Origin of the sequence: Paractinoplanes ovalisporus (assembly GCF_016834655.1) — a bacterium.
Taxonomy (GTDB): domain Bacteria; phylum Actinomycetota; class Actinomycetes; order Mycobacteriales; family Micromonosporaceae; genus Actinoplanes; species Actinoplanes ovalisporus.
Window position 1 is genome coordinate 111035 of record NZ_JAENHP010000018.1, and the last position, 55458, is coordinate 166492.

General features: G+C 70.1%; 58 protein-coding genes and 1 tRNA gene (2 of these 59 only partly in view). 29 read left to right on the forward strand and 30 right to left on the reverse strand.

What is annotated here, in order from left to right; translation table 11 throughout:
- The 7 genes from JIG36_RS37425 to JIG36_RS37455 form a co-directional block, all read right to left on the reverse strand.
- Positions 1 to 1859 carry the 5' portion of an AAA family ATPase gene (locus tag JIG36_RS37425; protein WP_203381177.1) on the reverse strand. The gene continues 220 nt to the left of window position 1, outside the view, so 1859 of the gene's 2079 nt are visible here — the first part of the coding sequence; the start codon lies at positions 1857 to 1859; its stop codon lies off the left edge, out of view.
- Positions 1860 to 1885: 26 nt separating this feature from the next.
- Positions 1886 to 2236, reverse strand: a complete 351-nt coding sequence (locus JIG36_RS37430) for a hypothetical protein (protein ID WP_203381178.1) — start codon at positions 2234 to 2236, stop codon at positions 1886 to 1888.
- A 117-nt stretch (positions 2237 to 2353) separates the two neighbouring features.
- Complete coding sequence (locus JIG36_RS37435) at positions 2354 to 2968, reverse strand: hypothetical protein (protein WP_203381179.1); 615 nt, start codon at positions 2966 to 2968, stop codon at positions 2354 to 2356.
- A gap of 8 nt (positions 2969 to 2976) precedes the next feature.
- Entirely contained in the window at positions 2977 to 3192 is a 216-nt protein-coding gene (locus JIG36_RS37440) for a hypothetical protein (protein ID WP_203381180.1), read from the reverse strand.
- The gene (locus JIG36_RS37445) at positions 3189 to 3434 is read right to left on the reverse strand and encodes a hypothetical protein (protein WP_236048998.1); all 246 of its coding nucleotides are present in this window, start codon (positions 3432 to 3434) and stop codon (positions 3189 to 3191) included. Before JIG36_RS37445 ends, JIG36_RS37440 begins: the two co-directional genes overlap by 4 nt.
- Positions 3435 to 3614: 180 nt before the next feature.
- Entirely contained in the window at positions 3615 to 3857 is a 243-nt protein-coding gene (locus JIG36_RS37450; RefSeq protein ID WP_203381182.1) for a hypothetical protein, read from the reverse strand.
- Positions 3854 to 4045, reverse strand: a complete 192-nt coding sequence (locus JIG36_RS37455; RefSeq protein ID WP_203381183.1) for a helix-turn-helix domain-containing protein — start codon at positions 4043 to 4045, stop codon at positions 3854 to 3856. Before JIG36_RS37455 ends, JIG36_RS37450 begins: the two co-directional genes overlap by 4 nt.
- 358 nt (positions 4046 to 4403) lie before the next feature.
- On the opposite strand from JIG36_RS37455, the gene JIG36_RS37460 reads away from it, so the two are divergent.
- On the forward strand, positions 4404 to 5216 hold the full coding sequence (locus tag JIG36_RS37460; protein ID WP_203381184.1) for an Fpg/Nei family DNA glycosylase: 813 nt from the start codon (positions 4404 to 4406) through the stop codon (positions 5214 to 5216).
- Here JIG36_RS37460 and JIG36_RS37465 read toward each other — a convergent pair.
- From JIG36_RS37465 to JIG36_RS37475, 3 genes are all read right to left on the reverse strand, one after another.
- The gene (locus JIG36_RS37465; protein ID WP_236049000.1) at positions 5194 to 6498 is read right to left on the reverse strand and encodes a polysaccharide deacetylase family protein; all 1305 of its coding nucleotides are present in this window, start codon (positions 6496 to 6498) and stop codon (positions 5194 to 5196) included. The genes JIG36_RS37460 and JIG36_RS37465 overlap by 23 nt on opposite strands.
- 113 nt (positions 6499 to 6611) lie before the next feature.
- Positions 6612 to 7982, reverse strand: a complete 1371-nt coding sequence (locus JIG36_RS37470; protein WP_203381185.1) for an FAD-dependent oxidoreductase — start codon at positions 7980 to 7982, stop codon at positions 6612 to 6614.
- Positions 7983 to 7991: 9 nt separating this feature from the next.
- Complete coding sequence (locus JIG36_RS37475) at positions 7992 to 9161, reverse strand: carboxylate-amine ligase (protein WP_203381186.1); 1170 nt, start codon at positions 9159 to 9161, stop codon at positions 7992 to 7994.
- Between the two features lie 155 nt (positions 9162 to 9316).
- Here JIG36_RS37475 and JIG36_RS37480 point away from each other — a divergent pair, with 155 nt between their 5' ends.
- The 3 genes from JIG36_RS37480 (at position 9317) to JIG36_RS37490 (ending at position 13317) form a co-directional block, all read left to right on the forward strand.
- Positions 9317 to 10690, forward strand: a complete 1374-nt coding sequence (locus JIG36_RS37480; protein WP_203381187.1) for a carbohydrate-binding protein — start codon at positions 9317 to 9319, stop codon at positions 10688 to 10690.
- Positions 10691 to 10810: 120 nt separating this feature from the next.
- On the forward strand, positions 10811 to 12067 hold the full coding sequence (locus JIG36_RS37485) for a chitinase (RefSeq protein WP_203381188.1): 1257 nt from the start codon (positions 10811 to 10813) through the stop codon (positions 12065 to 12067).
- Positions 12068 to 12114: 47 nt separating this feature from the next.
- A complete protein-coding gene (locus tag JIG36_RS37490; RefSeq protein ID WP_203381189.1) occupies positions 12115 to 13317 on the forward strand; it encodes a carbohydrate-binding protein in 1203 nt (400 codons plus the stop codon).
- 9 nt (positions 13318 to 13326) lie between these two features.
- Here the strand turns inward: JIG36_RS37490 and JIG36_RS37495 are convergent, their stop codons facing one another.
- Positions 13327 to 13941 carry a DedA family protein gene (locus JIG36_RS37495; RefSeq protein WP_307873063.1) on the reverse strand — a complete coding sequence of 205 codons (615 nt, stop codon included), beginning with the start codon at positions 13939 to 13941 and terminating at the stop codon, positions 13327 to 13329.
- Between the two features lie 133 nt (positions 13942 to 14074).
- Here JIG36_RS37495 and JIG36_RS37500 point away from each other — a divergent pair, with 133 nt between their 5' ends.
- From JIG36_RS37500 to JIG36_RS37525, 6 genes are all read left to right on the forward strand, one after another.
- A complete protein-coding gene (locus JIG36_RS37500; protein WP_236049001.1) occupies positions 14075 to 14407 on the forward strand; it encodes a PadR family transcriptional regulator in 333 nt (110 codons plus the stop codon).
- Positions 14404 to 15312: a hypothetical protein gene (locus JIG36_RS37505; RefSeq protein WP_203381192.1), complete on the forward strand. Its 909-nt coding sequence runs from the start codon at positions 14404 to 14406 to the stop codon at positions 15310 to 15312. The genes JIG36_RS37500 and JIG36_RS37505 overlap by 4 nt, the downstream gene beginning before the upstream one ends.
- 111 nt (positions 15313 to 15423) lie before the next feature.
- Positions 15424 to 17070 (forward strand): alpha-amylase family protein, encoded by a 1647-nt coding sequence (locus JIG36_RS37510; RefSeq protein WP_203381193.1) that lies wholly within the window; start codon positions 15424 to 15426, stop codon positions 17068 to 17070.
- Positions 17071 to 17115: 45 nt separating this feature from the next.
- Entirely contained in the window at positions 17116 to 17880 is a 765-nt protein-coding gene (gene fabG, locus JIG36_RS37515; RefSeq protein WP_203381194.1) for a 3-oxoacyl-ACP reductase FabG, read from the forward strand.
- A gap of 48 nt (positions 17881 to 17928) precedes the next feature.
- Complete coding sequence (locus tag JIG36_RS37520; RefSeq protein ID WP_236049002.1) at positions 17929 to 18330, forward strand: hypothetical protein; 402 nt, start codon at positions 17929 to 17931, stop codon at positions 18328 to 18330.
- A gap of 2 nt (positions 18331 to 18332) precedes the next feature.
- Positions 18333 to 19796 (forward strand): glutathionylspermidine synthase family protein, encoded by a 1464-nt coding sequence (locus JIG36_RS37525; protein WP_203381196.1) that lies wholly within the window; start codon positions 18333 to 18335, stop codon positions 19794 to 19796.
- Here the strand turns inward: JIG36_RS37525 and JIG36_RS37530 are convergent.
- Both JIG36_RS37530 and JIG36_RS37535 read right to left on the reverse strand, forming a co-directional pair.
- Positions 19793 to 20224, reverse strand: coding sequence for a hypothetical protein (locus tag JIG36_RS37530; protein WP_203381197.1), 432 nt, complete (start codon positions 20222 to 20224; stop codon positions 19793 to 19795). The genes JIG36_RS37525 and JIG36_RS37530 overlap by 4 nt on opposite strands.
- Positions 20217 to 20582 (reverse strand): hypothetical protein, encoded by a 366-nt coding sequence (locus JIG36_RS37535; RefSeq protein ID WP_203381198.1) that lies wholly within the window; start codon positions 20580 to 20582, stop codon positions 20217 to 20219. The genes JIG36_RS37530 and JIG36_RS37535 overlap by 8 nt, the downstream gene beginning before the upstream one ends.
- Before the next feature lie 71 nt (positions 20583 to 20653).
- Here JIG36_RS37535 and JIG36_RS37540 point away from each other — a divergent pair, with 71 nt between their 5' ends.
- Entirely contained in the window at positions 20654 to 21559 is a 906-nt protein-coding gene (locus JIG36_RS37540; protein WP_203381199.1) for a Gfo/Idh/MocA family protein, read from the forward strand.
- On the opposite strand, the gene JIG36_RS37545 is transcribed toward JIG36_RS37540, so the two are convergent.
- Together JIG36_RS37545 and JIG36_RS37550 are read right to left on the reverse strand one after the other, a co-directional pair.
- Positions 21537 to 22742, reverse strand: a complete 1206-nt coding sequence (locus tag JIG36_RS37545) for a hypothetical protein (protein ID WP_203381200.1) — start codon at positions 22740 to 22742, stop codon at positions 21537 to 21539. The genes JIG36_RS37540 and JIG36_RS37545 overlap by 23 nt on opposite strands.
- On the reverse strand, positions 22739 to 23242 hold the full coding sequence (locus JIG36_RS37550) for a SigE family RNA polymerase sigma factor (protein ID WP_203381201.1): 504 nt from the start codon (positions 23240 to 23242) through the stop codon (positions 22739 to 22741). Before JIG36_RS37550 ends, JIG36_RS37545 begins: the two co-directional genes overlap by 4 nt.
- 140 nt (positions 23243 to 23382) lie before the next feature.
- On the opposite strand from JIG36_RS37550, the gene sigK reads away from it, so the two are divergent.
- Positions 23383 to 24003 (forward strand): ECF RNA polymerase sigma factor SigK, encoded by a 621-nt coding sequence (sigK, locus tag JIG36_RS37555; protein ID WP_203381202.1) that lies wholly within the window; start codon positions 23383 to 23385, stop codon positions 24001 to 24003.
- Positions 24000 to 24746: an anti-sigma factor gene (locus JIG36_RS37560; protein ID WP_203381203.1), complete on the forward strand. Its 747-nt coding sequence runs from the start codon at positions 24000 to 24002 to the stop codon at positions 24744 to 24746. The genes sigK and JIG36_RS37560 overlap by 4 nt, the downstream gene beginning before the upstream one ends.
- Positions 24747 to 24761: 15 nt before the next feature.
- Here the strand turns inward: JIG36_RS37560 and JIG36_RS37565 are convergent, their stop codons facing one another.
- On the reverse strand, positions 24762 to 25052 hold the full coding sequence (locus JIG36_RS37565) for a hypothetical protein (RefSeq protein WP_203381204.1): 291 nt from the start codon (positions 25050 to 25052) through the stop codon (positions 24762 to 24764).
- A gap of 362 nt (positions 25053 to 25414) precedes the next feature.
- Here JIG36_RS37565 and JIG36_RS37570 point away from each other — a divergent pair, with 362 nt between their 5' ends.
- On the forward strand, positions 25415 to 25780 hold the full coding sequence (locus tag JIG36_RS37570) for a hypothetical protein (protein ID WP_307873064.1): 366 nt from the start codon (positions 25415 to 25417) through the stop codon (positions 25778 to 25780).
- A gap of 76 nt (positions 25781 to 25856) precedes the next feature.
- Here JIG36_RS37570 and JIG36_RS37575 read toward each other — a convergent pair whose 3' ends face one another.
- Positions 25857 to 26768, reverse strand: a complete 912-nt coding sequence (locus JIG36_RS37575; RefSeq protein ID WP_307873065.1) for an AraC family transcriptional regulator — start codon at positions 26766 to 26768, stop codon at positions 25857 to 25859.
- A gap of 380 nt (positions 26769 to 27148) precedes the next feature.
- Between JIG36_RS37575 and JIG36_RS37580 the strand changes: the two genes are divergently transcribed.
- Positions 27149 to 27505, forward strand: coding sequence for an STAS domain-containing protein (locus JIG36_RS37580; RefSeq protein WP_127497678.1), 357 nt, complete (start codon positions 27149 to 27151; stop codon positions 27503 to 27505).
- A gap of 83 nt (positions 27506 to 27588) precedes the next feature.
- Here the strand turns inward: JIG36_RS37580 and JIG36_RS37585 are convergent, their stop codons facing one another.
- From JIG36_RS37585 to JIG36_RS37595, 3 genes are all read right to left on the reverse strand, one after another.
- Entirely contained in the window at positions 27589 to 29235 is a 1647-nt protein-coding gene (locus JIG36_RS37585; protein WP_236049003.1) for an MDR family MFS transporter, read from the reverse strand.
- Positions 29232 to 29909: an acyl-CoA-like ligand-binding transcription factor gene (locus JIG36_RS53640; protein ID WP_203381206.1), complete on the reverse strand. Its 678-nt coding sequence runs from the start codon at positions 29907 to 29909 to the stop codon at positions 29232 to 29234. Before JIG36_RS53640 ends, JIG36_RS37585 begins: the two co-directional genes overlap by 4 nt.
- A 62-nt stretch (positions 29910 to 29971) precedes the next feature.
- Positions 29972 to 30772 carry an alpha/beta hydrolase gene (locus tag JIG36_RS37595; protein WP_203381207.1) on the reverse strand — a complete coding sequence of 267 codons (801 nt, stop codon included), beginning with the start codon at positions 30770 to 30772 and terminating at the stop codon, positions 29972 to 29974.
- Positions 30773 to 30834: 62 nt separating this feature from the next.
- Between JIG36_RS37595 and JIG36_RS37600 the strand changes: the two genes are divergently transcribed.
- On the forward strand, positions 30835 to 31191 hold the full coding sequence (locus tag JIG36_RS37600; protein ID WP_307873066.1) for a winged helix-turn-helix transcriptional regulator: 357 nt from the start codon (positions 30835 to 30837) through the stop codon (positions 31189 to 31191).
- On the opposite strand, the gene JIG36_RS37605 is transcribed toward JIG36_RS37600, so the two are convergent.
- On the reverse strand, positions 31169 to 31543 hold the full coding sequence (locus JIG36_RS37605; protein ID WP_203381208.1) for a VOC family protein: 375 nt from the start codon (positions 31541 to 31543) through the stop codon (positions 31169 to 31171). The genes JIG36_RS37600 and JIG36_RS37605 overlap by 23 nt on opposite strands.
- A gap of 43 nt (positions 31544 to 31586) precedes the next feature.
- Entirely contained in the window at positions 31587 to 32060 is a 474-nt protein-coding gene (locus tag JIG36_RS37610; RefSeq protein WP_203381209.1) for a hypothetical protein, read from the reverse strand.
- Positions 32061 to 32127: 67 nt separating this feature from the next.
- Here JIG36_RS37610 and JIG36_RS37615 point away from each other — a divergent pair, with 67 nt between their 5' ends.
- Both JIG36_RS37615 and JIG36_RS37620 read left to right on the forward strand, forming a co-directional pair.
- Positions 32128 to 33285, forward strand: a complete 1158-nt coding sequence (locus JIG36_RS37615) for a serine hydrolase domain-containing protein (protein ID WP_203381210.1) — start codon at positions 32128 to 32130, stop codon at positions 33283 to 33285.
- 53 nt (positions 33286 to 33338) lie between these two features.
- Positions 33339 to 33695 (forward strand): YybH family protein, encoded by a 357-nt coding sequence (locus JIG36_RS37620; RefSeq protein ID WP_203381211.1) that lies wholly within the window; start codon positions 33339 to 33341, stop codon positions 33693 to 33695.
- 41 nt (positions 33696 to 33736) lie between these two features.
- Here the strand turns inward: JIG36_RS37620 and JIG36_RS37625 are convergent, their stop codons facing one another.
- Positions 33737 to 35503, reverse strand: a complete 1767-nt coding sequence (locus JIG36_RS37625) for a CocE/NonD family hydrolase (RefSeq protein ID WP_203381212.1) — start codon at positions 35501 to 35503, stop codon at positions 33737 to 33739.
- Between the two features lie 127 nt (positions 35504 to 35630).
- On the opposite strand from JIG36_RS37625, the gene JIG36_RS37630 reads away from it, so the two are divergent.
- Positions 35631 to 37403: a serine/threonine-protein kinase gene (locus tag JIG36_RS37630; protein ID WP_203381213.1), complete on the forward strand. Its 1773-nt coding sequence runs from the start codon at positions 35631 to 35633 to the stop codon at positions 37401 to 37403.
- 25 nt (positions 37404 to 37428) lie between these two features.
- Here JIG36_RS37630 and JIG36_RS37635 read toward each other — a convergent pair whose 3' ends face one another.
- Complete coding sequence (locus tag JIG36_RS37635; protein WP_203381214.1) at positions 37429 to 37878, reverse strand: helix-turn-helix transcriptional regulator; 450 nt, start codon at positions 37876 to 37878, stop codon at positions 37429 to 37431.
- Positions 37879 to 38056: 178 nt separating this feature from the next.
- Here JIG36_RS37635 and JIG36_RS37640 point away from each other — a divergent pair, with 178 nt between their 5' ends.
- Entirely contained in the window at positions 38057 to 38368 is a 312-nt protein-coding gene (locus JIG36_RS37640; protein ID WP_203381215.1) for a hypothetical protein, read from the forward strand.
- A 60-nt stretch (positions 38369 to 38428) separates the two neighbouring features.
- On the opposite strand, the gene JIG36_RS37645 is transcribed toward JIG36_RS37640, so the two are convergent.
- Positions 38429 to 39265, reverse strand: a complete 837-nt coding sequence (locus tag JIG36_RS37645; protein ID WP_203381216.1) for a helix-turn-helix domain-containing protein — start codon at positions 39263 to 39265, stop codon at positions 38429 to 38431.
- A 101-nt stretch (positions 39266 to 39366) separates the two neighbouring features.
- Here JIG36_RS37645 and JIG36_RS37650 point away from each other — a divergent pair, with 101 nt between their 5' ends.
- Positions 39367 to 40215, forward strand: coding sequence for an oxidoreductase (locus tag JIG36_RS37650; RefSeq protein ID WP_203381217.1), 849 nt, complete (start codon positions 39367 to 39369; stop codon positions 40213 to 40215).
- A 294-nt stretch (positions 40216 to 40509) separates the two neighbouring features.
- Here JIG36_RS37650 and JIG36_RS37655 read toward each other — a convergent pair.
- The 3 genes from JIG36_RS37655 to JIG36_RS37665 form a co-directional block, all read right to left on the reverse strand.
- Positions 40510 to 40581 (reverse strand) — tRNA-Arg (locus tag JIG36_RS37655).
- Positions 40582 to 40902: 321 nt separating this feature from the next.
- Positions 40903 to 41571 carry a DUF305 domain-containing protein gene (locus tag JIG36_RS37660; RefSeq protein ID WP_203381218.1) on the reverse strand — a complete coding sequence of 223 codons (669 nt, stop codon included), beginning with the start codon at positions 41569 to 41571 and terminating at the stop codon, positions 40903 to 40905.
- Positions 41571 to 42377 carry a thioredoxin-like domain-containing protein gene (locus JIG36_RS37665; RefSeq protein WP_236049004.1) on the reverse strand — a complete coding sequence of 269 codons (807 nt, stop codon included), beginning with the start codon at positions 42375 to 42377 and terminating at the stop codon, positions 41571 to 41573. Before JIG36_RS37665 ends, JIG36_RS37660 begins: the two co-directional genes overlap by 1 nt.
- Before the next feature lie 85 nt (positions 42378 to 42462).
- On the opposite strand from JIG36_RS37665, the gene argS reads away from it, so the two are divergent.
- The 4 genes from argS (at position 42463) to thrC (ending at position 47967) form a co-directional block, all read left to right on the forward strand.
- Positions 42463 to 44127: an arginine--tRNA ligase gene (gene argS / locus JIG36_RS37670; protein WP_203381219.1), complete on the forward strand. Its 1665-nt coding sequence runs from the start codon at positions 42463 to 42465 to the stop codon at positions 44125 to 44127.
- 2 nt (positions 44128 to 44129) lie between these two features.
- Positions 44130 to 45515 carry a diaminopimelate decarboxylase gene (lysA, locus tag JIG36_RS37675; RefSeq protein ID WP_203381220.1) on the forward strand — a complete coding sequence of 462 codons (1386 nt, stop codon included), beginning with the start codon at positions 44130 to 44132 and terminating at the stop codon, positions 45513 to 45515.
- The gene (locus JIG36_RS37680; RefSeq protein ID WP_203381221.1) at positions 45512 to 46831 is read left to right on the forward strand and encodes a homoserine dehydrogenase; all 1320 of its coding nucleotides are present in this window, start codon (positions 45512 to 45514) and stop codon (positions 46829 to 46831) included. Before lysA ends, JIG36_RS37680 begins: the two co-directional genes overlap by 4 nt.
- Positions 46832 to 46917: 86 nt before the next feature.
- Positions 46918 to 47967 (forward strand): threonine synthase, encoded by a 1050-nt coding sequence (gene thrC, locus JIG36_RS37685; protein ID WP_203381222.1) that lies wholly within the window; start codon positions 46918 to 46920, stop codon positions 47965 to 47967.
- Positions 47968 to 47989: 22 nt separating this feature from the next.
- Here thrC and JIG36_RS37690 read toward each other — a convergent pair whose 3' ends face one another.
- Positions 47990 to 48451 carry a MarR family winged helix-turn-helix transcriptional regulator gene (locus tag JIG36_RS37690; protein ID WP_203381223.1) on the reverse strand — a complete coding sequence of 154 codons (462 nt, stop codon included), beginning with the start codon at positions 48449 to 48451 and terminating at the stop codon, positions 47990 to 47992.
- A gap of 243 nt (positions 48452 to 48694) precedes the next feature.
- On the opposite strand from JIG36_RS37690, the gene JIG36_RS37695 reads away from it, so the two are divergent.
- Both JIG36_RS37695 and JIG36_RS37700 read left to right on the forward strand, forming a co-directional pair.
- Positions 48695 to 51925, forward strand: coding sequence for an efflux RND transporter permease subunit (locus JIG36_RS37695; RefSeq protein WP_203381224.1), 3231 nt, complete (start codon positions 48695 to 48697; stop codon positions 51923 to 51925).
- A 60-nt stretch (positions 51926 to 51985) separates the two neighbouring features.
- The gene (locus tag JIG36_RS37700; RefSeq protein ID WP_203381225.1) at positions 51986 to 53218 is read left to right on the forward strand and encodes an MFS transporter; all 1233 of its coding nucleotides are present in this window, start codon (positions 51986 to 51988) and stop codon (positions 53216 to 53218) included.
- Here JIG36_RS37700 and JIG36_RS37705 read toward each other — a convergent pair.
- On the reverse strand, positions 53198 to 53557 hold the full coding sequence (locus JIG36_RS37705) for a hypothetical protein (RefSeq protein WP_203381226.1): 360 nt from the start codon (positions 53555 to 53557) through the stop codon (positions 53198 to 53200). The two genes, JIG36_RS37700 and JIG36_RS37705, sit on opposite strands and share 21 nt — an antisense overlap.
- A gap of 54 nt (positions 53558 to 53611) precedes the next feature.
- On the opposite strand from JIG36_RS37705, the gene thrB reads away from it, so the two are divergent.
- Both thrB and rho read left to right on the forward strand, forming a co-directional pair.
- On the forward strand, positions 53612 to 54523 hold the full coding sequence (thrB, locus tag JIG36_RS37710) for a homoserine kinase (RefSeq protein WP_203381227.1): 912 nt from the start codon (positions 53612 to 53614) through the stop codon (positions 54521 to 54523).
- Between the two features lie 326 nt (positions 54524 to 54849).
- Positions 54850 to 55458 carry the start of a transcription termination factor Rho gene (rho, locus tag JIG36_RS37715; RefSeq protein ID WP_203381228.1) on the forward strand. Its footprint extends 1398 nt past the window's final position, so 609 of the gene's 2007 nt are visible here — the first part of the coding sequence; it begins with the start codon at positions 54850 to 54852; its stop codon lies off the right edge, out of view.

A 55458-nucleotide genomic window follows, 5' to 3' on the forward strand; every position in this document is an offset into this window, starting at 1 on the left:
TCCACGTCGCGGCTGATCCGCACCGGTCGCGTTCGACCCGTGGCCCGGTCGTGTTGCAAGAGCAGCCGTGGCACGTTGTCCATCGGCTGCTTGACCTGGTGCATCTCGACGTAGTCGTTGTTGTCGTCGCCGGTCTTGCTCAGCATCACGATGGAGCCGTGCCCGGCGACCAGCCATCGGCTGCCGTACACATCGCTCAGGTCATCGCCGCCGCCCCTCCTCCGGTCCTCGCGACTGCTCTTGCGTTGGTGGTGCAGCCCGACCCAATTGATGCCGCGTTCGACCACGGCCTGAATGCTGCTGTTGAGCCCGCTGCCGACCGCGTCGTCGGTCAAGCGACTGGTGATGTCCTTGAGGCTGTCGACGTGCACCTCGCAGATGTCGCGCCCGAACTCGGCGCGGATCCAGTCGGCCAGCGCCTCCGGGCCGCTCAACGGGTCGACCGGTAGCGGACCACGCCACACCGCCAAGCGTTCGCGGAGGACGTCTCGGTGTTCCTTGTCGCGGAAGCTCGGGAAGAGACGGCCACCGGCTCGCCGCGCCTGTTCGGGCCTGTCCATCGCCAGGTACAGCAGCCGCCCCGGTGCGGGCTCAACGGTGTAGCCCAGCAACGTTCCGTCGCCCAGAAGCCCGAGGCGGCAAGCCATGAGCTGATGGTCAAGCGTGCTCTTACCCGTCCCGTCGTCCCCCACGACCATGAAGGGCTCGCCATCGATCCATAGGCAACGCGACCCGTCACCCCAGAGCACTGGGGCCTGCTTCGGGATGTCCAGGAAGAAGTCGGCGCCATCGGCCACTCGCGGACGAGTGCTGGCCGCGTGCCTTGCCGCTGCCTGCTCGCTCTGGAACAGCAGCTTCGCAGCGTGGGCGGCACGGAGGTCTTCAAGCTTGGAGTGCACCCGGTCGTCGTATTCATCCTGCGCGGCCGTCGTCTCGTCGTAGGGCTGGCCGGCCTTGGCGAGATCCAGCAGTTCCCCGGCGGGAATCCCCAGCTTGACCAGCCAATCTCGGACGTCCCCCTTGTCCGGCAGACCGAGATCCGCGATGCACACCGACCGGGCCGCACCGACCAGGGCAGCCGCGAGTTTCCGCGCTCCCTTGCGGCCTTCGTCGTCGCTGTCGAACACGATGGACACGTCGCAGCCGGTGAGCGCGCTGAGGTCCTTCGGAACGCTGCCCGCTCCGCCTGTCACACCCACGGCGTTCAAGCCGTGCTGACGCGCGGCCAGCACATCCCAGACCCCCTCGCAGACCAGCACCAAGCTGCTCGGGTCGAAACCTTCGGGCGTCGCGTACAGCCGAGCCTTACCGCCCTTGCGGTGCACGAGCTTCCCGCCGATGGCGTACCGCTGAAGGTCCACTAGCTCATGACTCGCCGGGTCGTAGACGGGGATGGTGTACTCCCGCCCGTTCCATCCCACGTCGGCATCGTCGAGCGTCGCCGCCGCCAGGCCGCGATTCTGTGCGAGCGTGGCCAGGCGTGGCCCCTCCGCCTGGTAAACCCACCGGTCGACGCTGTCCTGGCTCGGCGGGGTGGCTTCGACTAACGGTGCCGACGGGGTCGGGCTTAAAACCGACGCTGCCGCCTTAGAACGCCGCGTAGCCAGGCCGGTCGGCCCTACGGCCTCTACGGGTGCACCAGCGGCCATCAGCGCACGCCGCGCCTTGTGCACCCAAGGCAGCCGAGCGCGACCCGTGCGTTTCGAGTCCGGGCAGCCCGTGTGGCACGTCAGGACGGGGTACCCGTTGCCCTCTTTGCCCACGCCGATGCTGAAGGCGCTGCGCTTGTCGCCGCCGTGCACCGGACACGCGGTAGTCACCTGGTCGGCGCTCGTGGGAGGAAGGCCGAGGGCCTTCACGACGGCGTCGAACCTTTCTCGTTCCGTCACGCTGCACCGCCGCAGTGGGAGCACCGGTGCTTGAGCGGGACGACCGTGAGGCCGCTGCGCGGGTCGTTCAGCAGGCGCACCAGAAAGGCGATGGCATCGTGCTTGACCTGACGACGTTCGCGAGCGCTCCAAGCGCCGAACCAGTGCCACTCGACCCGTCGCAGCACATCGTGAACCGACAGCGACTGACCCCAGCCGTGCTCGCGGTTGTCTTCAACCCAGACCCGCACCTCCGCGCCCACGGGCGAGAAGTCGCCGCACTCCTCGTTGACCTGAACGCCGTACTCGTGCTGGCGGATTCGGAGAAGGTCCTCCGTCCAGCGCGGCCTTAGAATGGTGCTACGCATTGCCTTTCCTCCCTTTCAGTTCTGCGGTTGACAGGGCGGGTGCCGGAAGTCCGACCGGCCCCGCCCTTCTGGATTTGCGCGACTCGCTGCTTCTCCTCAGCTCCTCGCACGGCGGTACTAGCGGCGGCGCATCGCTTCTTTGGTGGAGTGTTGGTCGCTGACCTTGCGGAACAGGTCTGGCGTGCCCGGTCGGAAGCCGACGGGCGGCAACTCCTCTCGCCGCTTGGGGTCGTGGAAGATGGACGGGGCGTAGCCGTTCGGCAGCCGCCGGTTCAGCGCGTCGCGGTAGCGGTGCGGGTGCGCACTCTTCAGCTCGCTGACCCGCGTGTTGATGGCGATGCGGTCGCGCTCACCCCGCAGATAAGCCAGCGCTGCTCGTGCGGAGTCGATCTCCACGAGCCCCTCGGCCGCGCTGCCCCGGCCAGCACCGAGCCGGTCAACGAGCCGCAGCAGGCCATCCCGGACCTCGCCGACCTGACCGTGCGCCTTGTCGGTGTCGGCGATGTGGCGCTTCATCTCCATAGAGACGCCCTCGTTCACCTCGCGCTCCACCTTGGCCTTGTAGGCGGCGAGCAACTTCTTGGCGGCCTTCAGCTCAGCCTCCGGCCGAACGACCATCGTGAACTGCTCGTACTCGCGGTCAGCGGCAGACACGTACTCTGCGTCGAGGCCTTCCAGACCCACGCCGAAGGCGTTGAGCAGGTTGTTCTCCAGGATCTCTTCCGGGTCCATGTCGTCTCCTAGTCGGTGAATCGCTTGTAGCGATCGGGGATGCCAGCTGTGGGAGTAGAGCTGCGCAGTCTGGCCAGGTCGGTCTCGCGGCGACGGGCGGCGATGGCGGCGTCCTCGGCCTCGCGGATCACCTCTTCGAGCGTGGTGATGGCGCTGTCCAGCCGGGCGATGTCCGGCCTGTCCGTGGTCGGCCTACCGGCGTGCGGGTGGGAACTGATGGTCATTTACTGTCCTCCTTGACTGCGGCGCGGCGGTTCAGCTCGGCCGCGATGTCGGGGTGTTCACGGGCCACTTCCAGCAGGCCGCCCATCAGCTCCATGACGGCCTGGTGGCTGCGCATGACGCCTTCGTTCACCAGGCCTCGCACAAAGTCGGCGGGCGATTTTCCGAGCGAAGCTGCGGTTTCCTTGAGATGCGCGAATTGCGTGTCGTCAAAGTAGATCTGCACGCGGTTCGGATACTTCATCTCTCTCGGCACGATGCCTCCTGTCAGCGGCTTGCCTACGTTTTGGCGTTAGCAACTTGCCTACAAACAGCTTGCAGAAGGCGCGGGCTCTGTGCGGCTCGAATTTGTTGAACGCTCCTCCAACCCACGCCGGCCATTTCTGAGACGAGACGTGGGCGGGAGGAGCGGAGGGTCTGGCAGCTAACCCATCGGGTGCTTCTTGATGAGGGCAGCCAGCTCTGAAGACATCCACAGGACGGCCTCGCAGGCCATCTGTGGGCCGGTGCGCTCGGGCGCATCGGGCTCGACGCAGCCCTTGTCATCCAGGCACCAGCGCATCTCTTCGAGTAGCGGGCGCAGCCGTGCGATGGCCGTTGCTTTGCGCTCGCCGCTGTGTCGAGACATGCGAACGATGCGCATCGCCGTCCAGAGGATTTCGGTCATGCGGCCACCGCCGACCGTTCGGTCAGGACACTCGAGATGTAGGCGTCAAGGTCGCGGCTGCTAACGCGCAACTGACCGCGTACGAATCCGGCGGCGAGCGTGCCGTCCTTGATCAATCGGCGCACCGTAGAAACGGATACGTCGAGAATTGTGGCGACCTTGTTAAGCCGCAGCATTTCATTTTGCATGGCTTTCTCTTTCGTGTCGGGTCGCCGTGCCCCGAGCACAAAAAACTCGGGACGCGGCAATGGTGAATGCCGACTCTCCCGAGTAGTAATTCTTTAGTTATACGCTGGCCCAGCGAGCCACGAAGCGGCGTGACCGACGGTCTAGAAATGTGCCGCCCCGGCTGCCCTGCGGCGGCCGTGCGTGAACCAAGGTAGTCGCGGACGAGATCACCTGGCAAGCGTGAGGAGCGTCCCGTCTCGGAGCCCACCCCGGCCCCACGTGCGTCAGGCGTACCCACCTCTGACCAGGCGACATCTCACAAGCCGCTCACCAGCTCAGATGGCGTGGAAACGGGCGCGCTGGGTACTGTTGCTGACCGTGCCAGAGGGACACACCATTCATCGGCTCGCCGCGCGGCATCGGGAGCTCTTCGCCGGGCAGGCGCTCCGGGTCAGCAGTCCCCAGGGCCGGTTCACGGCCGGGGCCGAGCGCATCGACGCCCGCCGTCTGATCGACACCGAGGCGTACGGAAAGCATCTCTTCCACCACTACGAGGGCGACCTCAGCGTGCATGTGCACCTCGGGCTCTACGGCAAGTTCGCCGACGGCGCGCCGCCCGTGCCCGAGCCGGTCGGGCAGGTACGCATGCGGCTGGTCGGCGACGCGCACTGGCTCGACCTGCGCGGCCCGACCGCGTGCGAGATCTTCGACCCGGCCCAGGCCCAGCTGCTGCGCGACCGGCTGGGGGCCGACCCGTTGCGCGACGACGCCGACCCCACCCTCGTGCTGAAGCGGGCCGGGGCGAGCACCAAGCCGGTCTTCGCGTTGCTGCTCGACCAGTCGGTCATCGCCGGGTGCGGGCTCATCTATGCCAACGAGGTGCTGTTCCGGGCGGGTCTGGCGCCGTCCACGCCGGGCCGCCGGGTCAGCGCCGACCAGTGGGACGAGCTCTGGACCGACCTGCGCGCGCTGATGAAGGAGGGCGTGGCCCGGGGCCGCATCGACACCGTGCACACCCGGCACACGCCCGAGGCGATGAAGCGGGCGCCCCGGGTCGACCGGCACGGCGGCGAGGTCTATGTCTACCGGCGGCCGGGGCAGCCCTGCCTGGTCTGCGGCACCGAGGTCGCACGGGCCGAGCTGGCCGCGCGCAATCTCTATTGGTGTCCTAGGTGCCAGCCGTCGGTGTGACGCTCGGCTGAGGAGAGTCCGGCTCGGGCTTCTCCGGTGACGACTCTTCCTGTTCGCCCGGGATGCCGAGCGTGAAGTTCTCGGCGAGCCAGGGGAGCAGTTTCCCGTACGCCGTGATGGTCGCCGGCTGGTTGAAGTCGTGCGAGAGCACGATGGCCCCCGGTCGCACCTGCTTCTGGATCTCGCTGACGACCCGGGTGATGTGCTGCTTCTCGGTCTCCTTCTCGGGGTGGTCCCAGTCGCGCGGGTCCACCTCCCAGTAGAGCGAGGTCATCCCGGACCTGCCGGCCACGGTGACCAGCCGCTCGGTGAAGTTGCCCCCCGGCGCCCGGAAGAACGGGATCTTCGCGTCGGGCACGGCGGCCTGGATCGCGGCGTTCGTCCGCTGGAGATCCGCCTGGATCTTGGCCGGCGAGTCCTTGCCGATCTTGAGGCTGTGGTCCCACGTGTGGTTGCAGAGCGTGTGACCCCGGGCGGCGATCTGCCGGACGATCTCGGGGTGCCGCTCGACCTGGGTGCCGACCAGGCAGAAGGTGGCCTTGACCTGATATTGGTCGAGCAGTTCGAGGATCTTCGGCGTCTGCACCGGGTCGGGGCCGTCGTCGAAGGTGAGAGCGACGACCTCACTGCCGGTGGTGCGCAGCGACTTGCCCGGCCCGAGGTCGGAACCCGGCTTGGTGCCGGCCTGGGTCGCTTCGGCGTCCGGGGTGCTCGGCTTCTGCTCGGTCGCGGTGGGTTCCGGCGCCGGCTTCTCCGTCGCCTTCTGGCCGCCGTCGTCCTTCTGCTCCGGCGCGCTCTGTTCCTCGCGCTCGGGCGTGGCCGGCGCCTCCGGTTCCGGCTTCTTCTCGGTCTGCACGCCGGCCACCGCCTGCGCGGCCGCGTTCACCGCGTCGAAGCCGTCGCGGCGCTGCTCGGCCGGCAGGGCCAGCAGCAGGATGCCCGCCGCGACCAGCGAGGCGAGCAGGACCTGTTGCCGCTTCTTGCCCATCAGCAGCCACGACTCGATCGGCAGGGTGCCGGGGGCGCGGTGCGAACCGGTGGCCGGGGGCCGGCCGGCGGGCGGGCGCTGGGCCGGAACGCGGGCGGCGGCGTGCCGGCCGACCCGGGTGGGGCGCTGATGACGGGCCGAACGGCTTCGCTGCGAGATCGGCGAATCGGCCAGGGTCGTCACCGCGACGCGCGGGGTGCTGCGGACGTCTGCGAGGGACTCGGGTCGCCGGTGCCGGCCGCTGGGCGAAGTCTCTCCGCCCTGGACCGGGATGCGAGGAGATTGCGGCGACATGCAAAGTTCCTACCGTGCCGCAAGATCAAGCGCGATACCGGATCGGTGGCGCGATCGCTACGGTCAGCGATAGCTGCTGGTGGCGCTCAGTGATACCCGAATCACAAATCTGGTCAAAGGCTGGCGTGTACCGCCTCAGTGGCCTTTCGGGCAGCGATCAGCACCGGATCCCACACCGGCGCGAACGGCGGTGCGTAGCTGAGATCGAGCGACGTCATCTCCTCGACGGTCATCCGGTTCCAGGTCGCGACGGCCAGCGCATCGATCCGTTTGGCGGCCTCGGCGCGGCCGACGATCTGGGCGCCGAGCAGCACACCGGTGCGCTTCTCGGCGATCAGTTTGATGGTCATCGTCTCGGCGCCCGGGTAGTAGCCGGCCCGGCTGGTCGAGTCGACGCTCGCGGTCACGAAGGCATATCCGGCGGCCCGGGCCTCCTTCGACGTCAGGCCGGTGCGCGCCACCTCGAGGTCGCAGACCTTGGTGACCGCGGTGCCGATCACGCCGGGGAAGGTCGCGTATCCGCCGCCGATGTTGATGCCCGCGACCCGGCCCTGCTTGTTGGCGTGGGTGCCGAGCGGCACGTGCACGGGGTGGCCGGTGAGCAGGTGGCGGGTCTCGACGCAGTCGCCGGCGGCCCACACCCCCTCGACCCCCTCGACACGCATGCGCAGATCGGTGCGGACGCCCCCGGTCGGGCCCAGCGGCAGGCCGGCCTTGCCGGCCAGGGCGGTGTTGGGGCGTACGCCCAGACCCAGCACCACGATGTCGGCCGGCAGCTCGCCGCCCGGCGTGCGCACCGCCCGCACCCGCCCGTCCGCGGTCTTCAGGCCGTCGACGTGGGCGTCGGTGACCACCTCGATGCCCAGGGCCCGCATGGCCTTGCTCACCAGCGCGCCCATCTCGGGGTCGACGGTCTTGGCCATCGGTTCCGGCGACTTCTCGAGCAGCGTGACGTCGAGCCCGCGCAGCACCATCGCCTCGGCCATCTCGACGCCGATGTAGCCGCCGCCGATCACCACCGCCCGGCGCGGCTCGGGTTGCCGGTCGAGCCAGGCGTGGATGGCCTGACCGTCGTCGAGCGTCTGCACGCCGAAGACGCCGGAGTCACGCACACGGGCCCACTCCGGCGTGACCGGGGTGGCGCCGGTGGCGTACACGAGATGGTCGAACGCCTCACGCACCTCGCCGCCGCCCTCGAGGTCGTGGGCGACGACCTGGCGCCGGTCGAGGTCGATGCCGACCACCTCGTGGCGCAACCGCACGTCGATCCCGGCCTTGCGGTGCTCCTCGGGACTGCGGGCGACCAGCTTGTCGCGCTCCTGGACGGCGCCGCCGATCCAGTACGGGATGCCACAGGCCGAGTACGACGTGAAGTGGCCCCGCTCGAAGACGACGATCGACAGGTCGCTCTCACCCAGGCGTTTGCGGGCCTGCGACGCGGCCGACATCCCGGCCGCGTCCCCGCCGATGACCACGAGCTTCATGGTTCCAACCTACGTCGCCGGGATGTCCCCGCGGGTCAGTCGCGCGAACCGGTCGACGACGTCGCTGACCGTGCCGCCCTGGGCCAGGATCGCCCGCTGGCGGGCGGCGCCGGTGCCGTGCGCGCGCAGGCGTCCCATCAGGACGGTGGCCGTCTCGAGGTCGCCGTGCCGCTCCAGCTCGGGCCCCACGTAGTCGAACAGCTGCCGCATGAGCCGCCAGGCCGGGCGCGGCTCGCGGGTGGCCATGTCGATGTTCAGGCCCTCGAGCCCGTCGTGCGCGGCCCGCCAGTGCGCGGCCATCAGCAGCGGGTGCGGCACGTCGGGGGCCGGCTTGCCCTCGCGCACCTCGTTGAGCAACGTGGCGACCAGGGCCCGGGCCAGCGCGGCCAGGAGAACGGCATCGTCGGCGGTGGGCATGACATCGCCCATCCGGATCTCGACGGTGGGATACCGGGCGGACAGGCGGGCATACCAGTACAACATGCCCTCGTCGAGCATCGCGCCGCTCGATTCGAGGTCGGCCACGAGCGTCTCGTACTCGGCGAACGAGCGCAGATACGGCGTGGGGCCGACGGTAGGCCAGCGTTCCCACATCAGCGAGCGCCAGCTGGCGTAGCCCGTCTCGCGCCCGCCGAACAGCGGGGAGTTGGCGGTGGCGGCCTGGAAGATCGGCAGCCAGGGCCGCAGGTGGTTGAGGATCTGCACGCCGGTCTCGTCGTCGGGCACGCTCACGTGCACGTGGGTGCCGCACAAGCCGGGGCCGGGGGAGAGGTCGCCGAAGCGCTCCCGCATGCGGTGGTAGCGCGGTTTGTCGACGATGCGGACGTTGGGACCGGCGGCCGGGCCGGCGCCCATCGCCAGCAGCCGCACGCCGGCCTGCTCGGCCGCGCCGGCTACGGCCGAACGCAGCTCATGCAGAGCCTTGGCCAGCACCGGGAGGTCGAGCTGGGGTGGGCTGGCCACCTCGATCTGCGCGCGGGTCAGCTCGTGCTGCACCGCGTCGCCCAGTTCGGGCGGCACGAAGTCGAAAACCTGTTCGACCGCCTCCACGGCGCGCGGCTCCACCGCGTCCACCAGCAGGTATTCCTCTTCGACGCCGAGCGTCAGCAGATCGTGCGCCTCCGCGCGCTCGGCCAGTTCCTCGGAGATCGTGGTCGCGCCCGTGGCACCCGTGTCCATGCGGCCGGGTTTACCCGGTCGTTGCCGCACAGAAACTGTGCCAGTTCCGGGTATGGACGGGCAATTGACGACGGTCCATGTTGACAGCCCTTTGTAACAAGCGTGAAATCCGCCTGAGAGCGCTCTCACACCCCCCTTACGGAAGGCGCACAACCATGTCTCGAAAGCGGATACGTGGCCTGCTGGCGGTGGCTGCGGCCCTGCTCGCGGTCGCCGCGACCACGGTGTTCACGTTAAACGCGAACGCCGCCGTGCCCACCTCCCCGGCCGGCATGTCGCTGGTCTTCAGCGACGATTTCACCGGCGCCGCCGGAGCCGGGCTGAACCGCTCCAACTGGCTCTACGACATCGGCCACGGCTATCCCGGCGGCGCCTCCAACTGGGGCACCGGCGAGATCGAGTACATGACCGATTCGACGAGCAACGTCTACCAGGACGGCGGCGGCAATCTGGTGATCAAGCCGCTGCGCGACTCGGCCGGCAACTGGACCTCGGGCCGGGTCGAGACGCAGCGCACCGACTTCGCCGCCCCGACCGGCGGCAAGGTGCGCATCGAGGCGCGGATCCAGCAGCCCAACGTCAGCGGGGCGGCGGCCGCCGGTTACTGGCCCGCGTTCTGGGCGCTCGGTGCGGCCGCCCGCCCGGTCGGCGCGACGAACTGGCCGAGCATCGGCGAGTGGGACATCATGGAGAACATCAACGGCCGTGAGTCCGTGTTCGCCGCCCTGCACTGCGGCTCCAACCCCGGCGGCCCGTGCAACGAGACGACCGGCCTGACCAGCGGCGAGCGCGCCTGCAGCGGGTGCAAGACCGGGTTCCACACGTACGCCGTGGAGTATGACCGCAGCACGTCGCCCGAGCAGATGCGCTGGTATCTGGACGGCAACAACTACTTCACGCTCACCTCGAACTCGGTCGACGCGACGACCTGGAACAACGCCACGCACCACGGCATGTTCGTGATCCTCAACGTGGCCATGGGCGGCGGGTTCCCGGCGGCGTTCGGCGGCGGCCCCACCTCGGCCACCCAGCCCGGCGTGCCCATGGTCGTCGACTACGTGGCGGTGTGGCAGAGCTCAGGCGGTGGCACCACTCCGCCGACCACGACTCCTCCCAGCGGGACGCGCGACGCCTTCTCGCGGATCGAGGCCGAGTCCTTCAACGCCTCGGCCGGTGTGCAGCTCGAGACGTGCTCCGAAGGCGGCCAGAACGTCTCCTATGTCGCGAACGGCGACTGGCTCCAGTTCGACGGCGTCAACTTCGGCTCGGGCGGGGTGAAGGACTTCGTCGCGCGGGTCGCCTCGGGCGCCGGCTCGGGGGTGAGCGGGCTGATCGAGGTGCGGGTCGACAGCCGGAGCAACGCGCCGATCGGCAGCTTCGCGCTCGGCGGCACGGGCGGCTGGCAGACCTGGCAGTCCATTCCCGGCAACGTCTCGAACGTCAGTGGCACCCACACGGTCTTCCTGACCTTCACGAGCGGGCAGCCGGCCGACTTCGTCAATGTGAACTGGATCCAGTTCCGTCGATAGCCGCACCCGTGCATCGGGGGTCGGACCTTTAAGGATGTTTAAGGTCCGGCCCTCTGGACTTTTACTGTTAACAGTCCTAATGATTGATACATCTCATTGGGTTGTGCGTGGAGGGACGTCATGAAGCGCTCCAGATCGATAGTCCTGACGACCGTGGCGGCGCTCGTTGCCGGTGGTGCGGCGACCTATTTCTCCAGTACGGCCTCGGCCGCCGCGGCCTGCGCTCCGGCCTGGAGCGCCACGCAGGTCTACACCGGCGGCAACACCGCCTCGCAGAACGGCACCAACTACAGCGCCAAGTGGTGGACCCAGAACGAGTCCCCGGCCACGCACAGTGGACAGTGGGACGTCTGGAAGAACGACGGCGCCTGCGGCAGCGGCCCGACGACCCCGCCGACCACGCCACCCACCACCCCGCCGACGACGCCTCCCACGACGCCGCCGACGACCCCGCCCACCACCCCGCCGTCGAACGGCCAGCTGCCCAAGCACTTCCTCACCGGTTACTGGCAGAACTTCGACAACGGCGCCGCCCCGCTCAAGCTGGCCGCCGTCCCGAACAACTACGACCTGATCGCGGTCGCCTTCGCCGACGCCACCAGCACCCAGGGCGCGGTCACCTTCAACCTCGACCCGGGCCTGTCGGCCGCGGTCGGCGGCTACACCGACGCCCAGTTCAAGGCCGACATCGCCACGCTGCACCAGCGCGGCAAGAAGGTCGTCATCTCGGTCGGCGGTGAGAAGGGCACGGTCAGCGTGGCCAGCTCGGCCGCGGCCACCGCGTTCGCCGACTCGGTGCACCGCCTGATCACCACGTACGGCTTCGACGGCGTCGACATCGACCTCGAGAACGGGCTCAACGCGACCTACATGGCCCAGGCGCTGCGCAGCCTGCGGGCCAAGGTGGGCTCGAGCCTGATCATCACGATGGCCCCGCAGACCATCGACATGCAGAACCCGCAGTCCTCGTACTTCGCGCTCGCGCTGAGCATCAAGGACATCCTCACCGTGGTGTTCACGCAGTTCTACAACTCGGGCGCGATGCTCGGCTGCGACCAGATGAACGCGTACTCGCAGGGCACGGTCAACTTCATCACCGCGCTGACCTGCATCCAGACCCAGGGCGGCCTGCGCCCCGACCAGGTCGCGGTGGGCCTGCCGGCCAGCACCCGCGCCGCCGGTGGCGGTTACGTCGCCCCGACGGTCGTCAACCAGGCGCTCGACTGCCTGGCCCGCGGCACCAACTGCGGTTCCTTCAAGCCGCCGGCCACCTACCCGGGCATCGCCGGCGCGATGACCTGGTCGATCAACTGGGACGTCACCAACGGCAACGGCTTCGCCAACACGGTCAAGCCCCACCTGGCGACCCTGCCCTGACGGTCCCCGCCCGTCCCCCCACCCCCACCCCCACCAGGAGAATCCCCGTGAAACTGAGCCGGAAGTTGCTCATCGCGAGCACCGTCATGCTGGCCGGTACGGCCGCCGCGGTGCTGCCGATGGCCACCTCGAGCGCGGCGGCGGCGTGTGCCCCCGCGTGGAGCGCCACGCAGGTCTACACCGGCGGCATGACCGCCTCGCAGAACGGCACCAACTACAGCGCCAAGTGGTGGACGCAGAACGAGTCGCCCGCCACTCACAGTGGACAGTGGGACGTATGGAAGAACGACGGCGCCTGTGGTGGCACCACGCCCCCGACGACGCCGCCTACCACCCCGCCCACGACACCCCCGACCACGCCGCCCACCACGGGCACGAAGATGGCCTCGGCGCCGTACGTCTACCCCGGCTGGGGCAACCCGCCGGCGCCCTCGACGGTCACCTCGGCGACCGGCGTCAAGGCGTTCACCATCGCCTTCGTGCTCGCCAGCAACGGCTGCAACCCGGCCTGGGACGGCGAGAGCGGCCTGACCGGCGGTGTCCACGCCAGCTACATCGCGCAGGTCCGGGCGGCCGGCGCCGACATCGTCCCGTCCGTGGGCGGCTGGAGCGGCAACAAGCTCGGCCCCAACTGCTCGACGGCCGAGGCGCTGGCCGGGGCGTACCAGAAGCTCATCGACGCGTTCCAGCTCAAGTCGATCGACATCGACATCGAGAACTCCGACGAGTTCGAGAACACCGTCGTGCAGGACCGCATCCTGAACGCGCTGAAGATCGTCAAGCAGAAGAACCCGTCGGTGAAGACGATCCTCACCTTCGGCACCTCGCCGACCGGCCCGAACTACTACGGCACCCGGCTGGTGCAGCAGGCCAAGGCACTGAACGCGAACATCGACATCTTCACCCAGATGCCGTTCGACTTCGGCGGCGGCGCGGACATGTACGGCTCGACCGTCGGCGCCACCGAGGGCCTGAAGAACCTGCTGAAGACCACCTTCGGCTACACCGACGCCCAGGCGTACTCGCGCATCGGCATCTCCGGCATGAACGGTCTCTCGGACCAGCAGGAGCTGACGACGGTCGACACCTGGACGCGGATCCGGGACTACGCCAAGAGCAAGGGCCTCTCGCGGTTCACGTTCTGGTCGGTCAACCGGGACCGTGGCTGCGCCGGCGGCGGCGTGGTCTCCAACTGCTCCGGCATCGCGCAGGCCGACTGGGCCTTCACGAAGGTCAGCGCCGGGTTCTGATCTCTCTTCCTAAGAAGCGCGGCCGCTCCGTCCAGCGGCCGCGCTTCGCCGTTTGCGCACCTTCTTGACGACCCAGCTGACGATCGTGACGATGAAGAACGCCCAGATCGCGTAGTCGAAGTACTGGCTGTAGGTCTCGAGGTCCTGATAGCGCGAGCCGAGCAGATAGCCGCCGCCGACGAAGATGGCGTTCCACACCCCGCTGCCGATCGCGGTGAACAGCGTGAACTGCCCGAGTTTCATGTGGTTGGCACCGGCCGGGATCGACACGAGGCTGCGGACCACCGGGGCGCAGCGTCCGAACAGGACGGCCGAGCGTTCGTGCTTCTCGAACCACCGGTCGGCCTTCTCCAGGTCGTCCGCGTCGACCAGCGGGATGCGGTCGAGCCAGCGGCGCAGCCTCTCCTCGCCCAGGCCGTAGCCGAGCCAGTAGAGCAGCAGCGCGCCGCCGACCGAGCCGGCCGTGGCGGCCAGGAAGACCAGGGTCAGGTTGACGCGGCCCTCGCTGGCCAGGTAGCCGCCGAGCGAGAGCACGATCTCGCTCGGGATCGGCGGGATGAGGTTTTCCAGGGCGACAAGCAGGCCGACGCCCACCTCGCCCCACGACTCGATGACGGACGCCACCCACCCTGTCAGCCCACCTTGCTGACTCAGACCCGCTTCAGCCACGGCTTTTTCATACCCGCCGCACCTGAAACGAACCTGAATCAGCGACCGGCCGTTGGTATATGCCGACCGTCGGTATATGCTGCCGGGCATGAACGAGCCGACCTTCCTCATCCTCACGGCCCTGGCCGGCGAGCCGATGCACGGTTACGCCGTCATCGAGGACGTCGAGCACATGACCGACGGCCGCGTCCGCCTGCGGGCGGGCACGCTCTATGCCGCGCTCGACCGCCTGCGCGGCGAGGGCCTGATCGAGGTCGACCGGGAAGAGGTCGTCCAGTCCCGCCTCCGGCGCTACTACCGGCTCACAGGGGCCGGCGAGCAGAGCCTCGAGGCCGAGACCGCCCGCCTGCGCGCGCAGGCCACGCTCGCGGAGGGCCGGTTGCGCGCCCGCCGCACCAACTTCGGGGGAGCCACCGCATGACCGAGAACCGTTACCGGCGCCTGCTCGCGCTCTATCCGCGCGACTTCCGTCAGGAATACGGCGACGAGATGCTCGGCGTGCTGATGGCCGACCCGCGTCCCGGTCCGGCCCAGGCGTTCGACATCGTGCGCGGGGCGATCGCGGCCCACCTGCGGCTGATGGTCAGCGGTCAGAGCCGGGTGGCCCGCATCGTGCAGATCTTCGGCGCGATGCTGCTGTTCTCCATCGCGCTGGGCCGGGTCGCGGTCGAGGTGCGAGCGCGGGTGAAATACCCGGAATTCGTGTCATCGGTCGAGACGGTCAGCTGGGCCCGGCTGGCCGGCTGGGGCGTCGCCATGGTTGCGGCCTATCTGGGTTGGCGCCTGGTCGGGGCGGCCGGGGCGACCGTCGGGCTGGCCGGCGAGATCGCCGCTCCCGCCCAGTTCTATCTGGACACTCCGGCCACGGTCCTGCACGCGTACTGGATGATCGTCGCGGCCGCGATCGTGCTGATCGCGGGCCTGGTGGCGGTGCGTGGCGGTCGCGAGGAGCCGCGGGGGATCTTCTGGGTGGCCGCGGCCGGTGCGCTGTTGGTCGCCGAGGCCACGCTGTTCGACCGCCTGTTCAGCCCGGTCGGCAACGGCCTCGTGATGGCCGCCGCAGGGCTCGCCGGTGTGGCCGTCTTCCGGCAGGAGCCCGAGATCCGCGCCAGGCTGCTCTGCTGGGTCGCGCCCGTGCTCGTGACGGTTCCGTTGGTGCAGTGGGGTTTCGGCGGGTTCGTCGAACACAACATGCGCCACCCCGAGTCGTTGCAGCTGATCAACCCGGTGCAGTGGGCCGTCCTCGTGCTGGTCCCGCTGGCGGCCTTCGCCGGCGTTTCGATGCTCAGCTGCCGCGACCTGCCGGGCCTGTCGGCTCGCCGCTGACCCGATCGACGCCGGCCGCCGCCCGACGCCGGCCGCCGCCCGACGCCGGCCGTCGTTGATCCGGTGCGGGCGGCGGTTTCGGGGCGTCGGGTCGTGGTGAAGTAAGGGGGCATGACTGACCGGTGGTATCGGAAGGCCGTTGTCTACTGCGCCGACATCGACACGTTCGCCGACTCGAACGGGGACGGCTGCGGTGACATCCGCGGCATGATCGGCCGGCTCGACTATCTCGCCCGGCTGGGCGTGAACACGTTGTGGCTCAACCCGATCCACCCGACGCCCGACCGGGACGACGGCTACGACGTCTCCGACTTCTACGGCATCGACCCCCGCTTCGGGAACCTGGGTGACTTCGCCGAACTGCTGCACCAGGCGGGCAACCTCGGCATCAAGGTCATCATCGATCTGGTCGTCAACCACACCTCCGACAAGCACCCGTGGTTCCAGTCGGCGCGCTCGTCACCGGATTCGCCGTACCGCGACTGGTATGTCTGGTCCGAGACCGAGCCCGCCGACCGCAAGCAGGGCATGGTCTTCCCCGGCGAGCAGGACGAGACCTGGAGCTACGACCGCACGGCCAAGCTCTGGTACTACCACCGGTTCTACAAGTTCCAGCCCGACCTCAACATCAACAACCCGGCCGTCCGCGAGGAGATCAAGAAGATCTGCTCGTTCTGGCTGCAGCTGGGTGTCGCCGGCTTCCGGATGGACGCGGTGCCGTTCATCATCGAGCAGACCGAGCCGGGCAACCCCGACTCGCCCAAGGACCTCGACTTCCTCTCCGACCTGCGACAGCACGTGCAGTGGCGCAAGGGCGACGCCGTGCTGCTGGCCGAGGCCAACGTCGAGCCCGACCAGCTGGTGCAGTTCTTCGGCGACGCCGGCGGCTCGAACAACCGCATCCACATGCTGTTCGACTTCATGCTGAACGGCCGGCTGATCCTGGCCCTGGCCCGCGAGGACGCCGAGCCGATCATCGACGGCCTGCGCGACACCCCCAAGCTGCCCGAAGGTGGTCAGTGGGCCACGTTCCTGCGCAACCACGACGAGATCGACCTGTCCCGCCTCACCGCCGAGCAGCGCGAGGAGGTCTTCGCCAAGTTCGGCCCCGAGCCCGAGATGCAGCTCTACGGCCGGGGCATCCGGCGGCGGCTGGCCCCGATGCTCGGCAACGACCGGCGGCGCCTCGAGCTCGCGTACGCATTGCAGTTCAGCCTGCGCGGCACCCCGGTGCTGCGTTACGGCGAAGAGATCGGCATGGGCGACGCGCTCGATGAGGACGGGCGTTACGCGATCCGGACCGCGATGCAGTGGTCGCTGCTGCCCAACGGCGGGTTCTCCACGGCGAAGCCGGAGGATCTGGCCCGCCCGGTGATCAGCGGCGGTGACTTCGGCTGGGAGAAGGTCAACGTGACCCTCCAGCGGCACGACCCGAATTCGCTCCTCTCGTGGTTCGAGCGCATGATCCGTACGCTCCGGGAGGCTCCCGAGGTCGGCACCGGAAGCTGCACGCACGTCGATATTCCGGGTCCGACCAGTGTGTTGGTCCACCGCGCGGACGGCGAGACCGGCACGATGGTGTTCGTGCACAACCTGGGAACCGAGGCGGCGACGCTCGACCTCAGCTCGCTGTATCCGGAGGCGGAACAGCCCAACGACGTCCTGGCCGACCAGGAATATCCGGAGCTGGGCAAATGCGACAAGGTCGAGGTCGCCGGGCACGGATACCGGTGGATTCGCCTACGTCGTACGGCCTGATCCTGGGTTAAAGTGCACTCCCAGTGCAAATATTCGGAGGCATAAGTGTCGCAGTCCGTTCCCACCCGCGTCGCCATCGTGACCGGGGCCGCCCGGGGCATCGGTGAGGCCACCGCCCGCAAGCTCGCCGCCGACGGGATGGCCGTCGCGGTCGTCGACCTCGACGAGGGCGCCTGCGCCAACACGGTGACGGCGATCCACGACGCCGGTGGCACGGCCCTCGCGGTGGGCGCCGACGTCTCCGACGCGATCCAGGTGGGCGCCGCCGTCGAGCGGGTCAAGGCCGAGCTCGGCACGCCGACCGTGCTGGTCAACAACGCCGGCGTGCTGCGCGACAACCTGCTGTTCAAGATGACCGACGACGACTGGGAGACCGTGATGGCGGTCCACCTGCGCGGCGCCTTCCTGTTCAGCCGGGCCGTGCAGAAGCACATGGTCGACGCCGGGTGGGGCCGCATCGTCAGCCTCTCCAGCACCTCGGCCCTCGGCAATCGGGGCCAGGCCAACTACGCCGCGGCCAAGGCCGGTCTGCAGGGCTTCACCAAGACCCTCGCGATCGAGCTCGGCCGTTACGGCATCACCGCCAACGCGGTCGCTCCCGGGTTTATCGTCACCGACATGACGGCAGCCACCGCGGCCCGCGTCGGGGTCGATTTCGCCCAGTTCGAGAAGGCTGCGGTGGCTCAGATTCCCGTGGGCCGGGCGGGTCGCCCCGAGGATGTCGCCAACACCGTATCCTTCCTCGTCAGCGAGGGTGCCGGCTTCGTGTCCGGGCAGGTCATCTATGTTGCCGGGGGCCCGCGCGCATAGGTCGCGGTTGCTGGGAGGCGCTACAAAGAGATGATGATGAACCGACGCATGAGCTCGCGCAGCGTGTCGCTCACCAGCACGTTCTTGCTCCTCGCGGCGGGCGGGGCGGCGGCGTGCGACAACGACGACGACTACCAGGACGCCGGGTTCTACTGCGCCGACGCGAACGGCACGGTTGTCGACGAGGACTACTGCGACGACGACGACAACAACGGCTCCGGGGTGGGCGCGTTGCCGTTCTTCATCTGGTATTCGTCCGGCTACCGCTCCGGTTATCCGGTCGGCTACAAGCTGCCCCCGGGCGGCAACAAGTTCGCGTACAACGACACGAAGGCGCGGCAGTCGTTCGGGCTGCCCGCCTCCGGCAAGATCGGCAATGGCACGGTGAAGACCAGCGTCGTCGGCAAGGGCGGCAGCGCCCGCAGCTCCAACAAGAGCTCGGGCGGCTGAGCGTGCGCCGAGTTCCGCACGGTCCGGTCCGCGACGGCTGGAAGCTCACCAACTTCAGCCTCGGCCTGACCTACAACGACACCGAACTGCCCGACGGCTCGATGGTCTCGTACTGGCAGGAGGGTCCGTACTACGACTTCACCGCCGGCGAGATCGAGGAGCTCGAGACCGCCACCGCCACGATCTACGAGATGTGCCTCGAAGCCGGCGACTGGATGGTCAAGCAGTGCCCGCGCCACACGGTGCAGGGCCGCAAGGACGGCTTCTTCGCCTCCATCTGCAACCCGCAGTCGTGTTACCTGGCCCGGATCGGCATCCCGGAGTTCGCCCACGAGCAGATCATCCGTACGTGGTTCGACGGTGACGCCGAGACGTGGACGCACTACGACAAAGACCCGGACATGCGGCTGCCGATGGAGACGCCGGACTACTCGCCGAGCGTCTACGGCCGTTTCGACCTCTGGTACAACGGCGCCGGCAGCATCCCCAAGCTGCTCGAGTTCAACGCGCAGACGCCCACCTCGCTGGTCGAGGGTGCGGTCATCCAGTGGCACTGGCTCGACCAGACCGGTCTGACCAAACACCCGTGGCGCCAGTGGAACTCGATCCACGACCGGCTGGTCGGCTGGCCCGCGAGCCCCGGCGAGCCGGCCGAGCCGGGCGCGTGGCGGCGCAACATCGACAAGCTCCGCGAGGCGCGCACCTGGCTCCCCGAGAAGCCCAAGATCTTTTTTGCGTACGAGACGTCGGAGCGCACCGGCGAGGACCGGATGAACGTCGCCTACCTGATGGCGACGGCCGAGGAGGCCGGCTACCCGGTCGAGCTGATCGCGATGAGCCAGATCGGCTGGGACGTCGCCGGCGACCGCGTGGTGTTCGTGCCCGGCCCCGGCCAGGAGCACAAGTCCGAGCCGATCGACATCATCTTCATGCTCTACCCGTGGGAATGGTTCTGGACCGAGGAGGGCGGCAAGGCCTTCTTCCGCAACATGGCCGACCCCACCAAGCACGGCACGGTCTGGATCGAGCCGCCCTACAAGGCCGCGCTGCTCGGCAACAAGGCCCTGCTCCCCGTACTGTGGATGCTCTTCGGCGACCACCCCGAGCGCGGCAAATACCTGCTCCCGGCCTACTTCGCCGAGTCGTCCAAGGCGGCCACCCTCACCAGCTACGCCAAGAAGCCGATCTGGGGCCGCGAGGGGGGCTCGGTCACGCTGGTCAAGGACGGGCAGACGATCACCGAGAACCCTTCCGAGTACGGCGCGGACGGGCGCTTCATCGTGCAGGAGCTCTGTGAGCTGCCGCCCTTCGAGGGCCTGGAGGGGACGGTCCACCCGGTGATCGGCTCGTGGCTCATCGACGGCGAGCCGGCCGGCATGGGCATCCGCGAGGGCCTCGGCACGTCGGGCCTGGTCACGAACGACGCCAGCTTCTTCGTGCCGCACACCATCGAAGCCGACGACTAGGCAGGCGTTTCGAGGCGGGGGCGGTGGCGCCAGATCCACCACAGGCCGATGAACGGCAGCACCAGGGGGACGTAGCCGTAGCCGCTGCCGAAGCGCGACCACACCGAATCGTCGGGGAAGTCGACCGCGTCGGCGATGCTCAGGATGCCCACCGCGAGCACGCCGATCAGCTCGATGCTGCAGCTGACCAGGGCGATCAGGCGGCCCCGGGTGCCGCCGACCGCGAGGCCGACGGTGGCTGAGATGTAGACCAGGCCCGCGAACGCGGAGAGCAGGTAGGCCAGCGGGGCCTCGCTGAACTTGGTGGTGATCTGCACCAGGGCGCGGGCGCTGGCCGAGAGCGCGAAGATGCCGTACACCAGCAGCAGGACCCGGCCGAGGCCGGAGCCGAGCGCGGCGTCCTGGGGGCGGGTGGAGGCTTCAGGCACCGGTCACCGACGCAATCTGCTGCAGCCGCAGCACCAGAACCGGCACCACCAGGCAGGCGATGCCGAGGATGAGGCTTCCCCAGCGGGTCGGCTCCATCCGGGCCAGATAGGCGCCGACCGGCACGAAGGCGATCGTGGTGACCAGGTAACCGCCGAAGGTGGCGGTGTCAGTGGGCCGGGAGTCGCCGAACAGGCCGGCGACGGCGATCACGACCAGGACCGCGACCAGCGCGCTGAAGACCGCGGCGGCCAGCAGGTCGAAGCGGCTCGGCGCGCGGTTGAGGGCGGAGCGCAGCAGGTACCACACCGCCAGCACCAGGGCGGCGACGATCGTCACCACCGACAGAGGACCGTTCACCCGGCACAGCGTACTGATTGATCTCGGCCTGGTAGCTTGCGGCTCAGCAGCCAAGAAAGGCAGGGCAAGAAATGCGCTTCGGACTCTTCGGCACCGGACCCTGGGCGCATCTCGCGCACGCCCCGGCCCTGACCGCCCACCCCGACGTCGAGTTCGTCGGGGTATGGGGTCGCAATCCCGACAAGGCGGCCGCGCTGGCCGGGGAACACAACACCCGCCCGTACGCGGACCAGGACGAATTGATCGCCGACGTCGACGCCATCGCGGTCGCCCTACCGCCCGACGTGCAGGCCCCACTCGCGCTGCGGGCCGCCCGGGCCGGCCGGCACCTGCTGCTCGACAAGCCGATCGCGTTCACCACGGCCGAGGCCGGCGAGCTGGTGGCCGCGGTGGCCGAGCACGACGTCGCCTCTGTGGTGTTCTTCACCCGGCGGCTGATGCCCCAGCTCGCCGAGTTCCTGGCCGACGCCGCCGCGACCGGCGGCTGGACCGAGACCCGCGTCGACCACCTGGGCTCGATCTTCACCGACGACAACCCGTTCGGCGCGTCGCCGTGGCGCAAGGAGAGCGGCGGCCTCTGGGACGTCGGCCCGCACGCTCTGGCCATGGTGCTGCCGGTGCTGGGCCCGGTGACCGAGGTGACCGGCATGGCCGGCCCGCGCGACATGACCCACCTGCTGCTGCGCCACACCAGCGGCACGATCAGCAACCTGACGCTCTCGGTGGACGCGCCGCCGGCCGCCGAGCGCGAGGAGGCGCTGTTCGCGGGCGAGGCCGGCCTGCGTACCCCGCCCGACATGCCGTGGTCGCCGGTCGACGCCCTGGGCCGGGCCATCGACCAGCTGATCGCCGCGGCGTCCGGCGGCCCGGCCTCCGAGCTGGACGTCCGTTTCGGCGCGGAGATCACCGCCGTGCTGGTCGCCGCCCGGGAGGCGATCGCCTCGGGCCGTACGGTCACGGTCGGCACCGCCAGATGACCGGCTGAATCGGCAGCGTGAGGTCGGCCGGGCCGCTCATCGCGATTCCGGCCACCACATGCGCGTCGTCGCTGATGCCGGCGACCACGAACGAGCCCAGGTAGGCGTCGATCGCCGGCAGGTAGGCGGGCAGCGACAGGACCTGCCGGCCGACGAAGACGGACGGCTTCTCCTCGCCGAAGCGCCACTGCCCGGTCGGCGCGGCGACCTGCGTCTTCATGATCTCGGTACTCAGCTGCTGCCACATCCCGGTGCCCGGGTGGAACCGGTACACGATGTTCCGCGTGCCCAACCCGCCCTCCGCCGGCGCCGACGAGACCACACCGTAGAGCCATCCGTACCGGAAGACGAGCGGGTCGAAGGTGAGGGCGGGCCGGCCGTCGACGGGCGGTGGCGTGATCGCCCGTCGCGTGCCGTCCGGCATCCACAGATAGCCCTGCTCGGAAACGGTGCCGGCGACCGTGCCGTCGGGCGCGATGTCCCGGACCTCGGCCCGGGCCTCATCCGGCACCGCCAGCGGCACCGGATCAGCGTCCGCCGACGGCCACCGTACGGGCTGTTCGTGCTGGTCACGGCCGAGCTGACCGGCGATCTGGCCGTTGTCGTTGATCGCGACGGCGAAACCGGTGCCGCCCCTCAGCCGGGTGAACCTCCCGTCCCGATAGGCCCACGGGTGGTCGGCCCGGCTGTCGCTGAGCCCGACCGCGACCCCGGACGCGTTGATGTCCCTCATCGTCACCCCGGTGACCGGTGGCACGACGTCCTCGACCAGGGCGCCGTCGTGCCATACGAGGTGGGACTTCGACAACGACGGCGTCATCATGTCGGGTTCGGCCCGGCCGATCAGCCAACGGCCGCTCGAGTCGCCCGCATCGACCTCGGCCGAGCGGTACTTCGCGGCCGGGAGGGCCGCGGCCGTGCAGGAGGACGGGACGGCCGGGTCGGGCGGCGGCGTGGGCAGGGGAGTGGGCGCCGGGTTGGGCCGGGCGGCCACCAGGACGCCACCGGTCACGGCCGTGACGGCGACCGCGGAGAGCGCGGACCCGCCGGCCCACCACCGGCGCCGGCGCCGGCGGCCGTCGCGCATGGCCTTGGAAACGTCGATCGCGGGCGGCCCGGACGGCTCGCCGCTGAGCGGGCGCAACAGGAGGGCGCCGTACTCGTCGTCGCTGTTGTTGTTCATCGAGCACCTCCGACGCGGTCACCGAGAATGCGGCGCAGGGCGGTCAACCCGTGCGAGGTCTGGCTCTTCACCGTGCCCTCCGAGCAGTCGAGCAGCCGGGCCACGTCGGCCACCGACTGGTCACAGAGGAACCGCAGCACCAGGACGGCCTGCTGACGGGCGGGAACCCGGCGCAGCGCAGCCCGCAGCACCGCCTTCTCCTCGGTCGAGCCGCCGCCCTCGGCGGCTGGGCGTTCCGGGGGCACATCCCGCAGGCTGACCCGCCACCAGCCCCGGCGCTTCTCGTCGAGAAACGCGCGGACGAGCATCCGGTGGACGTACGCGTCGACGTTCTCGACCCTCGCGATGCGCGGCCACTTCGCGTACAGCTTGGTGATGGTCTCCTGCACCAGGTCGTCGGCCTGATGCTCGTCCCCGCTGAGCAGGAACGCGACCCGCCGCAGGGCCGGCACCCGTCCGTTCACGTAGGCGAGGTAGCCCGCGTCCGATTCGTCATCCATCCCCGCTCCTGTCCCTCGTCCACCCATAGACGGGGATTGCCGTTCCGAGGTTGTACGGAATTTTCGGTCCTGTGACCCGTCCGGGCGCCCCGGCGTGCCGAATCAGCGCTTGAATAGCTGCAACGGCGAAAGGCGGACCCATGGCGGAGCGCGGAGCAAGCCGTCGCCCCGAACACCTGGCGGCGGTCCCGGACAGCGGTGCACCGCCCCCGGCCGACGCTGGTGACCTGCTGCGCGAGGTGGCTCGAGGCGACGAGAAGGCGTTCGGGCGGCTCTACGACCTGGTCGCGCCCCGCGTCTACGGCCTGATCCGGCGGGTGCTGCGCGATCCGGCCCAGGCCGAGGAGGTCGCACAGGAGGCGCTGGTCGAGGTGTGGCGCACGGCGGTCCGCTTCGACCCGGCGCGCGGCTCGGCCACGTCATGGATCTTCACCATCGCGCACCGGCGCGCGGTCGACCGGGTGCGCTCCGAACAGGCGGCGACCGACCGGACGATCCGGGCCGGGGTGGCCTCGGTCGACACCCCGTACGACGCGGTGGCCGACGAGGTCTCGGGCCGGCTCGAACGGCAGCAGGTGCGCCGATGTCTCGACGGCCTGACTGAACTGCAACGGCAGGCGGTGACGTTGGCTTATTACCAGGGCCACTCGTATCCGCGGGTGGCCGAACTGCTCGGCACGCCGCTGCCGACGGTGAAGACGAGGATGCGCGACGGGCTGATCCGCCTGCGCGACTGCATGGGAACGGGGGCCTCGGCGTGACCACCGAGATTCACACCCTGGTCGGCGCCTATGTGCTCGACGCCGTGGACGACATCGAGCGCGCGTCGTTCGAACGTCACCTGCGCGAGTGCGACAGCTGCCGCACCGAGGTCACCGAGCTGCGCGAGACCACGGCCCAGCTGGCCCACGACACCTGGTCGGTGCCGCCGCCCTGGTTGCGCGAGAACGTGATGGCCGAGGTCTCCCGCACCCGCCAGCTCCCGCCGAACGTTCCGGACGCCCCCGCCGCGCCCCCGGTCCGCACGCCGTCGCGGTGGCGGCGGCTCACCGCGGTGGCGGCCGCGGTGGTCGCCGCGGCCGGCACCGGCACGGCGGTCTTCGTGGTGCAGGACCAGCGCGTCCGCGACGAACGGGCGGTCGCCGAGGCGGCCCGTCTCAACGAGGCCCGCGTGCGGGCGATCCTCTCCGCGCCCGACGTCAAGCTCAGCGAGCAGGCGATGTCGACCGGGGGCCGGGTCACCGTCGCCACCTCGCAGCTGCACAACGCGGGCGTGGTGATGCTGGCCGGTGAGGCCGCTCCGGCCGGCCGGGTCTACCAGCTCTGGACGATCCGGCCCGGCGGCGATCCGCAGAACGCGGGTGTGCTGCGCGAGGGCCAGACGGCCGAACTCGTCGTGGTCGACGGGCTGCCCGGGGCGACCGACGTGGGAGTGACGATCGAACCGCCGAACGGGTCCCCGGCTCCCACGACGCCGATGGTGGCCGACGTCAAACTCACCTGAGGCCCGGCCCCATCCTCAGGGGACGGTGCGCTCGATGGCGGCCGCGCCGTCCCGCTCGAGTTCCTGGCGGGCGCGCTCGATGTTCTCCGGCGTGGGGTCGCGGCCCTCGGCGACGGCGAGGTCTTCGGGGTCCCAGGGCTGATCGGCTCCCGTACGCACCGGGGGCTCCTCGCCGGGCTGGAGGAACTCGGGGTTGTCGCTGTCGGGGCCGCCCCCGGTGATGAAGGCCTCGACCGCGACGTCGTCCTCGACGGCGTCCGCGACTTCCGGCGTCTCCTCCAACGGCTGGCGTATCTCGTCGGTCATGATTCCTCCATCGCTCGGCTCACCTCCGGTACTACCCCATCGGCTCGGGCCCGGAACAGGGGTCGGGCCCATCGATTCGCGCCTGGAACCGGGGGCCGGGCCCGTCGGCTCGCGCCCGGAACCGGGGGTGGACTCTCGATTCGCGCCTGGAAGAGGGGTCGGAAAGGGACGATCATGCTGTCGGCCGGTCAAACTGAGCGCTAACTGGACAGGACCTGCGCGTTACGGATGGACGCTTAGTAGCGGGCCGAATACATTTTCGCCTTGACGCTCGTTCTCGGGGGCCTGGTGGGATGCGCCGGGCCCGTCCGGGCGGGCGTGGTGAGGGGGAAACGCATGACCGAGAGTCGGGGAGGGCGGTCGTGACCAGCCTGTCCGATGCGGAACGGGACGCGTGCGACGTGTTGCAGGCCCTCGCGGGCCTGGCCGCGCTGCTGCGCCGCCCCGCCGCGGACGTGCCGGGCCTCGACCCGGCCGACCCCGCAGTCGACGACGCCCGCCGGCTGCTGCTGAACCTGGCCGAGGACGGTGGTCAGTCCGCCGCCCGGGTGCTGGCCTATCTGCGCACCCAGCGCGGCGCCGGTGACGGTGACCTCGCCGCGGTGCCCCCGCGGCTGGGTCAGTGGCGTGAGTGGGTGCCGCCGCGCGGTCACCTCTTCGGCCTGACGACGACCCGGCCCACCCCGAACGAGGTTCCGCAGCCTCGTCGCAGCGACCCCGGCGAATAGGCGCTCGCTCCCCTCGGCGCACGAGTCGGGGGTTCCCTCCCGATGAGCGGGCGTACCTCAGTGCGCCGGTCGCTCTTCAGCGTGCCGACCGCAGGGTCTCCGAGGGGGATTCGCCGAACCGGGCCCGGTACGCCGACGCGAACCGGCCCAGGTGTGCGAAGCCCCACCGGTGCGCCACGGACGCGACCGTCACCCGTGCTGGGTCGGCCCGGCGCAATGCCTCGTGCACCCGGCCCAGGCGCACCTGCTGGAGGTAGGTCATCGGGGCCATGCCCATGTGCCGGCGGAAGCCCTCCTGCAGCGACCGGACGCTCATGTTGGCGACGCGGGCCAGGTCGGTCACCGTGAACGCGCGTTCCGGCTCGTGCTGGATGGAGTCGACCACGCGGCGGATCGCCCGCGGCGGGCCGGTCACGGTCGGGCCGGTCAGCTCGTCGTGATAGCGGTGGGGGAGGCTGAGCAGCAGGCCGCTGAGCACGGTGCTGCGCAGCTGCTCGGCCATCAGCGGCTCGTAGAACAGGCTGGTCTCGAACTCGAGCTCGTCACACAGAAGGCTGATCAGCCGGCGCCAGCTCTGCCCCGGGCCGGTGGAAAGGTCCACCTCCGGGGGAAGGTCGAGGGGTCCCTCGATCGGGTGTCCCAACAGTCCAGACAATTCCTCCTCGAGAGCTTTCCGCTCGACCTTGACGGCGAGTTCGGCGCAGTTGCCCTCGCGGGAGGTGTAGACCGGGCTGCCCGGCCCGAAGACGACCCCCGTCGAGGGGCCCACGACCACCTCACGGCCGGCGTGGCGGGCGCGCAGGTGCCCCTGGGTCGGCATGCTCACGTGGTAGGCGTCGAGCTCGGCCACGAGCAGGGTCACGGGGGTGTTGAAGCTCAGGTGCCCGACCGTCAGGGGTCCGAGTTGGATCACTCCGACGCCGAGCTCGAAGTCGCCGGCGGCATCGGGCATCCCGACCGCTACCGGGTAGTAGAAACGATTTAGCACAGACCGTGCCTCATCGATGTCGACCCCGCTGAAGTGGACTATGTCCGGAGCGTCGGGGCACACGTGGGGCGGCCTCGGAAAGACGTCAACCATGCCCAGAGGTGTCCCATCGCATACCGTGAGTATTCGACCCCGACACATGGAACGTCAACGTTCCCGCCACGCGCTGACCGTTCCAGCACATTCAGGCCATATGAACTACTCTGGCGTTCCGCGCCTACGTGGCGTAACTTGCAGACCAGCGGATTGTTGTAGGAACGCGGTCGGAGAGCGGCGCCCGGGCGAGGCGTCCGACGCCCATGAAGGCCTTTCAGGGCCAGTGGTGCGTCCTTCCCGCGGAAGTCGGCGTCGGCCCGCTCGACGCCAGGAAGAGGGCAGCCGTGTATCTGCCGATCACCACGCGCCAGTTGGCTGATGGCACCGTCGAGATCGCTCCCAGCGGGGAAATTGATCTTGATAATGCTCACGTGATGCGGGACGCCGTCAACGACGTGCTGACCAGCTCCACGCCGGGCAAGATCTGCCTCGATCTCCAACGCGTGATGCTGATCGACAGCATCGGCATCGGCATCCTGGTGGCCTGCTTCCACACCGCGGCCGCCAGTGGCATCAAGCTCGTGGTGAGCCACCCGAGCCCGACGGTCTATCGCCAGCTCTGGGTCTCGGGCCTGGTGGGCCTGCTGGGCTGCGCCGAGCCGCCGTCACCCCGCACGTCGGTCGGCCTGCGCCCGTCCTGACCCGCGGTCTTATCGGGCGCCGCAGCACAACGCCCCCATGAAGAGCGCGTGACCGCGGCTCGTCCATGGGGGCGCGACGCCCGTCAGTGCGCCTGCAGAGCCGCTTCCTCCCGGGCGCGCCGCTCCTCACCGCTCAGGTCGGAGAGCGGCTTCTCCTTGATGAACAGCACCGCGATGATGGCCAGGAACGCGATCGGCGCTCCGATCAGGAACAGCTCGGCCGTGGCGGTGCCGTAGATGTCCTTGACCACGTCGAGGACCTGCGGGGGCAGGGCGCTCAGGTCGGGCACCTCGGACGTGCCGCCGGTCGCCGCCCCGGCGCCCCCGAACTTCTCGGCCGACAACGACGTCACCCGGCTCGCCAGCACGGCGCCCAGGGCGCTCACCCCGATCGCGCCGCCCATGCTGCGGAAGAACGTCAGGGTCGACGTCGCGGCGCCCAGCTCGGCCGCCGGAACGTCGTTCTGGGCGGCCAGCACCAGGTTCTGCATGAGCATGCCGACGCCCACGCCCAGCACGGCCATGTGCACCGAGAGCACCAGCACGCTGGTGCGGGCGTCGATAGTGCTCAGCAGCAGCATGCCGGCGGTCATGATGACAGCCCCCGCCACCAGGTAAATCTTCCACTTACCGAACTTCGTGATGAGCGCTCCGGCGACAATCGAGGAGACCAGAAGACCGAAAATCATCGGCAGGCTCATGAGGCCGGCCACGGTCGGAGACTTACCGAGCGCAACCTGGAAGTACTGCGACAGGAACACCGTGCCGCCGAACATCGCCACGCCGACCAGCACGCTGGCCACGATGGTCAGGGTGACGGTGCGGTTGCGGAAGATGCGGAGCGGGATGATGGGCTCCGCGGCGCGGGACTCGACCCACACCGCCAGCGCCAGCAGCACCACGCCGCCGGCCACGAACGCCACCGTCTCCCAGGACGCCCAGTCGAAGTGCTGACCAGCGAGCGTCGACCAGATCAGGAGCGTGCTCACCCCGGCCGTGATGAGGAAGGCGCCCAGCCAGTCGATCTTCACACCGGACCGCCGTACGGAGGGAAGGTGGAGGGTCTTCTGCAGGAGGGCGATCGCCGCCAGCGAGAAGGGCACGCCGATGAAGAAGCACCAGCGCCAGCCCAGCCACGAGGTGTCGACCATGACGCCGCCGATCAGCGGGCCGGCGATGGTGGCGACACCGAAGACGGCGCCGAACATGCCGGCGTAGCGGCCCATCTCGCGCGGCGGGATGATCGCGGCGAGAACGATCGTGGCCAGCGCGGTCATGCCGCCGGCGCCGATGCCCTGCACCACGCGGCTGACGACGAGCACCTCGACGTTGGGCGTGAAGCCGGCGATCAGCGAGCCGGCCACGAACAGCAGCAGCGAGAGCTGGACCAGCAGCTTCTTGTTGTAGATGTCGGCCAGTTTGCCCCAGAGCGGGACGGTGGCCGTCATGGCGAGCAGTTCGGCGGTGACGATCCAGGTGTAGACCGACTGGGTGCCGTTGAGGTCGGCGATGATCCGGGGCAGCGCGTTGGAGACGACGGTCGAGGCGAGGATCGCCACGAACATGCCCAGCATCAGGCCGGACAGCGCCTGGACGACCTCGCCGCGGGACATCCGGCCGGGCGTGGCGTCGTCGGCGACCGCCTCCGCCGGCGTCGGCGCGCCGGCCAGGGCGGCAGCGTCGTCGGCGACGACGGACTCCGGGCCGTCGGGCGGACTGGTGAGTGTCATCGGGTGACTTCCTCGTGAGTAGGTGCTGGTGACGGCTCGGTCGGGATGACCTCGTCGTGGGCGGGGGAGGGCTCGGTCAGGCCGGAGCCGAGGAGGTCGAAGGCCTCGCGGACGAGATCGATGAGCTCGACGCCCTCGTCGGCGGTGGCCCAGCGCATCATCGAGGTGCGGAAGGCGGCGCCCACGGTGGTCGCGGCGAGCTGCGGAAACATGCTGTCGGCGGGCAGACCCGTACGCGCGGCGACGGCGGCGATCGTCTCCTCCTCGGCGCACTCCCCGCGGGCGACCAGGATCGGCAGCAGCGACGGGTTGCTCTTGATCACGCGGAGGCGTAGCAGCCAGACGTCCCGTTCGGCCTGGATGTCGGCGATGTCGGGCGTCATGGCTTCGAGCAGCGCCCGCACCAGCGGCACCCCGGCCGGCACCGCGAGCAGCCGGTCGTGGATGGACGGACCGTCCGGCAGCGGGCCGCCGATCAGGGCGTCGTCCTTGGTGGCGAAGTAGTTGAAGAACGTCCGCGGCGACACGTCGGCCGCCTCGGCGATCTCCTCAACGGTGACGTGGTCGCGGCCGCGCTCATCAACCAGCCGCAATGCGGCAGCGGTGAGCGCGGCCCGGGTCTGCTGTTTCTTCCGATCACGCCGCCCGGGCGCGGTCGGTGCTGTGGTGGCCACAAGCGCAGGCTAGGGCCAATCTTGCAGGCTCTGCAAACTTTTATTGACTGCAGTGATCAGGGTTACCTGCGGCGCAGGAACTCCGCCGTCGCGGTGACGGCCTGAGAGACGTACGCCTCCTGGTCGTAGAAGTCCGTGTGGCGTTCGCTGTCCAGCCAGACCGTCTCGTCGGCCGCCATCAGCTCGGCCAGCTCCGGCGAGCAGTAGTCGTCGCGGCGCCCGTGCACGATCAGGCTCGGCGGCAGCAGCGGGCGCACCCCGAGCACGTCCAGGGTCATCAGGCTGTGCAGCGAGCCCCGCGTGACCCGGTTCGTCCAGTTCGCGGGGTGCTGCGAGTAGTACTCCCACGGTTCCTCGCCCGGCATCGCCGCCTCACCCTCGGCGGCCACCGCGGGCAGGAAATCGTCATACCTCTCGATCATCTGAGACAGGGCTTTCCCGTACGCCTCCCGGCCCATCCGCCGCACGAACCAGGCCGGACTGTTGTAGGCCCCGGCAATGCCCGCCACCGCCACCACCCGCGGATCGGTTGCCGCCGCCCGCATCGCGTAGCCGCCGCCGAGGCAGATGCCGACAAGCGCGACCTCGTGGCCGTCGAGAAGGCTCACCGCCGCTCGCAGGTCGGCGAGTTTGCCCTGACTGTCCTCGTGCTGCGGCCGGCCCTCGCTCTCGCCGAAGCCGCGGTGGTCGAAGGTGAGCGTGGTGAACCCCTCGGCGGCGAAGCGTTCGGCGTAGAGGCCGGTCACCTGCTCCTTGACGCCGGTGAAGGGCCCGGTGAGCACGATCGCCCGCGGGCCGGGGGAGGGGTGGAGGACACCGGAGAGGGCCAGGCCCTCGCTGTGGACAGTCACGCGTTCGGTCACGCCGCGACACTAGGCTGCTACGCGACGGGAGGGCAGAAGGCACTTCCGGGTACCCATAGGCGGTGCTGCTCGTGGATCTGGTCGTCCCCGATGTGCTCGAGGAAAGCTGCGCCACCCGGCAGGCCCTGGAACGCCTGGCCGCGAAGTGGCGTGTCCTGCTGGTCTATTCGCTGCTGCCCGGCCCGCGCCGCCCGGCCGAGCTGCGTCGGCGCGTGCCCGGCATCACACAGAAGATGCTGACCGAGACGCTGCGGGGCATGGAGGCCGACGGTCTCGTCGAACGCCGCGTGCTCAAGGAGAGCGCGCCGCAACATGTCGAGTACGATCTGACGCCGCTCGGGCGCACGCTCGAGGAGCCGCTGGCCGCGATCTGCCGGTGGGCGGCTCAGCCCGCGGTCAGGCCGGCTCCCGCCGGCTGATCTTCAGGAGCAGACCCTCGGGCGTACGGACGTGGAGCTGGTCGCCGTAGTCGCGGTCGTGGCCCACGTCGTCGACCGGGAAGCCGGCCCGGTGCAGGTGGGACTCCAGTTCGGACAGGGGCATCGACGCGTCGAACGTGAGCTCGACCGTGTCTTCGCCGCGGTCGCGGTCGGGCGGTCGCACCAGCAGGCCGATCTGGACGGTCCCGAGCTGCATGAGCACCCAGTCGCTCTCTTCACCGCCGTGGATGATCTCGCCGCCGAGCAGGCGGTAGAACGCGATCGAGGCGGCCAGGTCGTCGACGTGCAGCATCGGGCGCAGCAGCAGCCCCGGGTCTGTTCGTGTGGTCATGCGTCTGCCCCCTTCGGTCCAACGCCGGCGAGGACTCAACGACTCAGTCGTTCAGCTGGGTGCGTTCAATTTCGGACAAAGCGGCCGTAATGACCCGCTCCGGCGGGCGGGGGCCGAGCAGGTCGGCCAGCAGCAGGGCCGCGTGACGGGCCAGCACGTCGGGTTTGGGCGGCGGGGTGCTGCCGTCCTCCTCGAGCACGCCGAGGGCGCCCGCGAGCAGGTAGAGCACCGCATGCGGGTCGGTGTCGGGGTGCCACGTGACGGCCGAGCGGACGCAGTGTTCGAGCACCCCGCGCACGGCGTCGCTGTCGAGCCCGTCGGGGTTGGCCTGCTCGAGCAGCAGGCGGGTGGCGGTGCCGAGGACGAGGCCGGTCTGCGCCGGGTCGAGCGCGGCCAGGCCGGCGGTGGCCGAGTCGAGCGCGTCGGTGTCGTGCCCCTGGGCCGCGGTCACCGCCGCCGACGCCGCGGCCGCGATGGGCCGGGCCGGGGCCGGCAGGTGCCGCCAGTTCTGTTCCATGGCGAGACCTTAATGGCCCCGACCGACAGGAACGGAAAATGTCGGAGGGGCCTGGCAGGCTGGTCGCATGTCGAGTCAGCTCAAGCAGGCGATGGCCGCGCGGGTCGAGCGCGGCGAGTTTCCCGGTCTCGTGGCGCTGGTGGCGCGCGGTGACGATGTGCGGGTCGAGACGGTCGGGGTCACCGAGTTCGGCGGCGACCGGCCGATGCGCCGCGACACCCCGTTCCGCATCACCTCGATGACCAAGCCGGTGATGGCCGCGGTCACCATGATGCTGGCCGAGGACGACGTGTTCGACCTCGAGCAGCCGGTCGCCCGCCTCCTGCCCGAGCTGGCCGGTCAGCGGGTGCTCACCAGTCCCGGCGCCGGGCTCGACGAGACCATTCCTCCCGTACGCCCCATGACCGTCGAAGATCTGCTGACGTTCACCCTCGGCTTCGGCAACGTGCTGTCGCCCGAGGGTGAGGTCGACCCGCCCTATCCGGTTGTCACCGCCTGGCGCGATCTCGAGCTGCGGCTGGCCGAGCCCGAGCCGCGCACGACGCTCGACCCCGACGAGTGGATCAGACGGTTCGGTTCGCTGCCGCTGATCCACCAGCCGGGCGAGAAGTGGATGTACAACACCGGCACGCTGGTGCTGGGCGCCCTGCTGACCCGGGTCACCGGCCGGCCGCTGGGTGACCTGCTGCACGAGCGCGTCTTCGCCCCGCTCGGCATGACCAGCACCGGTTTCTGGCTGCCGGCCGAGCGCATCGCCGACGTGCCGCCGCACTATCTGAACGGCGAACGGTCGACGGGCGATCCGGCCGAGAGCTGGACCAGGCCGCCGTCCTTCCCGAGCGGGTCGGCCGGGCTGCTCTCCACCGCCGACGACTATCTGGCTTTCGCCCGCATGCTGCTGCGCGGCGGGGTCCACGGCGGCACCCGGCTGATGTCCGAGAAATCGGTGGCCGCGATGACCACCAACCACCTCTCGGCCGAGCAGATCGGGAGCGGCGGCTTCTTCCTGGGCGGGTCCGGCTGGGGCTACGGCCTCGCCGTCACGATCGAGGCCGACGAGGTCAGCGGCCCCGGGCGCTATGGCTGGGCCGGCGGCTACGGCACCGACTGGTTCACCGACCCCCGCGAAGACCTGATCTTCATCGTGCTCAGCCAGGTGAGCGACCTGCTGTGGAGCGGCGCGCTGACCGAGTTCGGCAAGCTCGCGTACGCGGAAAATCCGTAAGGTGGATCCGGGCCCCGGCCAACGGCTGGGCGGGGCCGGCCTGGGGAGGCTCGATGACCAGTCTCGACGCGGTGACGGCATGGGTGGACAACTACCGCAAGGCGTGGGAGTCCAACGATCCGCGGGACATCGCCGACCTCTTCGCCGAGGACGCGGCCTACTTCACCGAGCCCTACGCGAAACCCTGGCTCGGCCGCGACGCGATCGTCGAGCAATGGCTCAAGATCAAGGACGAGCCGGGGAGCACCACCTTCGAGTGGCATCCGTTGATCGTCACCGAAGATCTCGCGATTCTCGAGGCGAAGACGACCTATCCGAAAGACACGTACAGCAATTTGTGGGTTCTGCGGCTCGACAATCTGGGCCAGGCCCGCCAATTCACCGAATGGTGGATGAAACACCCCGCCTGATCAATGGAGGGTGATCGCGGACAACTGATTCCCGCGGATGATCAGGTTGCGGCGACCGGGATGGTGAGCCGGGAATCCGCACAGTGGACGGTGTGCTCCTGCGGTTTCAGGTCGTGGGCCTCCGCGGGATCGCCCGGCGTGCCCAGGTTGCGGGCGAAACGCGGGAACGAACCGCCCGAGATCTGCAGACGCAGGCGGTGACCGGCGGCGAGCCGGTGGAAGCACGGGTCGAGCATGAGCGACAGGTTCTGCACCTGACCGGCCGGGATCGCGGGATCGAGCCGCAGCATCCGGTCGGCGAAGTTGCGGGAGCGGCCGCGCCGGTCGACGTCGCAGAGGCGCACGAAGACGTCCGCGTGAGCCGGATCGACGGCCAGGGCCAGGTCGAGCACGGGGGAACCGATCACGTCGACCGCCGTCGGCAGCGGGTCGGTGGTGAAGGTCAGGACGTCGGACCGGGCCTCCAGCTTGCGGTTGTCCTTGACCCCCATCGAGCCGGTCAGCGTGCGTCCGCCCACGGTCGGAGTCGGGTCGGCCGGGTCGTACCGGAAACGCACCGTGCCCTCCGACGGCCGCGACGCCGAGGCTGGTTGCGGCGGCTCGGCGGGCGTCGTGGCGAGGCCGGAGGGGTCGGGAGGCGTCGGGGCGGGATCGGCGGGCGTCGAGGCGAGGCCGGAAGATTCGGGCGGCGTCGGGGCGGGGGAGGCGGCCAGCGTCAGCGTCCGGTCGGCGTGCAACTGGAAGACGGCGGGGGCGGCCGGTGGCGGCCAGGAGGCGAGTTCGTGCCAGCGCCGCTCGCCGGTGCGGAACACCCGTACGGGTGACTTCCGGGCGGCCGGCGCCGAGGCCATGTGCTGGTCGAGCCAGGCCAGACTCTCGCGGGCCAGCGTCATCGCGCCCTGCAGGCCCAGCTGCAGGTGCGTCCACGGGCCGACGGTCAGGCCCACGTCGACGCCGCGGGCGCTCAGGGTGTCGTACTGCTGAAGCGACTGCTCGAGAAAGAGGTCCTGCCAGCCGCTGATGATCAGCACGGGGGTGGAGACGCTGGTCAGAGCGTCGCCGGCCCGGTACGGCAGCCACCACGGATCGTCGCCGTCGGGGTGCGAGAGCCACTCGCGGTACCAGGGAGCACGCCCGCGCAGCACGGGGTCGGCCGCGTCCGGCAGCGGGACACCCGCGAGCGCGGGACGCAGCCGACGCTCGGCCGAGGCCCCGTTGAGGAGGCGTCGTAGCAGGCCACCGTCCTCCTGGCGGGCGATCATGTCGCTCCAGCCCAGGAAGTCGCCGACCGTGAACGCGCCCGTGCCGAAGACGGCCTCGCGGAAGTCGTGCGGCCCGACGTAGACCACCGCCGTACGCAGCTCGGGCGGTGGATCCTGCAGGAGCGCCCACTGCGCCCAGCCCAGATAGGACGCCCCCAGCGTGGCCAGCCGCCCGTCGAACCAGGGCTGTTCGCGCAGCCAGGCGACGGTGTCGAGGCCGTCCTCGGCCTCCTGGGCCATCGGCCGGAACCGCCCGCCCGACCCGAACGTGCCGCGCACGCTCTGGATGATCACGTGGTAACCGCGCGCCGCGAAGAGCCGGCCGTTGAGCGCCGAGGCCGGGAAGCCGCGCCCGTACGGGGTCCGGATCAGCACCGTTCCCCGGGGCCGGGCGGTGACCGGGGCGAAATGGTCGCCCACCAGCACCACACCGTCGCGCATGGGGGTACGCGCGGTTGTCAGCACGTAGTCGTTCGCGGCCGGTCCCTGGCGCAGCAGACGGGAGAGCGCGGCGTCCGCGAGCCGCTGCCGGATCGAATGGGCCATGACGCTCCTTGATCAATTATTCCGGGGCGGAGAAACCCAACGACGATCATCGCGGAATATGAAAGCGAGCGCGATTCGAACCGTACTCGGATGTGCGAATTCGCGGCCGGGTTGGCAGACTGCCACGGTGGAAGTCCGGCAGGCACTCGGCGGCCGCTACACATTGCTGAACGAACTCGGCAGTGGGGGCATGGCCGTCGTGTGGCGTGCGCGCGACGAAGTGCTCGGCCGTCCGGTCGCGGTCAAGGTGCTCGCCGGTCGCTACGCCGGTGATCCGCAGTCGCGTGCCCGCATCCGCGACGAGGCCCGCTCCGCGGCGACCCTGTCGCACCCGAACATCGCCCAGGTCTACGACTACGGCGAGGCCGACGACCTTCCGTACGTGGTGATGGAACTCGTCAACGGGCCGACGCTGCAGCAGCGGGTGTCGTCCGGGCCGCTGCCGCCGCGCACGATCTTCCGCATCTGTGGCGAGGTCGCGGCCGCGCTCGCCGCCGCCCACGACGACGGCCTGGTCCACCGCGACATCAAGATGGCCAACATCATGATCGCGCCCTCCGGGGTGAAGGTGGTCGACTTCGGCATCGCGGCCGCGGCCGGTCCCGCCGCTCCCGAAGACATGCTGGTCGGCACGCCCGCCTACCTCGCGCCCGAACGCCTCACGGGCGACGCGGTCGAGCCGGCGTCCGATGTGTACGCCTTGGGTGTGCTGCTCTACCGGCTTCTGGCGCACGAGTCGCCGTGGAGCGTCGAGAGCACGACCCAGATGCTGCAGGCGCACGTCCACATCGACCCCGAGCCGCTGCCGGAACTGCCCGGGGTGCCCGAGGCGGTGGCCGACCTGATCGACCGCTGCCTGCTCAAGAATCCGGCCGAGCGGCCGAGCGCGAGCCAGGTGTCGGCCACGCTGGGCGACGCGTCCGAGGCCGCGACCATTGATTCCGTACGGGATGACCTCGAGCCGACGGCGTTGCACGTGCCCCGGCCGTCCCCGCCGGTCGCGCCGCCCCGCTATGGGGCCCAGCCGGTCGGGACTCCCCGCAACGCCGCCCCCGCGCCGGCTTCTCCCGCTTCTCCGCGGGCTGGGTCGCCGGGCGCCACTCGGCCGAACGAAGGGCCGACGACGGCACCCTCCTCGCGCGGGAACATGGCCGGCGCGCGGGCCGACGACCGGGCGCACAACTCGGCCTGGCCGGCGACGATGGTCGACGGTGCTGCGGGGTCAGGGCGCGACGCCGGTGCGATGCGGGACGGCGGTGGCGACCGTCCGTCACGTGGCTCGCGGCGACGCTCCGCTGCGGCCGGGGGCTGGTTCTCCGGCGTACGGAGGAAATATGTCGTTGCCGGTGGTGGCCTCGTGGTCGTGGTCGTGGCGGCGCTGCTGGCCTGGCTGCTGCCCGGCGACCCGGAGGCGGCGGGCAGACCGCAGGCGGCCGACCCGACGGTCTCGGCCGCACCCGCCGTGACCAGCGCGCCCGTCTCGCCTTCGGCCGGAGCGCAACCCGGCGGAACCGTCCCCGCGGCCACCGACCGGCCCGGACCGGGCGCGATCGTCGGAAGTGGACCGGTGCCGTCGGTGGTGCCCTCCGGATCGGTCGTGGTCCCGCCCAGGGTGAGCAGTGCTCCCCAACCCAGCACGTCGAGTGACGGTTCGACGTCACCCTCGGCGCCGCCGCCCGGCAAGAGGCTGGAGTCGCCGGGCGGTGCCGCGTTCGCCGTCTGCAAGGACGGGAAGGCGCAGCTGACCGGGTTCGAGCCCGCCGACGGCTTCACCGCCCAGCCGATCGAACCCGGGCCGGCGCTCACGGCACGTGTCCTGTTCGACGGGGCGAAAACGAAGTACCGGATGGCGGTGACGTGCTTCGGCGACGCCCCGACACCCGTGGTGCTGCCTCTGTAGCGTCTCGCGGCGCTGTTCGGGTTCCTCAGACCCGGAGCGTCTCGCGGGGTGTCACGCCGTACTCGGTCCGGTAGTCGGCGGCGAACCGGCCCAGGTTGACGAAGCCCCAGCGGCGGGCCACACCCTGCACGGTCACGCCGTCGTGCGGGTCGCCGGCCAGCAGTTCCCGGTGCACATGATCGAGCCGTACGCGGCGCAGATAGGTCATCGGCGTGATCGCGAGGTGCAGGCGGAACGAGGTCTGCAACGCGCGGATGCCGACGCCGGCCGCGGCCGCGATCTGGGCCACGGTCAGATGGCTCTCGGGATGCGCCTCGATGAAGGCGGTCGCCTTGCGCAGGACGGCCGGCAGCGCGGTCTTCTCCGGCGGCTTGGACGGAGTGAGGAATTCCAGTCCGGATACGGACGCGGCCATTCCGGCCGCGATGTCGACGGGTAGGCGTAGCAGGACAAATGTCGTATTCGCGGGTGCCATTGTTCGGTTCCCTCCGCGGAGCCACCTCACCTGGGGCGGCTCGACTACCCCGAAATCCGCGAGAGTGCACATTGGATGGAAGAACCGTGATGCGATCCGTGGCACGCTGCGGTTACCGGGCCGAGGCATCGGGGTAGGACAGCCCCGGGCACGAAGCCCAGAGGGAAGGGGAAGCGACATGACTAGGGAAAACGTGAACACGGAGGCGGCCGAGGGCGACCGTGACCGCCGATTCCACGGCGGCGCCCCCGCACACCTCGACGACGACGAGCTGGCTCGCCGCACCGATGAGGAACGCGCCGACGCCGGCGTGACCGACTACAACCCCTCGGACGTCCCGCCGGCCACCGACGACCCGGTGCCGTACGACCCCGACGCCGACGTCATCGAACAGGACATCGAGAGCGTCACCGCGCGCCAGGAGGCCGAGGGCGAGACCGCGCCGCTCACCGAGAACAACCCGTTCCCGCCCACCCGCTACGCGGAGTAGGGCGTTCCAGGCATCGGTGGCGGCGTGGGCCGCCGCCTTTCCTTCCGGTGCCGCGTTCCTTCACGCCTCGCGGGACGACATCTGCTGCATGCCGATCGCGGCGACCAGGTCGAGTTTGCCGCGCGCGTCGGTGCCCGGCCGTGGCGTGCTGACCACCATCCGCAGGTCGGTGCCCTGGGTGGTCAGCACGTTGGCGTCGATCGCGATGTCGCCGACCTGCGGATGCTCCACGATTTTGCTCGCGGTCTCGTGCTCGGCGACCGCGCGCACCTTCCACAGTTCCTCGAACCGTGGGACGCGCAGCAGCCGGGACACCAGGCTGGTCAGCCCGGGGTCGGCCGGATATCGGCCGGTGCTCGCCCGCAGATCGGCGACCAGGGACTTCTCGAATTCGGCGCGTTCGTCGTCGGTCTGCCGGATCCGGGACAGCCGCCCTTCGAACTGGCCGAGCAGGGCACTGCGGCCCGCCTCGCCCTGCCGGCTCGGGTCACCGAAGGTAGCCGCGAACAGCGGGTTCCAGTGCAGCAGCTGCCAGGTCGCGTCGTAGATCCCGATCGGGTTGGCGGCCAGCTGCTCCATGATCCGGTAGAGGGCGGCCGGGATCAGCCGCGGCACCCGCCCCGGGCCGGCGGCGTGTCCCGCGAGCCGCATCAGATGGGCCAGTTCGTCGTCCGACAGCTGCAACGCGCGGGCCAGCGCCGAACAGACCTGGGCCGACGGCGTGGTCGTCTTGCCCTGTTCCAGCCGGATCACGTATTCGACCGAGATCCCGGCCAGCATCGCCAGCTCCGACCGCCGCAGCCCAGCCACCCGCCGCGGCGAGTTGTGCGCGAGCCCCAGCTCCGCCGGATCCAGCCTGTCCCGCCAGGCCCGCAGCTGCGCACCGAGGTGACTCATGACCCCATGGTCCACCGAGCGGCCCGGCCGTGGGTGGTAAAGGTTTTGCCACCAACGGCCTTGGCTCCCGCCGCCCTCATGGCAGTCACAGACTCGAACACATGCAGAACTCGATCACCCTCGCCGAGGACCTGACCCTGGGCCGCATCGGCTACGGAGCCATGCAGCTGGCCGGGCCCAACGCTTTCGGCCCGCCCCAAGACCGCGCCGCCGCGATCCAGGTGCTGCGAACCGCAATCGACCTGGGCGTAACGCACCTCGACACCAGCGACTACTACGGCCCCCACATCACCAACGAGCTCATCCGCGAGGCACTGCACCCCTACCCCTCCGACCTACGCATAGTCACCAAGGTCGGCTTCCGCCGAGGCCCCACCGGAAGCTGGGACCCGTCCCCCCACGACCTACGCACCCAGGTAGAAGCCAACCTCCAGCGCCTGAACCTGGAGGTCCTGGACGCCGTGAACCTGCGCGTAGCGGGCCCCGGTTCCTTGGCCAAGCCGTTCACCGAGCTGGCCGCCCTACGCAAGGAGGGCTTGATCCGTCACCTGGGCGTCTCGAACGTCACCGCCGCCCAGGTAACCGAGGCCCGCACAATCGCCCCCATCGTCTTCGTCCAGAACATGTACAACCTGGCCCTACGAACCGACGACGACCTCATCGACGCCCTGGCAACAGACGGCATCGGCTACGTCCCGTTCTTCCCCCTAGGCGGCTGGACCCCTCTCCAGTCCACAACCCTCAACGAGGTAGCAGCTTCAATCCACGCAACCCCTCAGCAGACCGCCCTGGCGTGGCTGCTGCAGCGTTCCCCCAACCTGCTACCCATCCCAGGCACGTCCTCGCAGTCCCACCTACGCGAGAACCTGGCCGCCACCTCTCTGACGCTGCCCCCCGAGGCAAAGTCCCGCCTAGACAACGCGACCGCCCCAGCCACAAAAGCCGAGTAGCACCCACCCGCAGACGGGGTTGCCGACGACAGCCGCTAGTTTCGCGCTCGCGCGATGGTTTTCCGCCGTGACCGCCGCTCCAACCGCGCCCCACTCGATGGGTTCACCGTGACCGTCGCTCCAACCGCACCCCACGCAATGGGTTCGCCGTGACCGCCGCGCCGACCGCGCCCCACTCGATGGGGGGTCCGGGGGGCTTGCCCCCACGGCGTGGGGTCTGGGGCTCGGGCCCCAGGAAGGAATGCACGAGCCCTCCGGTCCGCGGTAAGCGCGGACAGAGGGCTCCCTGGATCGTGCCCCCGGCAGGATTCGAACCTGCGCTTTCGCCTCCGGAGGGCGACGCTCTATCCCCTGAGCTACGGGGGCTCAGCGAGGAAAGACTAGCAGGCGGGTCCTTGGTGGGGCCAACCGGTATGCCCGGCCCCGAGCGCATCCGCGACGGGGCCGGGCCGCCCCGCGGTGGCCGACCCCGCCCGGCATCGCTCGGGGCGGTCTTCGTCTCATCGGGCCGGAGCGGAATGGCAGCGCATTCAGCGTCTCGCCGAACAGAATCTGGCCGTTCCGGAAGGGTCCGGCGTCGCCGGCGAAGGCGCACCGCAATTCGGTGGGGCAGCTTCACACGCGGCAAACAGAAAGAGCCGGGCGGTGCGCCCGGCTCTTTCTGACGTACGGAGGTCGTGCGGAGGCTCAGCTCGCCTGGACCTTCTTGAGCAGGTCGTCGATCAGGCCCAGCTCGGTCTGCTGGGACTTGACCATGCTTTCGGCGATCCAGTCGACGTCTTTGTTGTCGGACAGCTCCACGGCTTCCTGGGCCATGTGGATGCCGCCCAGGTGGTGCTGGCGCATCAGGGTCAGGAACTCGATGTTGAGCTCCTTGCCGCTGGCCGCCCGCAGCTTGGTGAGCTGTTCGGGGGTGGCCATGCCGGGCATGAGACCGTTGACGATCGAGCCGGCCGAGTTGGGCATCCAGGCCATCGCCGGCTCGGAGCCGGTGGGGCTGAGGCCCCAGTCGCGCAGCCAGGCCTGCATGTAGCCGATCTGGCCGTGCTGGGTGAGCGCGATGTCGTTGGCCACGTAGACGATCTCGGCGTCGTCGGACTTCTGGTGGGCGATCATCGACATCTCCACCGCCTGGGCGTGGTGGGTCGACATGTCGCGCAGGAAGCCGGCCTCGACCGAGTCGTCGCCGGGCTTGGTGAAGTGGGGGATCGACAGGCCGATGCCGATGCCGAGGGCCACCCCGAGAACGAGTGCCAGGACGGCCAGGATCGGGCCGCGGGAGCGCCGGGCCGTTTCTTCCCCGTCGTGCGGCGCGGCGGCGTCGGCCGCCGCGCCGGGGTCGGTCGAGACAGTCATTACTTGTTCATGACCGTGCCGTCGCTGCCGGCCGCCTGCAGCGGGCCGGTCGTGGTGTTGCCGCCGGAGCACGAGATGCCGGGCTCGAGGGCGGAGACCAGACGGGTGTCCTTGATGAACTCGTCGATCTTGGGGTCGTTGACGTCGTCGGTCTTGTACTGGAAGCCCCAGACCTGCACCGAGACGTTCTTGTCGAGGCCCGCGTACGGCGACATCATCGTGTAGTCCTGGCCTTCGACCTTGCCCTTGAGCACGTTGACCTGGTCGGCCGCCAGACCCTGCTTGTAGGTGATCCAGACCGCGCCGTGCTCGAGGCTGTGCACCGCGTGCTCGTTGGCGATCGGCGCGTCGTAGACGTCACCCGAGCAGTTCTGCGGGGTCGCGTTGTGCGCGCCACCGACCGGCGGGCTCGTCACGTACTGCTGGGTGCCCTGCTTGTGCGAGGTGTCGTTGATCTGCGCGTTGTTCTGCTTGCGGTAGTTGACCACGCCGGCGATCTCGGAGACCTTGTCCTGCCAGTCCCGCGAGCCCTGCACGGCCGCGAAGACGCCGTAGCCGATGATGCCGACCGCGACCAGGACGACCACACCGGCCACCGCGATCGGCCCCCAGTTGCGGCCGCCTGCGACCTTGACCGGGGTGACCGGCTTGCGGCCCTTGCCACCACCCTTGCCGGCCGGGCCCTTGGCGCCGGGCTTCTTGCCGGAGGAGCCGGACGAAGAGGAGGGCGGCTTGCCCTGGCCGGAGGTCTTGGAGACCTTGACGGAGGACGGGACCCGCTCGGGACCCGGCGTGCTCATGCTCATCGTGCCTCGTCGATTCTTTCGATGAAGGAGGGCGGGGCTCGGGTGGCCGCCGAGCGACGAAGTCTACCCCCGATAGCATGGCTGAGTGACTCCCGCCAAGCTTGCTGCCACCGTTCTCTCAGCTGCTCGTGCCGTGTTCGAGACCCGCGGGCTCGACACCTCGGCCCTGCCTGAGGCCACGACGGTCGAGCGACCCCGCAACCCCGAGCACGGTGATTACGCCTCCACGCTGGCCCTGCAGCTGGGCAAAAAGGCCGGGGTGCCGCCGCGCGAGCTGGCCGCCGCCCTCGCCGAGGAGCTGGGTCGGCAGCCGGGGGTCAAGTCGGTGGAGATCGCCGGGCCGGGCTTCCTGAACATCCGTCTCGACGCGGCCGCGGCCGGCGTGCTGGCCCGTGACATCGTGCTGGCCGGCGAGAGCTACGGGCACACCGGGTCGCTGACCGGCGAGAAGATCAACCTCGAGTTCGTCTCGGCCAACCCGACCGGCCCGGTGCACATCGGCGGCGTGCGGTGGGCCGCGGTCGGTGATGCGCTCTCCCGGCTGCTGCGCGCGGCCGGCGCCACGGTCGGCACGGAGTACTACTTCAACGACGCCGGGTCCCAGATCGACCGGTTCGCGAAGTCTCTCTACGCCAGCGCCAAGGGCGAGCCCGCCCCCGAGGACGGCTACGGCGGCGAATACATCGCCGAGATCGCCACCGCCGTCCAGGCCGAGGCCCCCGACGTGCTGAAGCTGGGCGAGCCCGAGGCGCTCGAGACGTTCCGCCGGGTCGGCGTCGAGCTGATGTTCGCCGAGATCAAGCAGTCGCTGACCGAGTTCGGTGTGCATTTCGACACCTATTTCAACGAGAAGGACCTGCACAACCGGGGTGAGTTGCAGGAGGCGCTCGACCGGCTGCGCGAGCAGGGTCACATCTTCGAGGCCGACGGCGCGACCTGGCTGCGGACGACCGAGTTCGGCGACGACAAGGACCGCGTGCTCCGCAAGTCGGACGGCGACTGGACCTACTTCGCAGCCGACTGCGCCTACTACCTCGACAAGCGCAAGCGCGGCTTCGACCGGGTCGTGATCATGCTGGGCGCCGACCACCACGGTTACATCGGCCGGATGAAGGCGATGTCGGCCTGCTTCGGCGACGACCCGTCGAAGAACCTCGAGATCCTGATCGGCCAGCTGGTCAACCTGGTGCGCGACGGCGAGCCCGTACGGATGAGCAAGCGCGCCGGCACGGTGGTGACCCTGGAGGACTTCGTCGACGCGCTCGGGGTCGACGCCACGCGCTACGCGCTGGCCCGCTACTCGTCCGACTCGCCGATCAACCTGGACATCGCGGTCTGGACCCGGGCGACCAACGACAACCCGGTCTACTACGTGCAATACGTCGCGGCCCGCACGTTCAACGTGGCGCGGCAGGCGGCCGAGATCGGCATGGCCCGGGGCGACGCGGCGGATTTCCGGCCCGACCTGCTCGGCCACGAGAAGGAGAACGAGCTGCTCAAGACGCTGGGCGAATACCCCGACGTGGTGGCCCGCTCGGCCCAGCTGCGCGAACCGCACCACGTCGCGCGCTATCTCGAAGAGGTCGCCGGGGCCTACCACCGTTTCTACAGCGAGTGCCGGGTGAAGCCGCAGGGTGACGACCCGGTCACCGAGGTCAACGTGGCCCGGCTCTGGCTCAACGACGCCACCCGTACGGTGATTGCCAACGGGTTGGGCCTGCTCGGCGTCTCGGCGCCCGAAAGGATGTAGGGATGCGAGCTCATGAGGCCGGGGCGCTGCACGGCGACCTCGGACAGCGGGGCCCCGCCTGGCTGCGTACGCCGGAGGACGTGAACGCCCTGGTGCCGCAGCTGTGGCCGCGGACCGTGAGCCGCGCCGAGGCGGGCCACCTGGAGATCGGCGGCGTCAGCGTCACCGACCTGGCGGCCGAGCACGGCACCCCGGCCTATCTGCTGGACGAGGACGACCTGCGGGCCCGATGCCGTGACTTCGCGGCCGCGTTCGCCGACTGCGACGTCTATTACGCGGGCAAGTCGTTCCTGTGCAAGGCGGTCGTCCGGATCGTCGACGAGGAGGGCCTGCACCTCGACGTCTGCTCGGGCGGCGAGCTCGCGGTGGCGCTGGCGGCCGGCTTCCCGGCCGAGCGGATGGGGTTCCACGGCAACAACAAGTCGATCTCCGAGCTGCGCCGGGCCCTCGAGGCCGGGGTGGGCCGGATCATCGTGGACTCGTTCGACGAGATCGATCGGCTGACCGAACTGTCGGAAAAGATGAACAAGCGCCCGGATGTCCTGGTGCGCGTCACCGTGGGTGTCGAAGCACACACCCACGAGTTCATCGCGACCGCCCACGAGGACCAGAAGTTCGGGTTCTCCCTGGCCGGCGGTTCGGCTTTCCAGGCCGCGGTCAAGATCCTGGACGAGGGCGTCCTCGAGCTGAAGGGTCTGCACTCGCACATCGGGTCGCAGATCTTCGACACCAGCGGCTTCGAGGTCGCGGCCCGCCGCGTGCTCGAGCTGCAGGCCCAGATCCGCGACGCCCGCGGGGTCGAGCTCGAAGACCTCGACCTGGGCGGCGGCTTCGGCATCGCCTACACCACCCAGGACGACCCCAGCACCCCGGGCGACCTGGCTAAACGGCTTCACAAGATCGTCGAGTCGGAGTGCGAGCTGGCGTCGCTGCGCAAGCCGCGTCTCTCGATCGAACCGGGCCGGGCGATCGTCGGGCCCGCGGTCCTCACGCTCTACGAGGTCGGCACGGTCAAGGACGTCGACGGCATCCGTACGTACGTCAGTGTCGACGGCGGCATGAGCGACAACATCCGTACGGCGCTGTACGACGCTTCCTACTCGGCCACGGTGGCCGGCCGGGCCAGTTCCGCCGAGCCGCTGCTGGCCCGCGTGGTGGGAAAGCATTGTGAATCCGGGGACATCGTCGTGAAGGATGAATTCCTGCCCGCCGACGTGCAGCCCGGAGATCTTCTCGCCGTGCCCGGCACCGGCGCCTACTGCCGGAGCATGGCCAGCAACTACAACCACGTGCCTCGGCCACCCGTGGTGGCGGTGCGCGATGGCGCCTCGCGCGTGATCGTGCGGCGGGAGACCGAGGCCGACCTGCTCGCATTGGATGTTGGATGACCCAGGGTGAACCGAAGAAGCCCGTCCGCCTCGCCCTGCTGGGGTGCGGCACCGTCGGGTCGGAAGTCGTACGCCTGCTGCACGACCAGGCCGAAGATCTGACGGCCCGGATCGGCGCCCCGATCGAGATCGTCGGGATCGCGGTCCGGCGGCTCGGACGCGAGCGCGGCGACCTGCCGGTCGACCCGGGCCTGTTCACCACCGACGCCCTGGGCCTGGTCAAGCGGGACGACGTCGACGTGGTGGTCGAGGTCGTGGGCGGCATCGAGCCCGCCCGCACCTGGCTGGTCGAGGCGCTGCGGGCCGGCCGGAGCGTCATCACCGCGAACAAGGCCCTGCTGGCCGAGGACGGCGCGACCCTGCACGACGCCGCCGCTGAGGGCAACGCCGACCTCTACTACGAGGCGGCCGTGGCCGGTGCCATCCCGCTGCTGCGCCCGCTGCGTGAGTCGCTGCACGGCGACCGCGTCACCCGGGTCACCGGCATCGTGAACGGCACGACCAACTTCATCCTCTCGTCGATGGATTCGTCCGGCGCCGGGTTCAGCGAGGCGCTCGACGAGGCCACCGAGCTCGGATACGCCGAGGCCGACCCCACGGCCGACGTCGAGGGCTTCGACGCCGCGGCCAAGGCGGCCATCCTGGCCTCGCTCGCCTTCCACTCGCGGGTCACCGCGGCCGACGTGTTCCGCGAGGGCATGACCGGGGTGACCGCCGGCGACATGGCCAGCGCCAAGGAGATGGGCTGCACGATCAAGCTGCTCTGCATCGCCGAGCGCGGGCCCGACTCGTCCGGGCAGGAATCGGTGAGCGTCCGCGTGCACCCGGCGATGATCCCGCGGAGCCACCCGCTGGCCGGGGTCGGCGACGCCTTCAACGCCGTGTTCGTCGAGGCCGAGGCGGCCGGGCAGCTCATGTTCTACGGCCGTGGGGCCGGGGGCACGCCGACCGCCAGCGCGGTGCTCGGCGACATCGTCGCGGCGGCGCGCAACCGGCTCTCGGGCACCCGCGCGCCGAGCGAGAGCAACTATGCCCACCTGCCCGTACGCCCGATCGGCGAGGCCGTGACGAGGTACCACATCAGCCTCGACGTGGCCGAGCGCCCGGGCGTGCTGGCCGCGGTGGCCGGTGTCTTCGCGCAGCACGAGGTGTCCATCGCGACGGTCCGCCAGTCGGGCCGGGCCGAGGACGCCAAGCTGGTGATCGTCACGCACGGCGCACCCGACGCGAACCTGGCCGCCACCGTCGAGGAGCTGTCGCGGCTGGACATCGTGCGCTCGATCGCGAGCGTGCTGCGGGTCGAGGGCGGCGCCTGACCGTCCCGAGGAGTGAACTTCCGTCCCAAGATTCGGCATTCTGCGACACTCTTGGGCGTCGAGGTCGAACCGTGAGGAGAAGTGCCATGTATCGGGGACTCATCGAGGCATATCGGGACCGGCTGCCGGTCACCGACAAGACCCCGGTGATCACGCTGCACGAGGGCAACACGCCGCTCGTGCCGGCGCCGGTGCTGTCGGCGCGCACCGGGGCCGACGTCTACCTCAAGGTCGAGGGGGCCAACCCGACCGGCTCGTTCAAGGACCGCGGCATGACCATGGCCGTGTCCAAGGCGGTCGAGGAGGGCGCCAAGGCGATCATCTGCGCGTCCACCGGCAACACCAGCGCCTCGGCCGCGGCCTATGCGGCCCGGGCCGGGGTGACCTGTGCCGTGCTCGTGCCCCAGGGCAAGATCGCGCTGGGCAAGCTGGCCCAGGCCCTCGTCCACGGCGCGAAGTTGCTGCAGGTCAGTGGCAACTTCGACGACTGCCTGGCGCTCGCCTCGAAGCTCTCGCAGGACTTCCCGGTCTCGCTGGTCAACTCGGTCAACATCTTCCGGCTGCACGGCCAGAAGACGGCCTCCTTCGAGATCGTCGAGGCGCTGGGCGACGCGCCCGACATCCACTGCCTCCCCGTGGGCAACGCCGGCAACATCTCGGCCTACTGGATGGGCTATCAGGAGGACAAGGAGGCGGGCAACAGCACCCGCCTGCCGCGCATGTTCGGCTTCCAGGCCTCGGGGGCCGCGCCGATCGTCACCGGCAAGGTCGTCGAGGAGCCCTCCACGATCGCCACCGCCATCCGCATCGGCAACCCGGCCAGCTGGACCAAGGCGCTCGACGCGCGGGACGCCTCGGGCGGCCTGATCTCCGCCGTCACCGACCGCGAGATCCTGAGCGCCTATCGGCTGCTGGCCCGCGAGGTCGGCGTGTTCGTCGAGCTCGGCAGCGCGGCCAGCGTCGCCGGTCTGCTGCAGCAGGCGGCCGACGGCAAGATCCCGGCCGGCTCGACCGTCGTCTGCACGGTCACCGGGCACGGCCTCAAGGACCCGGAGTGGGCGATCTCGACCGCCCCGTCGCCGACCACCATCCAGAACGACGTGCTGATCGCGGCCCGCGAGCTGGGCCTGGCCTGACCCGGCCGGGTGGGAAAAGGGGCTAGGCCTCGCCGGCCTCGCCGGCTTCGCCGGCCTCGGCCGCCTTGATGATCAGCGCCGTCGCCTGAGCGACCAGATCGAGCTCCTCGGCTGAGAGGCGGCTGAGGAGCGCGCGCATCTTCTCGTCCCCGGCGTTGAAGATGCTCCCGATGAGATCGCGGCCCGTGCGTGTCAGCGCGATCCGGCGTACGCGCCGGTCGTGCGGATCTTCCGCGCGGGCCACCAGGTCCTGCACCACGAGCCGGTCGACCATGCCGGTCAGCGCGGCCGCGCCGATCCCGAGCATTCCGGCCAGCTCACTGCCCGAGACACTGCCGTGGCGGGCGAGCAGCATGAGGATTTTGAGCTGCGACAGGGTCAGGTGCGAGGAGAAGAGAGGATCCTCTCGGTCCTCCGCAATCAGATCCTTCAGCCGCTCCTGCGCGCCCATAATGTCCGCGATGAGCTGTTCTTTGTCGGCCATCGCGGACCCCTCCTCTGTGACGCGCTCGAGATGGGATGACCGATCTGCGTCCATCCGTCGCGGAGCTCTCTGTGTCGCGGTGATGGCCGGCCTGCGTCCCCGTCCGACCACCTCGCCCGCCACCCGAACCGGAACAGGGGCGGTCTTTCGAGTCGGACGCTACCAGCGCGCCCCGGCGGAAAACCATTTGTTCGTGTCGGGCAAAATATTTATGCTGGACGAACTTTTACCGGGGGAGCGCACATGTCATTCCTGACCCGGCTGAGCCTCGCCAACCGAGGCCTCGTCGCCCTGATCGCCATCATCGTCGCCGGCTTCGGCCTCGTCGCCATCCCATCGCTGAAACAGCAGCTGTTCCCGTCGATCGAGTTCCCCGCGGCCTTCGTGACCGCGACCCTGCCGGGCGCCGGCCCGGAGATCATCCAGGACCAGATCACCGAACCGCTCGAGGACGCCGCGAAGGGCCTCGACGGCATCGACAGCGTCACGTCCAGCACCCGCGAGGGCCTGGCGACCGTGACCGTCATGTTCGTCTACGGCACCGACGTCGACTCGGCCGTCAACCAGCTCACCACCGCGGTGAACCGGATCCAGCCGACCCTGCCCGACAACGTCACCCCGACGATCTTCGCGGGCGGCACCGACGACATCCCGGCGATCGTGCTGGCCGCGTCGGGTGGCGGCGGTGACGAGAGCGCGCTGCTCGAGCGGCTCAACGACACCGTGGTGCCCGAGCTCAACGCGATCGACGGCGTCCGCGACACGCAGGTCACGGGCGCCCGCGAGGCCCAGGTCGTGATCACGCCCGACCTGGCCAAGCTGACCGCGGCCGGGGTCACCCCGCAGGCGATCACCACCGTGCTGCAGCAGAACGGCATCTCGGTGCCGGCGGGCGCGGTCACCGAGGGCAGCCGGTCGTTGTCGGTGCAGGTGGGCTCGGCGCTCACCTCGGTCGACCAGCTCAAGCAGGTCTACCTCACCGGTTCCAAGGGCCCGGTGCAGCTCGGCTCGGTCGCCACGGTCGAGAGCAAGCTGCCCGCCGCCACGTCCTACACCCGCACCGACGGCGTCGACAGCCTGGGCATCGCGGTCACCGCCCGGCCCGACGGCAACCCGGTCGAGATCTCGCACGAGGTGCGCGACAAGCTGGCCGACCTGCAGAAGGCCTCCGGCGCCACCCTGACCGTGGTGGTCGACCAGGCGCCGTTCGTCGAGCGCTCGATCGAGAGCCTCACCACCGAGGGTCTGCTCGGTCTGGTCATGGCCGTGATCGTCATCCTGGTCTTCCTGCTCTCGATCCGCTCGACGCTGGTCACGGCCGTGTCGATCCCGCTGTCGGTGCTGATCGCCCTGATCGCGCTCTGGACCGGCGACTACACCCTCAACCTGCTCACCCTGGGCGCGCTGACCATCGCGGTCGGGCGCGTGGTGGACGACTCGATCGTCGTCCTGGAGAACATCAAGAGACATCTCGAGTACGGGGAACCGAAGGTCCACGCGATCATCTCGGCCGTCCGTGAGGTCTCCGGCGCGGTGACCGCGTCCACCCTGACCACGGTGGCCGTGTTCGCCCCGATCGCCCTGGTCGGCGGTCTGGTCGGTCAGATCTTCTCGTCGTTCGCCATCACCGTCACCGTGGCCCTGCTGGCCTCGCTGTTCGTGGCCCTGACGGTGGTGCCGGTGCTGGCCTACTGGTTCCTCAAGCCGCCGCCCGAGGGCGCCGACTCCGAGGCGACCCGCAAGGCGGCCGAGGAGAAGGAGCTCCGCAGCCCGCTGCAGCGCGGCTATCTGCCGGTCATCCGGTTCGCGACCAAGCGGCGCTGGACCACCCTGGCGATCGGCCTGGTCGTGCTGATCGGCACGCTCGGCCTGGCGTCCCGGCTCGAGACCAACTTCATCGACCAGTCCGGCCAGGACTCGCTGTCGATCACGCAGGAGATGCCGGTCGGCACCAACCTGGCCGCCACCAATGCCGCGGCCAAGCAGGTCGAGCAGGTGCTGGCCGACACCGAGGGCGTCAAGACCTACCAGGTGTCGCTCGGCAGCGGCGGCGACTTCAACCCGTTCGTCGGTGGCGGCGGCGCCAGCGCGGCCAGCTTCAACGTCGGTCTCGACGAGGACGTCGACTCGGTGAAGCTCACCGACGAGCTGCGTGACAAGTTCGCCGCGATGAACGGGATCGGTGAGGTCAGCGTCGGCGGCGACAGCTCCGGTCTGGGCGGCGGCAACGAGCTGACCGTGCAGGTCAAGGCGGCCGACACCGACGCGCTGACCCAGGCCACCGAGCAGGTCCAGCAGGCCATGTCCGGCACCGCGGGCCTGGTCGAGGTCAAGAGCTCGCTCGCGGCCAGCGTCCCGCGGCTCGACGTGACGGTGAAGCGCGAGGTCGCCGCCTCGTACGGGCTGACCGAGGCCGGGATCGCCCAGAGCGTGGCCGGCGCCTTCCGGTCGGCCCCGGCCGGCTCGATGAGCGTCGACGGCTCCTCGCAAGATGTCGTGATCTCGTTCGGCTCGGCCCCGGCCGACCCGGAGGCGCTGCGGAAGATGCCGATCACCACGGCCCGCGGCCCGGTGCCGCTGAGCACGCTGGCCGACGTCAAGGAGGTCAACGGGCCCGAGGAGGTCACCCGCATCGACGGCGACCGCACGGTCTCCGTGACCGGCACGGCGACCGGCTCCGACCTCGGCGCCGCCACCCGCGACCTGCAGAGCAAGCTCGACGACCTGACCCTGCCGGCCGGCGCCACCGCGACCATCGGCGGCACCAGCGCCGACCAGGCCGAGGCGTTCCAGCAGCTGGGGCTGGCCGTGCTGGCCGCCATCGCGATCGTCTTCATCATCATGGTGGCGACGTTCCGCAGCCTGATCCAGCCGGTGATCCTGCTGGTGTCGATCCCGTTCGCGGCGACCGGCGCGATCGCGCTGCTGCTGATCACCGGCACCCCGCTCGGCGTACCGGCGCTGATCGGTGTATTGATGCTCGTCGGCATCGTTGTGACAAATGCCATCGTGCTGATGGATCTGATCAATCACTACCGCGCGGCCGGCATGGGCGTGCAGGAAGCGGTGATCGAGGGCGGCCGGCACCGTCTGCGGCCGATCCTCATGACCGCCATCGCGACCATCTTCGCGCTGATCCCGATGGCCCTCGGCCTCACCGGCGAGGGCGGCTTCATCTCGCAGCCACTGGCCATTGTGGTCATCGGCGGCCTGGTCAGCTCGACGCTGCTCACGCTGGTGCTGGTGCCGACGCTCTACACCATGGTCGAGAACAGCAAGGAGAAGCGGCGCCTCAAGCGGATCGCCAAGCGGGGCGGCGCCCCGGTGCCGGCCGACGACACGCCGGCCGACGCCCCGGCGCCGGACGACGAGGAGCGTGAGGAGGAGCCGAAGCCGCAGCCGAGCGGCGCGCTCCGCGGCTACACCGACCAGTTCGAGGTGCTCAAGATGCCGAAGCGTCCCGACACCGCCTGACAGCAGTTCCCTCGTTCCCCGGGCGGCCGGTCAAGGTCGCCCGGGGTAACGTCCCCGTACGTGGCAACAGCGTTTTCGGTCGTTACCGGCAACCGGGATTTCCGTCGGCTCTTCGCGGCCGAGCTCGTGGTCTTCGGCGCCGACTGGTTCGTGATGGTTCCGCTGCTCGTGCTGCTGCCCGAGCTCACCGGCAGCGGCGTGTGGGGCGGCCTGGTGCTCGCCGCCGACACCGGCATCAACGCGCTGCTTCTGCCCTACACCGGCACGATCGCCGACCGGTTCGACCGGCGGAAGATCCTCATCGTGGCGAACCTGGCCGCGTTCGCCGCTGTTCTCCTTCTTTTCACCGTCCGCTCACCGGCCACGGCCCCGCTCGCCCTCGTCGCGATCGGGGCGATGGCCGTGGCCAAGGCGTTCTATTCACCCGCCGCCTCGGCCGCGCTGCCCAACGTGGTGGACAAGGCCGACCTGGCCGCCGCCAACACCGTGTCAGGCTCGGCCTGGGGCACGATGACGATCGTCGGGGCCTCGCTCGGCGGCGTGGTGGGCGCGGCCTTCGGCCCGTACGTCTGCTTCGGGGTCACCGCCGCTCTGCTGCTCATGGGCGCCGCGGTCACCGCCACGATCCGCCGCCCGCTGCAGGCCGAGCGGGAGACGGACACGCCGGCGCCACGCACCCGGCACGCGCTGCGCGAGTCGTTCGGCTATCTGCGGCAGAACCCGCGCATCCGGGCCCTGGTGACCGTGAAGATGGCGGCCGGCCTGGGCAACGGCGTGCTGACCGTCTTCCCGCTGATCGCCGCCATGCACGGCGCCGGGGTGCTGGGCGCGGGCCTCCTTTTCGCCGTACGCGGGGCGGGCGCGCTGGCCGGCCCGTTCGTGCTGGGCCCGGTGATCCGCCGGCGCTCGTGGCTCTTCCCCGGGCTCGCGCTCTCGATGTCGCTCTACGGCCTCGGCTACCTCGGTGTGGCCGTCGCCCCGTGGTTCCCGGTCGTGCTGCTGCTGGTCTTCGTCGCGCATCTCGCGGGCGGCGCCAACTGGACCCTGTCGAACTACGCGCTGCAGGGTGAGGTGCCCGACCGGCTGCGCGGGCGGGTCTTCTCCACCGATCTGATGCTCGCGACGCTGGCCATCGCGCTCAGTCAGCTGGGTGCGACCGCCGTGGTCGACCTGGTCGACGAGCGGGTGATCCTGGCCGGCTGTGGCCTGGTCACGCTGGTCTACGCGATCGGCTGGCGGATCGCGACGCGGCGGATGGCCCCGGCCGGGCCGTCAGTGATCACCACCCGGTGACCGCGCCGACTCGGCCCGGAGGATCGCGAACGCGCCCACCAGCAGGCCCAGCCCGCCCGCGAAGACCACCGCCAGCATGAGCCCGACCACGCTGCTGATCAGGCCGAACTGGGCCGCCGACCAGCCGGAGCGGCCGATGATCTGGGTGAACGTGATGTTCCACGCGACCGACGCCAGAGCCTGGCTGAGCAGCACGACCAGGCCGGCCCGGGCCAGCGTCTGGCTGCGGCCGGGCAGCCGGCGCTGTGGCGAGGCGAGCACGACCAGACCGCCGACCAGCACGGCGATGACCGGGAGCTGCACCACGAAGAACCCGATGAAGGAGCCCAGAGCAATCACGACGCCGAACGTACCGGGGGCATATGACAAAAGATCAAGACCTAACATGTGGCGATGGGCCTGACCTTCGCCACCGAGCCGGTGTCCGTGCGCACGCCGGCGACCAGCGCCAACCTCGGTCCGGGCTTCGACGCGCTGGGTCTCGCGCTGACCCTCTACGACGATCTGAGCGCCCGGGTCACCGGGAGCGGCTGCACCGTGACCGTGACCGGCGAGGGCGCGGGTGAGCTGCCCGGTGACGAGACGCATCTCGTGGTGCGGGCGATGCTGGCGACGTTCGACGAGTTCGGCGAGCGCCCGCCCGGTCTGGCCGTGGAGTGTGTCAACCGCATCCCGCAGGCCCGCGGTCTCGGGTCGTCCTCGGCCGCCATCGTCGGCGGCGTCCAGCTGGCCCGTGGCCTGGTGGCGGGGGGCCTGAGCCGGATCGACGACGAGGCCGCGCTGCGCATCGCGGGCCGGCTCGAGGGCCACCCCGACAACGTCGCTCCCTGCCTGCTGGGCGGGTTCACCATCGCCTGGACCGAGGGGCCGGGGGCCCGGGCCGTGCGGCTGGCGCCGGCCGCGAACGTAAATCCGACAGTCTTCATCCCGGCCGAGCGCGGATACACGTCCTCGGCGCGCGCGGCCCTTCCGCCGACCGTGCCGCACGCCGACGCCTCGTTCAACGCCGGCCGGGCCGCGCTGCTGACCCACGCCCTGACCAGCGATCCCAGCCTGCTGTGGGCGGCCACCGAAGACCGGCTGCACCAGGGCTACCGGGCCGAGGGCATGCCGGGCACGGCGTCGCTCGTGGCGTCGCTGCGCTCGGTCGGTGTGGCGGCTGTGGTCAGTGGTGCGGGGCCCACGGTGCTGGCGTTGACCCAGGTGCCGGCCGATTTCCACCCCGGAACAGAATGGCGCGCCGAGTCGTTGGGCGTGGATGGCGCCGGTGCTCTTGTCAAAGGGAGTATGGTGGAACTCGCCTAGCGGGGCCCTGTTGCCGCAGGTCGCACGAGTTGACTACGCTCAAGACCTAGCACAGCCGCGAAGCAAGCGATCTCTGCGGTTCGGCGCGCACCCCGAGACTCCCAAGGCCTTGCCGGCCGTCTCACCTCTCCACAGGCACACGCCTAGCAGAGATCGAACATCGCTGCACTCGCCGAGACCTACTCGTCAAAGTCTGACTAGCAGGGACACCGTCGGGCTGCCGTGCTGCAAACTCCCGCGCCGCTTTGCGAGGCGGGTAACCGGAACTCCCGGCCACCAGGCTGCAGAACCGGGAGTCTCGGGCTTTTTCCGACGGAAGGAATCCATTGAGCGACACCACCGACGTGACGTCGGGTGTTTCTGACGTCGCTGACGCCGGCGCTAGCACCACCGCGACGGCCACGAAGCGCCGCCGAGGCGGCACCGGCCTGTCCGCGATGCTGCTGCCCGAGCTGCAGAGCCTCGCCGCGTCCCTGGGCATCTCCGGCACCGCCCGGATGCGCAAGGGCGAGCTGATCACCGCGATCACCGAGCGCCAGAGCGGAGGCGCGCCGGCCGAGAGCGCGCCGAAGCCGCGCAGCAGCAAGGCCGCCGCGGAAGCCCCGGCCCCGGTCGTCGCCACGGCCCCCGTGGTCGCGTCGGCCAAGGTCGAGCCGCCGGCCGTGCAGGCCGCCCCGGCCGAGGCCCCCACCGGGCCGATCGAGGCCAAGCCGACCGTTGCCGCGCAGCCGGAGGCTGCTCCGGCCGGAGACGGCGAGGGCCAGCGGGCCGAGGGTGGCAGCCGCCGCGGCCGCAACCGTGACGGCGGGCCGCGGGAGTCGCGGGAGCGGGAGCCGCGCGAGTCCCGTGAGACGGCCGCCCCGGCCGCCGAGACCGAGACGGCCGAGCGCACCGAGCGTCCGGAGCGGGGCGAGCGCAACCGCGACCGCCAGCGC

Bases quoted from the DNA above. Each gene is read 5' to 3' on its own strand.
- JIG36_RS37430 (WP_203381178.1), bottom strand. From the start codon at position 2,236: ATGCGTAGCACCATTCTAAGGCCGCGCTGGACGGAGGACCTTCTCCGA.
- JIG36_RS37435 (WP_203381179.1), bottom strand. From the start codon at position 2,968: ATGGACCCGGAAGAGATCCTGGAGAACAACCTGCTCAACGCCTTCGGC.
- JIG36_RS37440 (WP_203381180.1), bottom strand. From the start codon at position 3,192: ATGACCATCAGTTCCCACCCGCACGCCGGTAGGCCGACCACGGACAGG.
- JIG36_RS37445 (WP_236048998.1), bottom strand. From the start codon at position 3,434: ATGAAGTATCCGAACCGCGTGCAGATCTACTTTGACGACACGCAATTC.
- JIG36_RS37450 (WP_203381182.1), bottom strand. From the start codon at position 3,857: ATGACCGAAATCCTCTGGACGGCGATGCGCATCGTTCGCATGTCTCGA.
- JIG36_RS37455 (WP_203381183.1), bottom strand. From the start codon at position 4,045: ATGCAAAATGAAATGCTGCGGCTTAACAAGGTCGCCACAATTCTCGAC.
- JIG36_RS37465 (WP_236049000.1), bottom strand. From the start codon at position 6,498: ATGTCGCCGCAATCTCCTCGCATCCCGGTCCAGGGCGGAGAGACTTCG.
- JIG36_RS37470 (WP_203381185.1), bottom strand. From the start codon at position 7,982: ATGAAGCTCGTGGTCATCGGCGGGGACGCGGCCGGGATGTCGGCCGCG.
- JIG36_RS37475 (WP_203381186.1), bottom strand. From the start codon at position 9,161: ATGGACACGGGTGCCACGGGCGCGACCACGATCTCCGAGGAACTGGCC.
- JIG36_RS37480 (WP_203381187.1), top strand. From the start codon at position 9,317: ATGTCTCGAAAGCGGATACGTGGCCTGCTGGCGGTGGCTGCGGCCCTG.
- JIG36_RS37485 (WP_203381188.1), top strand. From the start codon at position 10,811: ATGAAGCGCTCCAGATCGATAGTCCTGACGACCGTGGCGGCGCTCGTT.
- JIG36_RS37500 (WP_236049001.1), top strand. From the start codon at position 14,075: ATGAACGAGCCGACCTTCCTCATCCTCACGGCCCTGGCCGGCGAGCCG.
- JIG36_RS37505 (WP_203381192.1), top strand. From the start codon at position 14,404: ATGACCGAGAACCGTTACCGGCGCCTGCTCGCGCTCTATCCGCGCGAC.
- JIG36_RS37510 (WP_203381193.1), top strand. From the start codon at position 15,424: ATGACTGACCGGTGGTATCGGAAGGCCGTTGTCTACTGCGCCGACATC.
- JIG36_RS37520 (WP_236049002.1), top strand. From the start codon at position 17,929: ATGAGCTCGCGCAGCGTGTCGCTCACCAGCACGTTCTTGCTCCTCGCG.
- JIG36_RS37540 (WP_203381199.1), top strand. From the start codon at position 20,654: ATGCGCTTCGGACTCTTCGGCACCGGACCCTGGGCGCATCTCGCGCAC.
- JIG36_RS37545 (WP_203381200.1), bottom strand. From the start codon at position 22,742: ATGAACAACAACAGCGACGACGAGTACGGCGCCCTCCTGTTGCGCCCG.
- JIG36_RS37550 (WP_203381201.1), bottom strand. From the start codon at position 23,242: ATGGATGACGAATCGGACGCGGGCTACCTCGCCTACGTGAACGGACGG.
- sigK (WP_203381202.1), top strand. From the start codon at position 23,383: ATGGCGGAGCGCGGAGCAAGCCGTCGCCCCGAACACCTGGCGGCGGTC.
- JIG36_RS37565 (WP_203381204.1), bottom strand. From the start codon at position 25,052: ATGACCGACGAGATACGCCAGCCGTTGGAGGAGACGCCGGAAGTCGCG.
- JIG36_RS37585 (WP_236049003.1), bottom strand. From the start codon at position 29,235: ATGACACTCACCAGTCCGCCCGACGGCCCGGAGTCCGTCGTCGCCGAC.
- JIG36_RS37605 (WP_203381208.1), bottom strand. From the start codon at position 31,543: ATGACCACACGAACAGACCCGGGGCTGCTGCTGCGCCCGATGCTGCAC.
- JIG36_RS37610 (WP_203381209.1), bottom strand. From the start codon at position 32,060: ATGGAACAGAACTGGCGGCACCTGCCGGCCCCGGCCCGGCCCATCGCG.
- JIG36_RS37615 (WP_203381210.1), top strand. From the start codon at position 32,128: ATGTCGAGTCAGCTCAAGCAGGCGATGGCCGCGCGGGTCGAGCGCGGC.
- JIG36_RS37620 (WP_203381211.1), top strand. From the start codon at position 33,339: ATGACCAGTCTCGACGCGGTGACGGCATGGGTGGACAACTACCGCAAG.
- JIG36_RS37625 (WP_203381212.1), bottom strand. From the start codon at position 35,503: ATGGCCCATTCGATCCGGCAGCGGCTCGCGGACGCCGCGCTCTCCCGT.
- JIG36_RS37635 (WP_203381214.1), bottom strand. From the start codon at position 37,878: ATGGCACCCGCGAATACGACATTTGTCCTGCTACGCCTACCCGTCGAC.
- JIG36_RS37640 (WP_203381215.1), top strand. From the start codon at position 38,057: ATGACTAGGGAAAACGTGAACACGGAGGCGGCCGAGGGCGACCGTGAC.
- JIG36_RS37645 (WP_203381216.1), bottom strand. From the start codon at position 39,265: ATGAGTCACCTCGGTGCGCAGCTGCGGGCCTGGCGGGACAGGCTGGAT.
- JIG36_RS37650 (WP_203381217.1), top strand. From the start codon at position 39,367: ATGCAGAACTCGATCACCCTCGCCGAGGACCTGACCCTGGGCCGCATC.
- JIG36_RS37660 (WP_203381218.1), bottom strand. From the start codon at position 41,571: ATGACTGTCTCGACCGACCCCGGCGCGGCGGCCGACGCCGCCGCGCCG.
- JIG36_RS37665 (WP_236049004.1), bottom strand. From the start codon at position 42,377: ATGAGCATGAGCACGCCGGGTCCCGAGCGGGTCCCGTCCTCCGTCAAG.
- lysA (WP_203381220.1), top strand. From the start codon at position 44,130: ATGCGAGCTCATGAGGCCGGGGCGCTGCACGGCGACCTCGGACAGCGG.
- JIG36_RS37680 (WP_203381221.1), top strand. From the start codon at position 45,512: ATGACCCAGGGTGAACCGAAGAAGCCCGTCCGCCTCGCCCTGCTGGGG.
- thrC (WP_203381222.1), top strand. From the start codon at position 46,918: ATGTATCGGGGACTCATCGAGGCATATCGGGACCGGCTGCCGGTCACC.
- JIG36_RS37690 (WP_203381223.1), bottom strand. From the start codon at position 48,451: ATGGCCGACAAAGAACAGCTCATCGCGGACATTATGGGCGCGCAGGAG.
- JIG36_RS37695 (WP_203381224.1), top strand. From the start codon at position 48,695: ATGTCATTCCTGACCCGGCTGAGCCTCGCCAACCGAGGCCTCGTCGCC.
- thrB (WP_203381227.1), top strand. From the start codon at position 53,612: ATGGGCCTGACCTTCGCCACCGAGCCGGTGTCCGTGCGCACGCCGGCG.